The sequence below is a fragment of the Mesorhizobium sp. WSM3879 genome, assembly GCF_002294915.1.
Classification (GTDB): domain Bacteria; phylum Pseudomonadota; class Alphaproteobacteria; order Rhizobiales; family Rhizobiaceae; genus Mesorhizobium.
Genome location: NZ_NSFZ01000009.1, coordinates 221,441 through 264,468, shown reverse-complemented (window position 1 = coordinate 264,468; position 43,028 = coordinate 221,441). Strand labels below are relative to the sequence as shown.

36 protein-coding genes and 1 tRNA gene (1 of these 37 cut by a window edge) are annotated in these 43,028 nt (G+C 62.7%); 18 read left to right on the top strand and 19 right to left on the bottom strand.

What is annotated here, in order from left to right:
• Positions 1-258: 258 nt before the first annotated feature.
• The 5 genes from CK218_RS21435 to CK218_RS21415 all read left to right on the top strand — a co-directional run bounded on the left by CK218_RS21435 (position 259) and on the right by CK218_RS21415 (position 6,354).
• Positions 259-2,364, top strand: coding sequence for a molybdopterin oxidoreductase family protein (locus tag CK218_RS21435; protein WP_095828795.1), 2,106 nt, complete (start codon positions 259-261; stop codon positions 2,362-2,364).
• Between the two features lie 112 nt (positions 2,365-2,476).
• On the top strand, positions 2,477-3,256 hold the full coding sequence (dapB, locus tag CK218_RS21430) for a 4-hydroxy-tetrahydrodipicolinate reductase (RefSeq protein WP_095828794.1): 780 nt from the start codon (positions 2,477-2,479) through the stop codon (positions 3,254-3,256).
• 189 nt (positions 3,257-3,445) lie between these two features.
• Positions 3,446-4,447 carry an ABC transporter substrate-binding protein gene (locus tag CK218_RS21425; RefSeq protein WP_245418635.1) on the top strand — a complete coding sequence of 334 codons (1,002 nt, stop codon included), beginning with the start codon at positions 3,446-3,448 and terminating at the stop codon, positions 4,445-4,447.
• A 163-nt stretch (positions 4,448-4,610) separates the two neighbouring features.
• A complete protein-coding gene (locus CK218_RS21420; RefSeq protein WP_095828793.1) occupies positions 4,611-5,465 on the top strand; it encodes an ABC transporter ATP-binding protein in 855 nt (284 codons plus the stop codon).
• Positions 5,466-5,478: 13 nt separating this feature from the next.
• Positions 5,479-6,354 carry an ABC transporter permease gene (locus tag CK218_RS21415; protein ID WP_095779135.1) on the top strand — a complete coding sequence of 292 codons (876 nt, stop codon included), beginning with the start codon at positions 5,479-5,481 and terminating at the stop codon, positions 6,352-6,354.
• On the opposite strand, the gene CK218_RS21410 is transcribed toward CK218_RS21415, so the two are convergent.
• Together CK218_RS21410 and CK218_RS21405 are read right to left on the bottom strand one after the other, a co-directional pair.
• Complete coding sequence (locus CK218_RS21410) at positions 6,335-7,732, bottom strand: sensor histidine kinase (RefSeq protein ID WP_095828792.1); 1,398 nt, start codon at positions 7,730-7,732, stop codon at positions 6,335-6,337. The two genes, CK218_RS21415 and CK218_RS21410, sit on opposite strands and share 20 nt — an antisense overlap.
• A 5-nt stretch (positions 7,733-7,737) precedes the next feature.
• A complete protein-coding gene (locus tag CK218_RS21405) occupies positions 7,738-8,406 on the bottom strand; it encodes a response regulator (protein ID WP_066995918.1) in 669 nt (222 codons plus the stop codon).
• A 484-nt stretch (positions 8,407-8,890) separates the two neighbouring features.
• On the opposite strand from CK218_RS21405, the gene CK218_RS21400 reads away from it, so the two are divergent.
• Genes CK218_RS21400 through CK218_RS21390 form a run of 3 tightly spaced genes read left to right on the top strand, consistent with a single transcriptional unit; the run spans position 8,891 to position 9,658 of the window.
• Positions 8,891-9,136 (top strand): DUF680 domain-containing protein, encoded by a 246-nt coding sequence (locus CK218_RS21400; RefSeq protein ID WP_066995852.1) that lies wholly within the window; start codon positions 8,891-8,893, stop codon positions 9,134-9,136.
• A 53-nt stretch (positions 9,137-9,189) separates the two neighbouring features.
• Positions 9,190-9,396 (top strand): DUF680 domain-containing protein, encoded by a 207-nt coding sequence (locus tag CK218_RS21395; protein WP_095779133.1) that lies wholly within the window; start codon positions 9,190-9,192, stop codon positions 9,394-9,396.
• Between the two features lie 55 nt (positions 9,397-9,451).
• Entirely contained in the window at positions 9,452-9,658 is a 207-nt protein-coding gene (locus tag CK218_RS21390) for a DUF680 domain-containing protein (protein ID WP_066995855.1), read from the top strand.
• Between the two features lie 120 nt (positions 9,659-9,778).
• On the opposite strand, the gene CK218_RS21385 is transcribed toward CK218_RS21390, so the two are convergent.
• The 3 genes from CK218_RS21385 to purM are packed head-to-tail and all read right to left on the bottom strand — an operon-like array spanning position 9,779 to position 12,088.
• Complete coding sequence (locus CK218_RS21385) at positions 9,779-10,297, bottom strand: histidine phosphatase family protein (protein WP_095828791.1); 519 nt, start codon at positions 10,295-10,297, stop codon at positions 9,779-9,781.
• Positions 10,298-10,304: 7 nt separating this feature from the next.
• Positions 10,305-11,012 carry a phosphoribosylglycinamide formyltransferase gene (gene purN, locus CK218_RS21380; protein ID WP_066995863.1) on the bottom strand — a complete coding sequence of 236 codons (708 nt, stop codon included), beginning with the start codon at positions 11,010-11,012 and terminating at the stop codon, positions 10,305-10,307.
• On the bottom strand, positions 11,009-12,088 hold the full coding sequence (gene purM / locus CK218_RS21375; protein ID WP_066995866.1) for a phosphoribosylformylglycinamidine cyclo-ligase: 1,080 nt from the start codon (positions 12,086-12,088) through the stop codon (positions 11,009-11,011). Before purM ends, purN begins: the two co-directional genes overlap by 4 nt.
• A gap of 258 nt (positions 12,089-12,346) precedes the next feature.
• Between purM and CK218_RS21370 the strand changes: the two genes are divergently transcribed.
• From CK218_RS21370 to hdaA, 3 genes are read left to right on the top strand one after another with little or no spacing between them, the layout of a single operon-like run.
• Entirely contained in the window at positions 12,347-12,934 is a 588-nt protein-coding gene (locus tag CK218_RS21370) for a CDP-alcohol phosphatidyltransferase family protein (protein ID WP_066995921.1), read from the top strand.
• The gene (locus tag CK218_RS21365) at positions 12,876-14,087 is read left to right on the top strand and encodes an AI-2E family transporter (RefSeq protein ID WP_095828790.1); all 1,212 of its coding nucleotides are present in this window, start codon (positions 12,876-12,878) and stop codon (positions 14,085-14,087) included. The genes CK218_RS21370 and CK218_RS21365 overlap by 59 nt, the downstream gene beginning before the upstream one ends.
• 1 nt (position 14,088) lies before the next feature.
• Positions 14,089-14,793, top strand: a complete 705-nt coding sequence (gene hdaA / locus CK218_RS21360) for a DnaA regulatory inactivator HdaA (protein WP_095828789.1) — start codon at positions 14,089-14,091, stop codon at positions 14,791-14,793.
• 36 nt (positions 14,794-14,829) lie between these two features.
• Here the strand turns inward: hdaA and CK218_RS21355 are convergent, their stop codons facing one another.
• From CK218_RS21355 to CK218_RS21315, 8 genes are all read right to left on the bottom strand, one after another.
• Positions 14,830-15,096: a hypothetical protein gene (locus CK218_RS21355; protein WP_095779127.1), complete on the bottom strand. Its 267-nt coding sequence runs from the start codon at positions 15,094-15,096 to the stop codon at positions 14,830-14,832.
• A 295-nt stretch (positions 15,097-15,391) separates the two neighbouring features.
• Positions 15,392-15,727 carry a hypothetical protein gene (locus CK218_RS21350; protein ID WP_095828788.1) on the bottom strand — a complete coding sequence of 112 codons (336 nt, stop codon included), beginning with the start codon at positions 15,725-15,727 and terminating at the stop codon, positions 15,392-15,394.
• A 65-nt stretch (positions 15,728-15,792) separates the two neighbouring features.
• Positions 15,793-15,869 (bottom strand) — tRNA-Pro (locus CK218_RS21345).
• Between the two features lie 619 nt (positions 15,870-16,488).
• Entirely contained in the window at positions 16,489-18,099 is a 1,611-nt protein-coding gene (locus CK218_RS21335) for a GNAT family N-acetyltransferase (protein ID WP_095828786.1), read from the bottom strand.
• A 33-nt stretch (positions 18,100-18,132) separates the two neighbouring features.
• Positions 18,133-19,473 (bottom strand): HlyD family type I secretion periplasmic adaptor subunit, encoded by a 1,341-nt coding sequence (locus tag CK218_RS21330; protein ID WP_095828785.1) that lies wholly within the window; start codon positions 19,471-19,473, stop codon positions 18,133-18,135.
• A 13-nt stretch (positions 19,474-19,486) separates the two neighbouring features.
• The gene (locus CK218_RS21325; RefSeq protein ID WP_245435128.1) at positions 19,487-21,625 is read right to left on the bottom strand and encodes a type I secretion system permease/ATPase; all 2,139 of its coding nucleotides are present in this window, start codon (positions 21,623-21,625) and stop codon (positions 19,487-19,489) included.
• Between the two features lie 956 nt (positions 21,626-22,581).
• Positions 22,582-24,630 carry a type I secretion protein gene (locus CK218_RS21320; RefSeq protein ID WP_143749673.1) on the bottom strand — a complete coding sequence of 683 codons (2,049 nt, stop codon included), beginning with the start codon at positions 24,628-24,630 and terminating at the stop codon, positions 22,582-22,584.
• Positions 24,631-24,762: 132 nt separating this feature from the next.
• Positions 24,763-26,667: a hypothetical protein gene (locus tag CK218_RS21315; RefSeq protein ID WP_095784224.1), complete on the bottom strand. Its 1,905-nt coding sequence runs from the start codon at positions 26,665-26,667 to the stop codon at positions 24,763-24,765.
• A gap of 615 nt (positions 26,668-27,282) precedes the next feature.
• Between CK218_RS21315 and CK218_RS21310 the strand changes: the two genes are divergently transcribed.
• Together CK218_RS21310 and CK218_RS21305 are read left to right on the top strand one after the other, a co-directional pair.
• On the top strand, positions 27,283-28,056 hold the full coding sequence (locus CK218_RS21310; RefSeq protein WP_245435126.1) for a response regulator transcription factor: 774 nt from the start codon (positions 27,283-27,285) through the stop codon (positions 28,054-28,056).
• Between the two features lie 7 nt (positions 28,057-28,063).
• Positions 28,064-28,546, top strand: coding sequence for a hypothetical protein (locus tag CK218_RS21305; RefSeq protein WP_067001392.1), 483 nt, complete (start codon positions 28,064-28,066; stop codon positions 28,544-28,546).
• Between the two features lie 140 nt (positions 28,547-28,686).
• Here CK218_RS21305 and CK218_RS21300 read toward each other — a convergent pair whose 3' ends face one another.
• Both CK218_RS21300 and CK218_RS21295 read right to left on the bottom strand, forming a co-directional pair.
• Positions 28,687-30,309, bottom strand: coding sequence for a GNAT family N-acetyltransferase (locus CK218_RS21300; RefSeq protein ID WP_095828783.1), 1,623 nt, complete (start codon positions 30,307-30,309; stop codon positions 28,687-28,689).
• 210 nt (positions 30,310-30,519) lie between these two features.
• Complete coding sequence (locus tag CK218_RS21295) at positions 30,520-31,023, bottom strand: transglutaminase-like cysteine peptidase (protein ID WP_245299739.1); 504 nt, start codon at positions 31,021-31,023, stop codon at positions 30,520-30,522.
• Positions 31,024-31,488: 465 nt separating this feature from the next.
• Here CK218_RS21295 and CK218_RS21290 point away from each other — a divergent pair, with 465 nt between their 5' ends.
• Together CK218_RS21290 and CK218_RS21285 are read left to right on the top strand one after the other, a co-directional pair.
• Positions 31,489-31,914 (top strand): hypothetical protein, encoded by a 426-nt coding sequence (locus tag CK218_RS21290; protein ID WP_179294560.1) that lies wholly within the window; start codon positions 31,489-31,491, stop codon positions 31,912-31,914.
• A gap of 415 nt (positions 31,915-32,329) precedes the next feature.
• Positions 32,330-32,578, top strand: coding sequence for a hypothetical protein (locus tag CK218_RS21285; protein ID WP_095802876.1), 249 nt, complete (start codon positions 32,330-32,332; stop codon positions 32,576-32,578).
• 56 nt (positions 32,579-32,634) lie between these two features.
• On the opposite strand, the gene CK218_RS30730 is transcribed toward CK218_RS21285, so the two are convergent.
• The gene (locus CK218_RS30730; RefSeq protein ID WP_170950440.1) at positions 32,635-32,811 is read right to left on the bottom strand and encodes a hypothetical protein; all 177 of its coding nucleotides are present in this window, start codon (positions 32,809-32,811) and stop codon (positions 32,635-32,637) included.
• Positions 32,812-34,001: 1,190 nt separating this feature from the next.
• On the bottom strand, positions 34,002-34,862 hold the full coding sequence (locus tag CK218_RS21275) for a hypothetical protein (protein ID WP_095828816.1): 861 nt from the start codon (positions 34,860-34,862) through the stop codon (positions 34,002-34,004).
• Between the two features lie 243 nt (positions 34,863-35,105).
• Here CK218_RS21275 and CK218_RS21270 point away from each other — a divergent pair, with 243 nt between their 5' ends.
• Positions 35,106-35,834: a glycosyltransferase family 25 protein gene (locus CK218_RS21270; protein WP_095802874.1), complete on the top strand. Its 729-nt coding sequence runs from the start codon at positions 35,106-35,108 to the stop codon at positions 35,832-35,834.
• Between the two features lie 59 nt (positions 35,835-35,893).
• On the opposite strand, the gene CK218_RS21265 is transcribed toward CK218_RS21270, so the two are convergent.
• Together CK218_RS21265 and CK218_RS21260 are read right to left on the bottom strand one after the other, a co-directional pair.
• Complete coding sequence (locus tag CK218_RS21265) at positions 35,894-36,997, bottom strand: glycosyltransferase (protein WP_067330623.1); 1,104 nt, start codon at positions 36,995-36,997, stop codon at positions 35,894-35,896.
• 90 nt (positions 36,998-37,087) lie between these two features.
• Positions 37,088-40,891 carry a glycosyltransferase gene (locus tag CK218_RS21260; RefSeq protein ID WP_143749672.1) on the bottom strand — a complete coding sequence of 1,268 codons (3,804 nt, stop codon included), beginning with the start codon at positions 40,889-40,891 and terminating at the stop codon, positions 37,088-37,090.
• Between the two features lie 1,030 nt (positions 40,892-41,921).
• On the opposite strand from CK218_RS21260, the gene CK218_RS21255 reads away from it, so the two are divergent.
• Positions 41,922-42,239 carry a hypothetical protein gene (locus tag CK218_RS21255; protein WP_095826372.1) on the top strand — a complete coding sequence of 106 codons (318 nt, stop codon included), beginning with the start codon at positions 41,922-41,924 and terminating at the stop codon, positions 42,237-42,239.
• Positions 42,240-42,331: 92 nt separating this feature from the next.
• Positions 42,332-43,028, top strand: partial view of a DUF4347 domain-containing protein gene (locus CK218_RS21250; RefSeq protein WP_095828781.1) — the beginning only. The gene runs 4,355 nt beyond the window's last position; only the first 697 of its 5,052 coding nucleotides appear in the window; its start codon is at positions 42,332-42,334; the stop codon falls past the right edge of the window.

The window sequence follows — 43,028 nt, the reverse complement described above, 5'->3', positions numbered from 1 at the left end:
TCGAATCGGATGGCCGTCCGGTTCGAGGCTCAGTCGCTCTTCTCGCACAAAGTCTCCTCCGCGCAGATACAAGGGGTGTTGGACGGAGTGAGGCGCCGAAGAACAGGCTGCTTCGATCGCCCATTTCTTTGTCGTAGCGATCCTTCCAACATCCCTCATCCGACCGAGCTTCGCTCGGCCACCTTCTCCCACAAGGGGAGAAGGAGGAGCCCCATCTGGCCCTACACCTCTCCCGCAAAACCCGCTACACACCCTGGCATGAATCAGCACGCCAAGCTCGGGATCGGCCATTCGGCCTGTCCGCATGACTGTCCTTCCACCTGCGCGCTCGAGGTGGAGCTGCTCGACAATAACCGCATCGGCCGCGTCCACGGCGCGAAAGCGAACAGCTACACGGCAGGAGTCGTCTGCGCCAAGGTCGCGCGATATGCGGACCGCGTCCATCACCCCGACCGGCTGCTGAAGCCGCTGGTGCGCGCGGGCGGCAAGGGGGAGGGCGCCTGGAAGGAAGCCAGTTGGGAAGCGGCGCTCGACCTCGTCGCCGAGAAGTTCATCGCGGCCGAAGAGAAATACGGCTCGGAGACGGTCTGGCCCTATTTTTACGCCGGTACGATGGGATTGGTGCAGCGCGACGGTATCGAGCGGCTGCGGCACGCGAAGAGATATTCGGGCTTCTTCGGCTCGATCTGCACCAATCTCGCCTGGACCGGCTGGATGATGGGAGCGGGCGCTCTGCGTGGCCCCGATCCGCGCGAGATGGCGAAGTCCGACTGCGTGGTGATCTGGGGCACCAATGCCGTGGTTACCCAGGTCAACGTCATGACCCATGCGACGAGGGCGCGAAAAGAGCGCGGCGCCAAGATCGTCGCCATCGACATCTACGACAACGCCACCATGAAGCAGGCCGATCTCGGCCTGGTGCTCAAACCCGGCACCGACGGCGCGCTGGCTTGCGCGGTCATGCATGTCTTGTTCCGCGACGGCATGGCCGACCGCGCCTATCTGGAAAAATACACCGACGATCCGCGCGGGCTGGAAGAACATCTGAGGACGCGCACGCCCGAATGGGCGGCGGCAGTGACGGGTCTGACCGTCACCGAGATCGAGACCTTCGCGCATCTGGTCGGCACAACGAAGAAGACCTACTTCCGCCTCGGCTACGGTTTTGCGCGCCAGCGCAACGGCTCGGTCAACATGCATGCCGCCTCATGCATCGCTGCGGTTACCGGCGCCTGGCAATATGAGGGCGGCGGCGCCTTTCACTCCAATTCCGGGATCTTCAAGCTGAACCAGGACGTGCTCGAAGGCACCGCGATGCGCGACCCGAAGGTGCGCTATCTCGATCATTCGCGCATCGGCCCGGTGCTGACCGGTGCCGAGGATGCGCTTTCCGGCGGCCCGCCGGTGACGGCGATGCTGATCCAGAACACCAATCCCGCCAATGTCGCGCCCGAGCAGCGGCTGGTCAGAAAAGGTTTCCTGCGGGAGGACCTGTTCACCTGCGTGCACGAGCAGTTCATGACCGATACGGCCAAGCTCGCCGACGTCGTGCTGCCGGCGACGATGTTTCTGGAACATGACGACATCTACAAGGGTGGCGGCAACCAGCACATCACGCTCGGCCCCAAGCTGATCGAACCGCCGGAGGGGCCGCGCACCAACCACTACGTCAATGAAGAACTCGGCAAACGGCTGGGCGTTGGCGACCGGCCGGGCTTTGGCCTGACCGAGAAGGAACATATCGACATCATCCTCGGCAAGCGCGGGCTAGGCAGCTTCGACAGCCTGAAGGAACAGAAGTGGGTCGACCTGCAACCCGATTTCGACGACGCGCATTTCATCAACGGCTTCGGCCATGCCGACAAGAAATTCCACTTCCGGCCCAATTGGACCGGGCAGTCGGCGCCCAACCGGCCGCCGAAGAGCATGGGCTTGTTCGGACCGGTCGAGCGTCTGCCCCAATTCCCCGACCATGTCGAGCTGATCGAGGTCGCGGACGAAGAGCATCCGTTCCGGCTGGCAACTTCGCCGGCGCGCAACTTCCTCAATTCCAGTTTTGCCGAGACGCCGGTGTCGAAAGCCAAGGAAGGCAGGCCGGAGCTTTTGCTGCACCCGGAAGATGCCGCGGCGCTTGGCATCGAGGACGGCGGCCGCGTTGAGATCGGCAACCGGCGCGGCGACGTGGTGCTGCATGCCAGGTTCTTCGACGGCGTGAAGCGCGGCGTGGTGATTGCGGAAGGCATCTGGCCGAACAGTGCGCATGAGCGCGGCGAAGGCATCAACGTGCTGACCGGTGCCGACGCCCCGGCGCCCTATGGCGGTGCTGCCCTCCACGACAACAAGGTCTGGCTGCGCGCGCTGTGATGGTCTGTGGCGCGAGCTCGGCAGGTCACATGCCCGGGAGATTAGCCGAAAAAGCCCGTTGCTTCGTCACCCTGGCGCGGAGCAAGGAGCGAAGCGACGGGCGAGGTGTCCCTTGCCGCGACAACCATTGAAAATAGCCATCGCCGGCGCGCTCGGCCGCATGGGCCGGCAGATGACGGAGGTGGTGCAGGCAGATCCGCGGCTGGTGCTTGTCGCCCGCTTCCATCGACCGGGCAGCACGGGCGAGGGGCTGGTCGCGCGCGACGAGGCGCTGGCGCTTGCCGACGTCGTCATCGACTTCACCACGCCGGCGGCGTCAGTCGAACTGGCACAGGCATGCGCGGCGCGCGGCGGTCCGGCGCTGGTGATCGGCTCCACCGGCTTCGATGGTTCCGAGCTGGAGACGATCGCCGACGCGGCGAAGACGATCGCGATCGTGCGCTCCGGCAGCTACTCGCTGGGTCTCAACATGCTGATCGGGCTGGTGGAGCAGGCGGCGCGGGCGCTTGGGCCTGACGATTGCGACATCAATGTCCTGGAAGCGCACCACCGTTTCAAGGTCGATGCGCCGTCCGGAACGGCGCTGATGTTGGGCGAGGCGGCGGCGCGCGGACGCGGCGTCGGGCTGGACGAAGTGGCGCGGCGCGCTCGAAACGGGATTGTCGGCACACGCCCTGCCGGCAAGATCGGCTTCGCCGTGCTGCGCGGCGGCAGCATCATCGGCGAGCATTCCGTCAGCTTCCTCGCCGAGGGCGAGGCGCTGACGCTCTCGCACTTGGCTGGCGACCGCTCGATGTTTGCTCGCGGCGCCATCGCGGCGGCACTCTGGGTGGCCGGACAGTGTCCAGGCGAATACGGCATGCGCGATGTGCTTGGCTTCGCCGCTTCGTGACCAGCCATAGCTGCGGAATTCGCTCTTTCGGCCGCTAAAATGACTGAAAGCCAGCTGAAAGCTTGGCCATGCCATGACAGTTTTGCGGCGTTCGCCGCGGGATCGGTCCGGGAGCGGGCCGGCAAGGAGGAAATGCGGCGTGGCCTGGTGGCACGCCGCCCAGGTGGAGGAAGTTACGTGACCGGTTTCATCTCGAAGTGCGTCTTGCGTTCGGCGGTGCTTTCGTTTGCCATCGTCGCCGCGGGCGCCACGGCGGCATCGGCTGCCGACAAGATCACCATCATCGTCGGCGGCATGGAAAAGCAGATCTATCTGCCGGCCGTGCTCACCCAGCAGCTCGGCTACTTCAAGGATGAGGGGCTCGATGTCGAGCTGGTCAACTCCCGCGCCGGCGTCGAGGCCGAGAATGAGTTGCTGGCCGGTGCCGTGCAGGGCGTCGTCGGCTTCTATGATCACACCGTCGACTTGCAGTCGAAGGGCAAATACATCCAGTCGATCGTCCAGTTCAGCCAGGCGCCGGGCGAGGTCGAGCTGGTTTCGGCCAAGCATCCGGAAATCAAGTCGCCGGCCGACTTCAAGGGCGCCACGCTCGGCGTCACCGGTCTTGGCTCCTCGACCGATTTCCTGACGCAGTATCTCGCCGTGCGCAACGGCCTTAAGCCGGGCGACTACACGCTGCTGCCGGTGGGCGCCGGCAACACGTTCATCGCTGCCGTCAAGCAGGACCAGATCCAGGCCGGCATGACCACCGAGCCGACCATCGCCAAGCTGCTTCAGACCGGCGAGGCCAAGGTGCTGGTCGATATGCGCACGCCCGAAAAGACCAGGGAAGCGCTGGGCGGCGACTATCCGGCGGCATCCTTCTATGTCCAGTCCGCCTGGATCGAGAGCCATAAGGACGAGGCGCAGAAGCTCGCCAACGCTTTCGTCAAGACGATGAAGTATATCGCCAGCCATTCGGCCGAAGAGATCGCGGACCAGATGCCGAAGGATTATTACGCCGGCAACAAGGACCTCTATGTGCAAGGGTTGGCCGGCGGCAAGGCGATGTTCACGCCTGACGGCCGCATGCCCGCCGATGGCCCGGAGACGGTGCTGAAGGTGCTGTCGACCTTCTCGAAGAGCTTGCAGGGCAAGCAGATCGATCTGTCGAAGACCTATACCACGGCATTCGTCGACGCCGCCAAGTAGCGCCGACAGGGAGCCGGGCCTGCCGGCTCGGTCGTTGAAGAACAACAAGTCGCGCCGCTTGCCTGAATCAATTCGGCAGCGGCGCCTTTCCGGATACCGAGGCGCGGCGGGCCCATGGGCTCGAGCCCCAGCCATCCTCGCACCATCGCTACAGGAGTGTGCCATGCAGTTGCAAACCATGGCGGCCGAGAAATTGTCTCCGGCCGCGGCGCCGGCCGATGCCGCGATCGCCATCGACGATGTGACGCTGCGCTTCGTCACCCCCGACGGCCACATGATGACGGCCATCCGCGATTTCACCATGACGGTGGCGCGCGGCGAGTTCGCCTGCGTCGTCGGCCCGACCGGCTGCGGCAAGTCGACGACGCTCAACCTCGTCACCGGGCTGCTCAGGCCGACGACCGGCAATGTCCGCGTCATGGGCAATCCCGTAACCGAGATCAGCCGCGACATCGGTTTCGTCTTCCAGGCGGACGCGCTGTTTCCGTGGCGCAGCGTCATCGACAATGTCGCCGCCGGCCCGCTCTATCGCGGCACGCCGAAGGCGCACGCCTATGACCGGGCGCGCGACTGGATCGCCCGCGTCGGCCTTGCGCGTTTCGAGAAACACTATCCGCACCAGCTCTCTGGCGGCATGCGCAAGCGGGTCGCGCTAGCGCAAACCTTCATCAACCAGCCGAAGATTCTGCTGATGGACGAGCCGTTCAGCGCGCTCGACATGCAGACCCGCACCGCCATGCAGGACGAGTTGCTCGGCCTCTGGTCGGAACTCAAATCCTCCGTCGTCTTCGTCACTCACGATCTCGAGGAGGCGGTGGCACTGGCCGACAAGGTCTATGTGCTCACCGCCGGGCCGGGCACGGTGAAGAGTGTCTACCGCATCGACCTGCCGCGCCCGCGTGTCATGGCCGACATCCGATACGATCCGAAATTCATCGAGATCGCCAAGGTGATCTGGAACGACCTGCGCGAGGAAGTGCAGCTCGGCCAGAGCCGCGGCCTGCAGACCGGCCATTGAAAGGAGACTTGCCATGACCGCCATCTCTCCAGCCTCTCACCAAGCCGCCCGCGCGACCTCGATCGTCGCCGCGGAAGCCCGGGCGAGGGCGCGGCTGCGCCGCCGCCATGCCCTGGTTATCGGCCTGCGGCTCGCCATCCTGATCGTCTTCCTCGCTCTTTGGGAACTTGGCGCCGATCACGGCGTCATCGATCCGTTCTTCTTCTCAAGTCCCTCCGGCATCTGGGAGCAGATCTGGTCCTGGGTCACCGAGGGCACCTCGCAGGGGCCGCTCTGGCTGCAGATCTATGTGACGCTCGAGGAAACCTTCCTCGGCTTCGCCATCGGCGCCGTCGGCGGCATCGCCGCGGGCATCATCCTTGGCCGCAACAAGCTCCTGGCGGATGTCTTTTCGATCTACATCAAGATCGCCAACTCGGTGCCGCGCGTCGTGCTGGGCTCGGTCTTCATCATAGCGCTCGGCCTCGGCATGGCCTCCAAGGTGGCGCTGGCCGTGGTCATGGTGTTCTTCGTGGTCTTCGCCAACGCCTTCCAGGGCGTGCGCGAGGCCGACAGGGCGATGATCGCCAACGCCCAGATCCTCGGCGCCTCGCCCTACCAGATCACCACCACAGTCATCATTCCATCGGCCATGAGCTGGATCCTGGCGAGCCTGCATGTCAGCTTTGGCTTCGCGCTGGTCGGCGCCGTGGTCGGCGAGTTCCTCGGCGCCAAGCAGGGCATGGGCTTGCTGATCTCGACCGCCCAGGGCGCGTTCAACGCCAATGGCGTCTTCGCCGCCATGATTATCCTGGCGGTGATGGCGCTGGTGGTGGAGTTCATCATCACCCGCTTCGAGAACTACGTCGTCAAATGGCGCCCGGCGCCGTTCAACGAGCAGGGGACCTGACCGCTCCACTCGGCCTGTCCTGGGGTGCGGCGAGCGGCAGCCGGACCTCGACCCTGAGCCCGCTGCCGGCGGCCTCGCCAAGCGCAACGCTGCCGCCGGCATTCTCGACCACCTCGCGTACGATCGCGAGTCCGAGCCCGCTGCCTTCCTCGGCACCACCGGCAATGCGATAGAAGCGCTCGAAGACCTGCTCGCGCTCTTCGGCCGGAATGCCGGGACCGGTGTCGGTGACCGTCATCACGCCCTCGCGACCGATCGCGGCCAGCTTGACGGTCACCGTGCCGCCAGCTGGCGTGTAGCGCAGCGCGTTGTCGACCAGGTTGACGATCATCTCGCGCAGCATGGTGCCGTCGCCGATGACGGGAACAGGTCCGGCTTCCTCGAGCCCAAGATCGATGTTGCGCTCGACGGCCTTCGGCGCATGTGTTTCCAGCACCTCGCGGGCGGCTTCGGTGAGGTCGATGCGGTCGGCGCGCGGCCGGCGGCTGCCCGGCTCGGCGCGCGACAGCGTGAGCAGCTGTTCGGCCAGCCGCGCCAGCCGGCCGGAGCCTGCCTGCAGGGCCACCAGCGCTTCCTCGCGCCGGTCGGCGGCGCTTTCGCGCAGCACATAGCTCGCCTGTGTCGACATGAGCGCCAGCGGCGTGCGCAGCTGGTGCGCGGCATTGGCGATGAAGCGGCGCTGCGCCGCCATCTGCGCCCGCACGCGCTCCATATAGGCGTTGAGCGCGTCGATCAGCGGCCGGATCTCGCTTTGCGCGCCCGCCACCTCGACCGGGTCGAGATCGCTGCGATCCGGCGAGCGCACCGTATCGCGCAGGCGCATCAGCGGCGCCAGCCCGCGGCGCAGGCCGAGCAGCACGAAGAGGCCGGCGATCGCCACCAGCGCCAGCTGCTGGGCAAAGGCGCTGAACCACAGCCGCTGCACCATCGCGTCATGGCCGGCGAGCGTGACGCCCACCGTGACCCTGATCGGCGAATCCGTGCCGGCGCCGATCACGGCATGGCTGAGCGTTGTCAGACGCAGCCGGCGATCGCGATAGGAAGCCTCGATGCTGCCGCTCTGCGACGCCTGGGGGAGGTCGGGATATCCGGTCAGCAGCCGGCCGTTGGCGGTCTCGACCCGGTAGTAGACGCTGTCGCGGTCGCCGGTGTCGAACATCTCGATCGCCGCCGGCGGAATGGTGGCGTCGAGCACGCCTTCGGCCATCGCCACCCGCTCGGCGATCGCGCGCGCCGAGCCGACCAGCATCCGGTCGGTGACCAGATCCGCCGTCGCCAGCGCGTTGCGCTGGCTGGTCCACAGATTGACCGTCACCAGCGCGGTAAGCGGCAGCACCACCCATGCCAGCAATTGCAGGCGGAGGCTGTTAATCTTCATGGCCCCTAATCTTCATGACGGAGCAGATAGCCAAGGCCGCGCAAGGTGGCGATCTGCACGCGCGAGCCTTCCAGCTTCTTTCGCAGCCGATGCACGTAGATCTCGATGGCGCTGGGATCGGCGTCGGTGTCGAAGTCGTAGATCGCCGCCGAGAGTGCCGCCTTGCTCACCGTGCGCCCCGCCTTGACCACCAGCTGTTCCAGCACCGCATGTTCGCGCGGCGTCAGCGAAAGCGCCGCGCCGCCGAGCGAGAACAGCCTGGTGTTGGTGTCGAAGACGAGGTCGCCGCAGGAGATGACGGGCGCTGTCCGGTCGTTGGCGCGGCGCAGCTGCACGCGGATGCGCGCTTCCAGTTCCTCGATCTGGAAGGGTTTTGCCAGATAGTCGTCGGCGCCCTCGTTGAGGCCCTTCACCCGGCCGTCGAGACTGGCATTGGCGGTGAGCACGATGACCGGCACCGGGTTGCCGCGGGCCCTCAGCCGCTTCAGCACCTCCATCCCGCCCATGCGCGGCAGGGCGAGGTCGAGGATGATCAGCGCATGGTCGCCGGCCGCCAGCGCATGCTCGACGTCTTCGCCGTCATGCACGACGTCGACGACGTAGCTCGCCTGGCGCAGCGTCTTGCTCAGCCAATCGGCCAGTTCGCGATTGTCTTCGACAAGCAGGAGCCGCATCGTCCATCGCTGTTCGGCAAATGCCTCCATCCGGGTGGCGCCGGGCTTTCGCAAGCGCGGCGGGCGGTCCGAACGGAAAGTTTGAAAGCAATCGATAGTCTCGATCCGCCGACAAGGCAAACGCCGGCTGAAATCGGTTCCGTCGGTCGGCCTGGAGGCCCAATTCGCTCGCGTGATGGATAAAACCGAACGGTTCGGTTCAATTTATGTTGACGGTTCGTGTAACTCAGGTGAACGCTGGCTCGCTGTCCAGACCGTGAGACCTCGTCCGCTAATACTGCAAGTAGTTGATATTCAAACAAAAGAATGTGGCAGCCGCGCTGTTCACGCGATTTCAAGGTCGAACCGAACGGTTCGATTTGCACATCTTCGTGATTGGAAATGGCAACAGGACCGACCCATCTCGGGGTGGTCCGAGCGACGCGAATTTCCATTACGGCACGCCACTTGACGGACAGGATTTTGAAAATCTGGAGTACCCAAAATGAACAAGATTGCTCTTACCGCCGCGGTCCTTCTCGTTGCCACGGGCAGCGCCTTCGCCGGCAGCGACCATTACGGTTCCGACAACGTCAACCAGCCGGCCGTCACCCAGTCGGTTGCGCCGCGGTCGGGCGACAACATCGACCGCAGCATCACCGGTTCGATCCGCAAGTTCGAGCAGCGCGATCTCAGGATCACGCCCGATCAGAACCAGCCGGAATCCGGCCAGGGCATTTGGGGCCGCTAGGCCTCCGTCCCGAACCGATCAGAACCACAACTCTCAAATCTGGAGTAACTGAAATGACCAAGATCGCTCTTACCGCCGCTGCCCTTCTCGTTGCCACCGGTGCCGCTTTCGCCGGCTCCGACAACTACGGTTCGGCCAACGCCAAACAGCCGGCTGCTTCGGTCGACACCTCGTACACCGCTTCGGTCAAGAAGTCTGATGCGAATGTCCAGAAGCCCGTCACCCAGGGCAGCGACCGCGACCTGTTCGGCAACCACTAACCGGCCTGTCAGGGCAACCTTGCCAACATCCCCCCTCAATTTCGGAGTAACTGAAATGACCAAGATCGCTCTTACCGCCGCCGCCCTTCTCGTTGCCACCGGTGCCGCTTTCGCCGGCTCCGACAACTACGGTTCGGCCAACGCCAACCAGCCGGCCGCCTCGGTCGACACCTCGTACACCGCTTCGGTCAAGAAGTCGGTCGCGAATGTTCAGAAGCCGGTTACCCAGGGCGCCGACCGCGATCTGTTCGGCAACCACTAAGCGGTCGATCGTCGATAGACCTCAAAGCGGCGGGCTTGTCCCGCCGCTCTGTTTTGGGAGCCGGCTATCCGCAGGCCGGCTTGTGTCGTGACTATAGGCCCGGCTGCGCACAGAGGCGCTCTATTCCAAATCCTTCGGCCTGACGAAATGCGTCAGTCGCGCTCCGCCGAAGTCGAGCTTCGCCCAATCCTCCTTCACCGTGAACCGGGCCAGTGCCGCCGTCGGGAACTTCGCTTCGACTTTCTTGAACACGCCCTCGTCCGATCCGGTGCCGGCGAGCCGCAGCACGAAATTCTGCAGGCCGGGATTGTGACCGATCACGATCAGGCTGGTGGCTTTCGCCTGCCGCACGCACGCCAGGATGGCGGCCGGCGCCGCCTCGTAGAGCTCCTCGGCGAATTCCGCCGGCCCATGCTTCGGCAATTCGGCGGCGACCAGCCGCCAGGTATCGCGGGTGCGCAGCGCCGGCGAGACCAGCGCCAGATCCGGCAGCCAGCCGCGCCGCGAAAGCTCGCGCCCGATCAGCGGTGCCGTCTTCAGCCCGCGCGGGGCGAGCGGACGGTCGAAATCGGCGAGCTTGGGATCGTCCCGGCTCGACTTGGCATGGCGCAGCACAAGGAGTTGTCTGGGCGTCGCCATGGCAGTCCTACGGCGTGATGCGCGCCAGCTGTTCGAGGTCGGTTTCCTCGCGCAGCGGGTCGGGCGCCATCACCACTGAAGTGGCGTTGTCGGCGTCGTCGGCGAAATGGGCAAGCACGGTGTGGCCCTTTTCCATGCGCGCCTTGCCTTCGGCGACCAGCCCCAGCGCCAGCGGATAGAGCCGGTGCTCCACCTTCAGCACCCGCGCGGCTAAAGTGTCCTCGTTGTCGCCGACCATCACCGGCACGGCGGCCTGGGCGATGATCGGCCCGTCATCCATCTCGGGCGTGACGAAATGCACGGAGCAGCCATGGATGCGCACGCCCGCGCGGATGGCCCGCGCATGCGTGTCCAGCCCCTTGAAGGCAGGCAGAAGGGCAGGGTGGATGTTGACCATGCGCCCCTGCCATTTTTCGACCAGGCCGCGGCCGAGGATGCGCATATAGCCGGCCAGAGCCACGATCTCGGCGCCGAAGCCGGTAAGCGCGGCATCGATCGCAGCGTCATGTGCGTCCTTGCTCGGATGGTCGGCGCGCTGAATCACCTTGGTGGCGATGCCGCGCGACTGCGCGAGGCCGAGGCCCGCGGCGTTCGCACGATCCGAGATGACGCCGACGATCTCGGTCGGATAGGTCGGGTCGCTGGCTGCCGCGATCAGCGCCGTCATGTTGGAGCCGCGGCCCGAGATCAGGACGACCGTGCGTTTCCTGCTCATAGTTCGATCGAGCCCCGGTAGATGACGCCGGCGTCGCGGCGCGGCACGATGCGGCCGATCGGCGTCACCGTCTCGCCGGCTTCCTGCAGCACCGCCGCCACCTGCGCCGCCTGGCCGGAAGCAACGGCGAGGATCATGCCGATGCCGCAGTTGAAGGTGCGCATCATCTCTTGCGGCGCCACGCCGCCGGTCCTGGCGAGCCACGAGAATACCGGCGGTACGTCGATCGCTTCGAGGTCGAGCTCGGCGGAGAAATCCTTGGGCAGCACGCGCGGAATGTTTTCCGGAAAACCGCCGCCGGTGATATGAGCCAGCGCCTTGATGCCATGCGTGTTGCGGATCGCCTTCAGGATCGACTTCACATAGATGCGCGTCGGCTCGAGCAGCGCCTCGGCGAGGCTGAGCTCATCGTTGAACGGCGCCGGATCGCTCCAGCCGAGCCCGCTGGCGTCGACGATGCGGCGCACCAGCGAAAAGCCGTTGGAGTGGAGGCCGGAGGACGCGAGGCCAAGCAGCACGTCGCCCTCGACGATGTCGTCGGTGGGCAGCAACTGGCCGCGCTCGGCCGCGCCCACGGCAAAGCCGGCAAGGTCGTAATCCTTGTCGTGATACATGCCGGGCATCTCGGCGGTCTCGCCGCCGATCAGCGCGCAGCCGGCCTGCCGGCAGCCTTGCGCGATGCCGCCGACGATGGACGCGCCCTGGTCCGGATCGAGCTTGCCGGTAGCGAAATAGTCGAGGAAGAACAGCGGCTCGGCGCCCTGCACGACGATATCGTTGACGCACATGGCGACGAGGTCGATGCCGATGGTGTCGTGCTTGCTGGAATCGATGGCGATCTTGAGCTTGGTGCCGACCCCGTCATTGGCCGCGACCAGCACCGGATCGGTGAAGCCGGCGGCTTTCAAATCGAACAGGCCGCCGAAGCCGCCGATCTCGCCGTCCGCACCCGGCCGGCGCGTCGCGCGCACGAGCGGCTTGATCTTCTCGACCATGAGATTGCCGGCATCGATATCGACGCCCGCCTCGGCATAGGTGAGCCCGTTCTTGCGCTTGGCCTTGTCGCCGTTGCTCATCTTCGGCTCATCCCTGTTTCCATTGCGGGCTCATCGCATGAATGGTTTCGAGGGGCAAGGCGCGTGAGAGCCAATCTCCCCCCTTGAGGGGGAGATGTCGCCGGAGGCGACAGAGGGGGTCGCCTCGCGTGGAGCTCCAGCGCCTTGTGCGCCAGAGACCATCTTCCCCCTCGAGAGGGGAGATCAGCAACTCCTCCCTTGCGCGCACCTCTCATCTCCATCAACTATCTTCCAACAAAACCCATGACGGGACATCACGTGACCATACCCAACATGATCACGATCATGCGGCTGCTGCTGGTGCCGGCCGTGGTGTTGGCCATGCTGCAGGCGCGCTGGGACTGGGCCTTTGCCGGCTTCCTCGTCGCCGGCATCTCCGACGGCATCGACGGTTTCATCGCTCGCCGCTACCGGTTGTTCTCGCGGCTCGGCGCTTATCTCGATCCGGTCGCCGACAAGCTTCTCCTGGTCTCGGTCTTCGTCGTCATGGGTTATGCCGGGGAACTGCCGCTCTGGCTTGTCGTGACCATGGTCTCGCGCGACGCGCTGATCGTCTGCGCCGTGCTTTTGTCCAGCGTGATGGCGCAGCCGGTCGAGATGAAGCCGCTCTTGGTCTCCAAGGTGAACACCGCCGTGCAGATCGCGCTGGCGGCGCTTGTGCTGGGCGAGCTTGCCTTTTCCATGCATCTCTATCCGCTCCGGCCGGCGCTCATATTGCTCTCCGGGGTCTTGACCGTGGCTTCGGCCGCGGCCTATCTCGTGGCCTGGCTAAGGCATATGAGTGGCTATGGCGAAGGCTCCCGGACGAGCAACACCAAGTCGGGCAATTCCAGCACGGACACCTGACGGCGAAGCCTGGACGGCCGCGGCCTCGACCGCGTTGCGCCGGCAGATCGCGTTCTGGCTGATCGTCGCCGTGCTTCTGGCGCTGTTCCTCTATGTCTTCTCCGGCATCCTCTTGCCCTTCGTCGCCGGCATGGTACTCGCTTATTTCCTCGATCCGGTGGCCGATCGGCTGCAGCGGCTCGGCCTCTCCCGGCTGATGGCGACGGTGGTGATCCTCATTGCCTTCGTCGTCGTCGTGGTGCTCGCCTTCGTTATCCTGGTGCCTGTGCTGGCCACGCAGATGGCCGATTTCGCGCGCAAGCTGCCGGAATATCTCACCCGCCTGCAGTCGCTCATCACCAGCTTCGACCCGAAGTGGCTGGAGCAGCGTTTTGGCGTCAACGCGGCCAGCCTGCGCGACGGACTGAACTCGCTGCTCACCACCGGTTTCGGGCTGCTCACCACCGTCTTCACCTCGATCTGGAGCTCGGGCGTGGCGCTGGTTTCGGTGGTCAGCCTCTTCGTCGTCACCCCGGTCGTGGCCTTCTACATGCTGCTCGACTGGGACCGCATGGTGGCCGTGGTCGACAGCTGGGTTCCGCGCGACTATGTCGAGACGGTCAGGGCGCTTGCCCGCGAGATCAACACCGCCACCGCCGGCTTCGTGCGCGGGCAGGGCACGCTCTGCCTTGTGCTGGGCGCCATGTACGCCACCGGCCTGACGCTGACGGGGCTGAACTTCGCCATCCTCATCGGCTTCTTCGCCGGGCTGATCTCCTTCATCCCCTATGTCGGCTCGCTGACCGGGCTGGTGCTCGCGGTTGGCGTCGCCTTCGTCCAGTTCTGGCCGGATTGGACGATGATCGTGGCGGTGGCCTGCGTGTTCTTCGTCGGCCAGTTCATCGAGGGCAATATCCTGCAGCCGAGGTTGGTCGGCAAAAGCGTCGGCCTGCATCCGGTTTGGCTGATGTTCGCGCTCTTTGCCTTCGGTGCGCTGTTCGGCTTCGTCGGCCTGCTGATTGCGGTGCCGGCTTCGGCGGCCATTGCCGTGCTGGTGCGCTTTGCGATTGCCCGCTACCTCGAATCGCCGCTCTACAACGGCCATGCCACCGAGCCCGCACCTCCTTTGCCGGCGGATCGCGGCGGCGGCCACCGCTCACAGCCGCGTGGCTGAAATGGCTGGCGAACGAACCGGTCCACCGCGCCAGCTGCCGCTCGATCTCGGCCACGGTACCGGCTACTCGCGCGACGAGCTCGTCGTCTCCGGCGCCAACGCGCAGGCCGCAGCACTGGTCGACCGCTGGCCGGACTGGCCCGCGCCGGTGGTGGTGCTCGCCGGCCCTCCCGGGTCCGGCAAGACGCATCTTGCCCAGATCTGGCAAGCGCATGCGCACGCTGTCGCCATCGCTCCCGATCGCATCGGCGAGCACATTGGCGGGCTTGGCGCGAGCCCCGCGCTGATCGACGACATCGACAAGCTCCCGATCGACGAGCAAGGCCTGTTCCACCTGTTCAACACCGTGCGCGGCGCCGGCTCCACGCTGCTTCTGACGGCGCGGCGCTTTCCCTCGGCCTGGCGCGTCGCGCTGCCGGATCTTATCTCGCGGCTGAAAGCGGCGGCGACCATCGAGATCCACGAGCCGGACGACCTGCTGCTCGCCGGCGTTATCACCAAGCTCTTCGCCGACCGCCAGGTCGAGGTCGAGCCGCATGTCGTGCAATATCTGGTGCGGCGCATCGAACGCTCGCTGGCGACTGCCATGCGGGTCGTGGAGCGCCTCGACCGCGCCGCTCTCGAGCGCAAGACGCCGATCACCCGAGCGCTCGCCGCCGAGACCGTCAGCGCCATGGACGAGGGCCAGGGCGAGTTCGATATTTAGGATGTCGAGGAAGGCTGCTCCGGGATTGTGCGCTCTCTACGCCCATAGTCCGGCCAGATGCCGAGCCAGCAGATAGACCCCCGTATGCGCTGCCACGTAGCATGCGCCGACAAAGACGAAGAACACCAGGCTGGCGATCCGCGACCGGGCGACGCTGCCATTCTGCCTCTTGCTCGGCCGGTTGTTCCAAACCCACAGAGCAGCGCACAGGATTGCCCAGGCGACCGCGACCGGAACCGCGAAGCCATAATAAGCCAAATAGGCTGGGCCGATCAGCGAGAGCAGCGCCTCGAGAACAGGCATCCAGAGTCCCCCTTGCCCCGTTTGCCCGGAGTCTAGAGCAACTCCGGGAAAAGTGCGTAGCGGTTTTCCGTCCGGAGTTGCGGGACGATCGTGGCTGTCCCATTTCGAGCCATCGCCCTGGCATCCATCTTGCAGCGTGGAAGACGCCGGTTGATCCCGGTCCCGGTCACATTGCAGATCGGGTTGTAGGCTCGCCGGGCTCGAGGTTGTTGGGGACTCGCCCGGCGGGTTTACTCGGTTCCACGCCGACGGCTCCCTTCAGAGATCAAGGCCTGTTGCTCGATGCTGGACACCTTCAGCCCGTCTTGCCATGGCTGGTGAGCAAGCGCAGCACTTGCACGCTCTTCGGCAGCTCGATCAGGAATTCCGCGTCGCGGTCGAGGTGGTGGACCTGGGTCGGCCCGCCGCCGGTGAAGCGCGCCATTGCCTCGATGCTCTCCCAATAGGAGATCGTCACGAACTCGGAATGGGTCGCCGTGTCCTCGCGAAATGTCTGGACGCCGAGTGCCTTTTCGATGAGCGGCTTGATGCCGGTCTCGTAATTGTAAGTTTCATAGTCGTCCGCTTTTTCCGGCAAGGTCCTGCCGCGCCAGATGCGGGCGATGGTGGGGGTCCTTTTAGTGTCGGCCATGGCAACAGAACTTCTGAAGGCCGACAGGGTTCCCGAAGCGTGGGCTCTAGGATGTTCAGGAAAACTGGTCGGAGTGGCGTGATTCGAACACGCGACCCCCTGATCCCAAATCAGGTGCGCTACCAGGCTGCGCTACACTCCGAACGGCATCCCCATAGGGTTCCGAACCATTTTGAGCAAGCCCCAAAATGGAAGAGCGGAACGAACGGCGTACATTGGCAGAGTTCGGCACGCAAAGTCCCACGGAAAGTCCCACAGTGTTGCCCAGTCGTTCCCCCTCCTGCTTTCGAGCCGAAGGTCAAAAATGTAGTAAGTCTCGATGTCGCTGCGGGCGATGGGCAGGCGCAGATACGCGGTGGCGTACGGATGCGCGCCCAGCAACATCTCTATCGACCGCGCCCGCCGTTGAGCTTCGATGCGCAAGGGACGGTAGAGGCCGGAGGATGCTGACTGAAAGCCACAGACAAACAGCAGGTTAGGACGCAAGGGACGCTAGGGTCGATTTTTCCGTTGCGCGTGCGCGCGAAGATACAATCCGAAGGCGCAAGAACAGCAAACGCAGCTTGATGTGTGGCGCGAAATCCCTTCCGCCCCTTCCTGCTGCTCGTTCCGAGGGCCAGCGACGTCGTTCATCGAAACGGCGGAGCTGGATAGACTCGCGCCGTTCGCCCCCAACACCGATCAGATCCAACCCTTTGTTTCAAATCCGATAGCAGCATATGCACCCACCAGAAGCGAATCTCCGAGTTGCGTCGCTATGGCTAGGCGTCCATCCGCTCCAGTCTGGAGACGCCTGCGTTTGCCGGCTCCAGTTTTATGTAGCACGGACTTACGTCCGACTTCAGCTTTCGCAGCTGTAGACGGATTTTAGCGCGAAGCATTGGGTCGGCTTTGTCCTCGACGGCGCTCAGCACCCTGGTGGCCTCATCCAACTGGCTAAGCTGCGCGAGGCTGCGGCCAAGACCATATCGCGCCCCCGACAGGTCTGGATTGAGCTCAAGCAATTTGCGGAAGGCGTCGGCGGCGTCCGCGTGCCGGCTGAGCAGCTGAAGTTCGACGGCAAGCCTTGACCAAGCCTTGACCGATTTCGGTGCGATCTCCACGAGCGATCCGAAAGTATCGGCCGCCGACCAGTGGTCGCCTTTGGCGGCCAGCAGCTGGCCCAATCCGTAAAGCGTGCGCGGATGGCGAGGGTTGACCTCCAAGATCTGGCGATAGCCATTTTCGGCGTTGGCAAGGTTGCCTGCTTCGTGGAATTTGGTCGCCTGCTCCAGCACGCTCCCGACGGACCTCTCGTCGATCCGGTCGCCGAGATTGCGACCGGTCCTGGTCTTGATCAGGACGCAATGGATGGTGGTCTCCTCCACGCCGTAGGAGTACTTGTACGGTTCGTTGCCGCGCAGGAAGTCGTAGTTGCGGAAGCCCTGTTCGATCGCATGACGAATGCAATAGCCATGCAGCACGAGCCCGGACGGGATGTCGTTCGCGGTCTCGTCGCGTCCCGCGAGATGGAACAGCATCGTTTTCTTGACCCGGTCGACCAGGAATGCCAGGCCCCCGAGCGGCTTGTCGCCCTGCCAAAGGATCGGCAGGAACAGCGTTCCGCTTTCGAAGGCGTCCTTGAACAGGATCCGGTTGGACCTGACTAGGCCAGGCAGGAGGTTGCCCTTCCGCGGCGCCCATTTGATCCGCCACATTTCGAGGATGATGCCGATGTCGCGATCTATCGTGGAGGCGTCGGCATGGGTGATGCGGAACTCGCCGGATCCATCGAGCTTGCGCAGAAAGCGTCTGATCTTCTGGCGCGTGTTCGAGCTGGTCTTTTGTTCGAGATAGCTGTCCCAATCGCCTGGCAGTGCGGCGGCCGGGCAGATGCAATTGTCGACATTGTCGGTTTTGTTGACGCGCGGCATCTTGTGGGCCGTCAACCGCTTGTCGGCAAGGTTGTCGATGAGCAGGCGCCGTCGCTTCTCCGACATGCGCAGATTTTCGAGATGCAGCTTGGCCCAGTTCATCTTCAGAAGATGCCTGGCAAGAGCCGGGATCGCGCGCTCGGCAAAGCCCGGTGCGCACAGGATACCGGCATAGTCGGCCGCGTAGTTGCCGGCCATGTTGATCTCGTTGTGGCAGATACCGGTCTTCTTGTTCAGCCTGGTGCGCAGTCGCAGAGGCAATAGGGCGACATAGGAAGATCCTGGCGGCCCCGAGCGTGCCGCCAGGACGGACCAGGCGTCTTCATAGCGTCGCATATAGGACGACAGGAACGTCCAGGAGAGGAAAAACTGCGCTTCGGGATCCTTTTGGTAGAGATCATCCCAGTTCTTTCTGAGCCGGTTCAGCTCCTCCCGTTTCGTGATGACGTCGATCTGCATGGTTCCCCCGAAATCGTTGCCTGTTCGTAGGTCTCACTGCTCCATGAAGGCTCTCGCCATGCTGTCGGCGATCGGCTTCGTCAGATAGCTGAAGAATGTGCGCGACTCCGTCGCGACGAGGATCTCGGCGGGCATACCCGGGGTCGGCGTAAAACCATGCACCTTTGCCAGTTCGCTTGCCGGCACGCGCACGCGCGCCAGATAGACTTCCTTGGGCGTGGGGCCGCTCATCTCCGGCAACGCATCTGCCGAGACATAGTAGACTTCGCCCTCCAGAACCGGCGTCGTGCGGCGATTGAGAGCGATCAGCCGGATCGAGGCTTGCTGCCCGACCTTGATGTTGTCGATGTCGGTGCGGGGCACCTGGGCCTCGATGACGAGAGGCACATCCGAGGGCAGGATCTCGAGGATCGCCTTGCCGCTCTCGATAACGCCGCCGGCGGTGTGATAGTACATGCGTATGATCGTGCCGGGCTCGGGAGCCTTGATGGTCACGCGGCGAAGCACGTTCTCCGCCTCGCGCGACTTTTCTCGCACGGCGTCCAGTTCGGCCTCCAGGCTTTGCAGTTCCTGGAGCGCCGCCTGGCGATAGGTATCCTTGGTCTGCGTGATCTGCTGCTCGAACCTGACGATCTGTTCGCGGTTCTCGGCGACTTCCGCCACCATCTTGCCGATCTGGCCATCGGCGTCGGCCATCGCGCGCTGGATCGCCTTTACCTCGGTGCCGCGGATCAGGCCCTGCTCGAGGAGCCTTTGCTTGCCCTGATATTCCTCCTTGAGGAATTGCAGTTGCCGGCGCACCGACGAGATCTGCTCCTCGATGCCTTCGTTGCGGAATTCCATGGCCTTCTTGTTCTGGTCGAACAGCGCTATGTCGCTGTCGCGCTTTCGTTCCGCGGCCTCGAAGTTGGCCTGCTGGCTTTCCATGATCGGGGAGACCTCCGGATCGAACCGGTTGTCGAGGATGATCGCGGGAAATCGGATCTTGCCGCTGCCCTGCACCTCGGCATTCAGCCGGGCCGCGATCGCTTCGAGCCGCGCCTTGCGCAGGAACAATTGCCGTTCGTTGGTCTGCGCGGCGGTCTCGTCGAGCTTTATCAACGGCTGGTCGAGGCTGACATGGTCGCCTTCATTGACCAGGATTTCCTTGATGATGCCGCCTTCGAGATGCTGGACGATCTTGTTTTGCCCGGTTGCGACAAAGCTGCCCTGGGCGATGATGGCGGACGCGAGCGGCGCCGTGAAAGCCCAGGTGCCGAAGCCGCCGAAGGCCACCGTGATCAACAGCGCGCCAAATGCGGTCTGCTTCCAGATCGAGCGCGGCACCTCGGAATACCACTCTATGTCGTGAACTTTTGCGATGTCGGTCGTCATCTTTGCGGCCCCGCTACTGGATCTGATGGCCGAACGAGCCGCCTTCGATGCTCAAGCCCCGGTTTGCAAGGGCCTGCAGCACTTCCTGTCGCATGCCGAACAGGGCGACGGTGCCGTTGACAAGCAGCAGTATCTTGTCGACGCTCTTCAGCAGCGATGGCCGCTGGGTGATGGTGATCACCGTGATCTTGTTTTCCTTGGCGTGCTGGAGGGCTCGTTCCAGTGCCGCGTCTCCGGCCGAATCCAGATTCGAGTTGGGCTCATCGAGCACCACCAGGCGGGGATTGCCGAAGAAGGCGCGCGCAAGCGCGACGCGCTGCTTCTGCCCGCCTGAAAGCGGCGCTCCGTCGGCGGCGACGAAGGTCTCGTAGCCGTGGGGCAAGGTGGAGATCATCTCATGAACGTCGGCCAGCGCCGCCGCTTGGTAGATCTCGGCGTCGGTCGCATCGTCACGCATACGGGCGATGTTGGCCTTGATCGACGCCGGGAACAGCTGAACATCCTGGGGCAGATAGCCGATATTCTCGCCGAACTGGCGTGGATCCCAGTTGCGAAGATCCATCAGATCCAGCCGTACGTTGCCTGACGTCGGCAGGATCGACCCGACCAGCATCTTGCCCAAGGTCGTCTTGCCGGCGCCCGAATTGCCGATGATGGCCAGCGAATCGCCCGGCGAGAGCGCGAACGAAATGCCGTTCAGCACAACCCGCTTCGTTCCCTGGGGCACGAACAGGAGCCGTTCGACGTCGAGACGGCCCTCGGGACGCGGCAGGTTCAACCGCTCGAAATTGAGCGGCGACGATTGCAGCAGCGATGCGATCCGGCCATAGGCGGCGCGGGCATGCACGACGTGGTTCCAGCCCTCGATGGCGCCTTCGATCGGGCCGAGCGCCCGGCCGGCGATGATCGATGCGGCGATGACCATGCCGCCGGTGAGATGGCCTTCGATCGCCAAGTGAGCGCCCCAGCCAAGCATCGTCACCTGGGTCAGCAGCCGAACGGCCTTCGACATGGAGGCAAAGACGATGTTGCGGTCTTGTGCGATCACCTGCGCCCTGAGCGAGTTTGCGGTGTCCTTGCCCCAGATCTTCACGGCCTCGGGGATCATGGCGAGCGCGTTGATGATCTGCGAGTTGCGCGACATCGAATCGAGATGGATGTTGGCCTTGCTCTGGTGCGCGTTCGCCTCGCCGAAGGTCGCGGCCGTCGCGCGCTGGTTGAGAAGCGTGATGATCAACAGCAGCACCGCCGAGGTCATGACGATGAAGCCCTGATGCGGGTGGATCAGAAACACCACCAGCACCATCAATGGAGCCATCGGCGCATCGAGGAACGACAGCAGCGTGCCGGAGGTCAGGAAGGTCCTCAGTTGCTGCAGGTCGCCCAGGACCTGGTACTCCTTGCCGTTGCTGTGAAGCGAGGCTCTGGCCGCCGCGCTGAGGATCGGCGCACCCAATTGGGCCGCCATCTCGACGGCCGTGCGCATCAGGATGAAGCGGCGAAGCGCATCGAACATCGCCTGCAGCATCACCGCGCCGACGATGACCACCGTCAGCATCACCAGCGTGTCGGGGGAACGGCTGGTGAGAACGCGATCCGAGATCTGGAACAGATAGATCGGGATCGCCAGGACCAGTATGTTGCAGGCGACCGTGAACAGCATGACGATCAGCAGGTTTTTCCTGACCGCGCTCAATCCGGCCCTGAGCGAAGCGCCGAAATCGACCGGGCCGAGGCGCTTGTGGAAAGCGCCGCCTCCGCCGCCACCACCGCCGCGCCGGCCCTTGTCGTCCACACCTCCTGGGGGAGATCCGCCTTGCTGCGTCTTGATGGGACCAGTGTCGCCTTCGATGGTGATCATGCCGGGCGACTTTGCCGCGTCTTTCATCTCGGTTACCGACGGCTTGGCTGGCTCGTCGGGCGCGACCTTGGCCTGCGGTTCGGCTGGCCGTTGGGGCACAGGCTGTGGCCTCGGCGGCGCTGCATTGGCCTGGATATTCTGCCTTTCGGCCGCTGGCATTGGCTTGAGCGTGGGTTCGGCCGGCCGTTGGGCCGCTGGCTGTGGCCTCGGCGGCGCCGCATTGGCCTGGATATTCTGCCTTTCGGCCGCTGGCATTGGCTTGGGCGTGGGTTCGGCTGGCCGTTGGGGCACAGGCTGTGGCCTCGGCGACGCCGCGTCCGCCGGGACATTCAGTTTGTCGATCGTCGGCGCTGTCGTCGCGGGAGGCTCGGTGGCCACCGGCTCACCTTTTGCAACGGCGGCTGAAGGCGGAGCAGCAGGTTTCTTGGCCGTCAAAGCTGGCCCCTGCCACTCGGCCGGTCGCGTCTGGAATGTTGGCGTTGGCGGCAGCGGCTCAGGTACGACAGTCGAACGCGCCCGTGTGGTGCCGGGGATGGAACTTTGGCTTGGCTGCGGAGCCGGCTCCGGCTTGCACAGTTGGCGCTGCGCCATGAAGTTCGGTATGTCAACGGCGGCTACGGGTTTGGGCGCTGGGGAAGAAGCCGGAGGATGCCCTGCATTGGCGCGCATCTCGTTGGGCAGGTTCGGTAGCCCGCCTGTCGTTTGCAGAACTGGATTTGCTCTTTCCTCGGTTCGCCCCTCCTGCAAGGCGGGTGCGATTTTGATGGGGCCGGCCGCGGCCGCCTTCGCTTCGCTGACCTGTGGATTCGTCGTTGTGGGAGGCGTGACGATTTGCCTGACCACGCCGCCCCCGTCCGCCTGCCCAGCCGGGCTGGTCCCAGCCGGGCTGGTCGATGCAGGGGTTCTCGCTGGCTGGTGCGCAGGCAGGGGCGCTGTGGCCTGCTCTGGTTTCGGCTGACTGGTTACTGCGCTCCGGCCGTCGACCTGCGGCAAAGGTCGGTCCTGACCGGCCTTTACCTCGCGATGGGGGACTGCATCGTAAAACTGGCCGACGGCATTGTCGATTGTCTTGATGGTCCGGTCGATCGCCTGCTCATGCTGCCGCAGGGCGTTCGAAAGCGTCTTGCGAGGCACCGCGGAACTCGACGATCCCTGGTCGTCCTCCTGCATCGCCGCCTCTAGGTCTTCGGCAAACGTGTCCCAAGGCAGGTCGCGATCATCGGTCATTGTATCCCCCGGTTCCCGGATCAGCCCAATATTGTTTGCACGCCGTCCGCCTGAACATGATCCGGCGTCGGGACTATCAAATGGTCCATCTGCGTGTCGTCGGCGCCCGCATCGTCGGCCAGGAACGCGATCGCTTCGTTGACCAGCGCGTCCGGATTCTGTCCGCCGAGTTCAGGATCGCTCGAGATGATGTCGGCCTGGATCAGGATCTCCTGCGAATAGTGCTCGCCGCCGACATAGGTCTTGTCGGTTCCGTCGACGTCGATGATCCCCGCGAAGTTCGCCACCTGATTACCGCCGGTGGTGACAGTCCATTCCGCCTCGGGATGGGCGACGAACTGGTTCATCGCCAAGGCAACCTGATCGCTGTCGCCCAGCACGTTCGTTTGCGAGATATACTGCACGTTGAGCAGGTCGCCGGAGATGTAGAGAACCCGCAAGGCGCCGATACCGGCGAAGGCTGGGTCGTTCAGTATGTCGCCAGGGCCGGCGTCCTTGCCGGCCGCGAAGCCCTGGGCCGCTTGAAGATAGGACGTCGGCAAGGCCTCATAGTGGTTCTGGCCGCCGACATTGATGATCGTCGCATCGTTCCAGAGCAGGTTGCCGGCGGTCGAGTAGGAGCCTTCTCCGGATGTCTGGAAACCATCGACCGCGCCGATGAGATCGTTGTCGATCAGGAAGTTCATCTGCTGGATGATGTTGGCGTCGTAGATGTTTCCGCCGATGATGATCAGGTCGTAGTAGTGACCGAGCTCGTTCAGCGACACGTCGTTGATCGCCGTGTTGTCGCCGGTGCTCACGCTGGTCCTGACACCCGACGAGGACATAACCGTGGTGTCGTTGTCGGTCATGAAGCAGTACTGCTGGATCCAGTTCGTGATGATGAGGTCGCCGGTGACCTGCGTCACCACCCAGGCGGCGGGGAAACCGTCCGCTGCGGTTGGCGCCACGCTGCCGGCCGACGGGTCGATGTGCTTGAACGCGGCGATGTTGAAGGCCTCGTCGGGGGCGTTGCCCAGCTTCCACCCATTCAGGGAGGAGCTTACGATATCCGTGTCGCAGCGTGCGTTGATCTGGATGATGGCATTGATTTCATAGCTGTTGCCGACAGTGGCGACGACCGATGTCGTCGTCCAGTTGTTGGTCAGCACGGCCGAATTGATCAGCGTGTTGGTGCCGGTGTCCACTTCAACGCATGGGCTGAGCAGGCCGTTGCCCCAGCCCGACATGAAATCGGAGGAATCCGGCGGCGTGTTGTAGTCGTCCTTGTCGGGTCCAGCGCTGGCAACCTCGTCATCCTGGTGCTGTTCCTTGAGGAGATTGATGTGGTCCTCCGCCTTCGGCGCGTCGGCATCGTCGACCAGCTGGCCGTTGACATAGGTTCCCAAGATCGGGCCGGAAGTCGCGTCTGGGTGCAGGACGAAGACGTTCGCTTCGCCGCTCGGGTCCTCGGTGTAGGCCGCGATGCGTTCGCCCATGGTCACCACCGCGGCTGCCATGTCGTCGGGAGTGCCCAGCAACGTCACATCGTCGATCGGCGACACGTCCGCCGCCACGTTCATCAGCGAGGCCAGATGGCTGCTGTCGTCGACCGCCGCGGGCGTGAATATCAGCCCATGTCCGCCGGCGCCGACATAGTCGTTGTCGGACAGGCGGATTTCCTGGTTGATGTAGGCTGCGATCGCGCCTGGAGGTTCGATGTTTGGCAGGACCATGCCGCCACCGAAAGCCGGCAGATGCGGCAGATGGAAGTGATGATGGCCGGGGCTCAGATGGCCGTGCTGAACGATTTCGGGCGGCGTGTACCAGAAGCTCGAACTGACCGTGTTCAGCACCAGGTCCGGCTTGACGCCCATATACGGAACGTGTGGATCGAAATCGTCGAGCGTATAAGGCGCCTTAACGTTGACATTCGTGTTTGGAAGGTCGGGAGTTTCTTCCTTGGTGGCCGCAGCAATCTTGAACTCGTCGTAGGTCTTTAGCTGCCGTGCTTCCTCGACCGAGATCTCGAACATGCCGATGAAATGCGAGATGACCTCGGTCATCTTGTCCAGCTGCATCGTGTACACGGTAGCCTCCGTATCTTGAGATCATTCGCGCTCGGTCGGGGCGGCATGTCTCCCGGATGGAAGGACTGCGCGGAAACTCCGCGCAGTCCCAAGCTGTCTGATTTCGTGACGAAATCAGTCGTGTGACATCGATCAGGTACCGGTATGGTCGCCGGCGTCCTCGCCAGTCAGCGTGTTGTGGTAGTCGCCGCCAACCACGGTCTGGTCGACCAGGTTTTCCTGAAGGTTGGCGCCCATCACGATCTGCTGATTGAAGGCGCTGACGTCGATCAGGCCGTCGGCCGAAGAGTGGCTCGTGCCGGTCACGTAGCCGTCATCGCCATTCTGCGAGCCCCACATCCCAGCGTCGCCGCCGGTGCCGCCGTCACCGTTGAAGGCTTGGCCGCCAGCGCCGCCGGCACCACCGTAGCCGGAAGCGGTGTATCCACCGGTGGCGTCGCCGCCGGTACCGTCAGCCCAGGCGCCGCTCAGCGCATGGCCACCGTCACCACCAAAGGCCGCTGCGAAGCCGCCGAGGCTGTCGCCGCCGTAAGCGTCGCCACTGGTGGCCGCGCCGCCGGTTCCGTCACCGCTGGATCCGTCACCGCCCGTGCCAGCACCGCCCGTGCCGCCGGCACCGCCGGTGCCGGAGCCCGAGCCCGAGCCCGTACCAGCGCCCCAGCCTGCGCCGAGGGCGTCACCGCCGTACGATTCGGAGTCGCCGCCGTTCGAATTGGCGTTGCCGCCATCCGAATTGGCATTGCCGCCATCAGCGTCGGCGCCGCCGCCGCCACCGCCGCCACCGCCGCCGCCACCACCACCGGTGGCGTCGCCGGCGAGGCTCTTGGCGTCGCCGCCTTCACCGTAGTTCAGCAGCGACAGCTTTCCGTCGACATCGAGGCCATCGCCGCCGTCCGACTTGGCATCGCCGCCGGTCACGTCGCCGCCATCACCGCCATTGCCGCCATTGCCGCCATCGGCCTTGGCATCGCCAGCATCCGCCTTGGCGTCGCCAGCATCCGACTTGGCGTCGCCGCCGTCGTCAGACTTGGCATCGCCGGCTTCCGCAGCGCCGACACCGAGGCCCAGTCCGAGGCCGAAACCGAGGCCGAGGCCATCGCCACCGTTGGCGTTGCCGCCGTCGCCGTAGCCGCCCTTGGCGTCGCCTGTGTCGACTTCGCCGCCCTTGGCGTCGCCGCTATCGCCGTCGCCGGCCTTGGCGTCGCCCGCGTCGGCCTTGTTGTCGCTCTTGGAGTCGCCGCCGATAGCCGCACTGAGAGCCAGGCCGCCCTTGCCGTCGCCAGCTTCGACGTCGTCGGACTTGGCGTCGCCGCCATTGCCGCCTTCGCCGCCATTGGCCTTGGCGTCGCTGCCGCCGTCCGCGGTCCCACCGCCTGCCGAGATGCCGTCACCGGCTTCGGAGTGGCCGCCCTTGGCGTTCAGATCAAGCTTGAAATCGGCGTCGTTCTTGACGGTCGCGTTGTCGAGCTTGTCGTTGTCATACATATTCAGGGTCTGGTTGATGATTGACGCGGTGTTGGTGCCGGCGCCGGTCATCGAATTGTTCAGGATGTCCTTGAAGGTGACGTCGTCGCCAGGATCATAAGTGACGTTGCCGTCCTTATTGTTGATCATGGTGTCGATCTTCATGTCGTCGTTGGCATAGATATCGGCAAAATCATCGTCGGAATTGCCGAGCTCACCTTCGAGCTTGACGCCAACGTCGACGTCGACGTCGACCTTGGTCTCGTTGACGTTCTTGTTCTCGTTCGAGTTTTCGTTCTTGGACTCGTTCGAGTTTTCGTTCTTGTTCTCGTTCGAGGCCTTGTTCTCGTTTTCGTTCTCGTTCGAGGACTTGTTCTCGTTCGAGTTGTCGTTGTCGCTCTTGTTTTCGTTCTCGTTCGAGGCCTTGTTCTCGTTTTCGTTCTCGTTCTTGGCGTCGTTGGTATTGTAGTTCTTGTTTTCGTTTTCGCCACCGCCGTCACCGATATCGAATTCGCTGTCGACGATCTGCAAACCGAATGCGTTGATGTTGTTCTTGTCGAGGTCGAGAGACATGGTCGTGTCCTCTGTTTGAAGGCCGCGACTGCCGAACCGCATTCTTCTCTTACGCGGCTATGGGCTGTACGCGGACGTTGCGTTTAATGCGGTGAATGGACTGCCGGACCGAGGGGACTGAGGTCCGCAATCCGAATTTCGTCATGACTTGCTTGAGTACCTCCCTTTGACTTCGGGAGAGGCGGCCGTCCCAAGGCAAAACCCGGGGGAGCGCCGGATCACCAAGGATCCGGTCGTTCAAACGGGAGAGTCCTGGATATGCCCCAATCCCACATGGAACCCGGGAAAGTCTGGAACCAGAGGGCGGTGATTGTAAGCTGACAGTTCGGGCTAGCCCGTTCGGCTGGACCGCTGCCCAGACGTGCTCCGGCCGCGCATGCCGATATTCCTGCCCGGATCAGGTGAAGGCGACTCTGTCGAACGTCTCCGGTCGGCAGCGACGACGGAGAAATTAGCTATAGCTCATCCGAACTATATCAGTCCGGTCTAATTTGGTGTATAAGTCGTTAAGGCTAGCTGTTTGCGGGGTGGCGGCCCCCGAAAATTTGAAGAAGGGAAAGAATTAAACCGACAGTATTCGTCTAGGGTGGGGTGGCAACCATGTCCAGAGTTAACGTGCGCAGCACCGTAGGTAGCGGTGCCGGAGAGAGTTGGGCGGCGCGTAGAATTATCCTGACTGTTTCCTCTACTGATAGCTTTCCAGAATGTCTAGTATACGCCATCGAGAGGGAATTTCCCTCGATAGTCGTCGAGCAGGCTACAAGCATCGAAGCGGCCTGCGCGCCGTTCGAGCATCCCGTCTGCCTGGTCCTTATCGACACGGAGCTCCTGCATAAGATCGACGGCTATGCCGCCGAACTGATGCGGCATCATCCGGCGGCGCCGATCGTCCTGGTGCAGCACGACAGCCGAGCTTCCGTCTCAATGCACGACGTTCTCGATCTAAAGATCGTGCGCAGCGTCCTGCCCATGGATTTGAAGCTTGACGTCTGGCTTTCGGTCATCCGACTTATGCTTCGCGGCGGCGAATATTTCCCCTTGGCGATGTTCCAGTCATACGCACGCAGCCTCTCGCAAAAGGCGTCGGATCATTCGACGCCTGCCGAACAACCAAGGCCGGACCGGTCCGGTTTCGAGGAGATGGGCGAACTGACCGACCGTGAGTTCCAGATCCTGGAAATGGTCGCTCGCGGATTGCAGAACAAGATCATAGCCGCGACCCTTCGCCTGTCGGAGCACACGGTCAAGATCCATCTGCACAACATCATAACCAAGCTTGGGGCTCACAACCGGACCGAGGCGGCAGCGGTGTTTCATGCGCGCAAGGATAGCTTTCACGGCGGCTTGGAACGATCCGGTTCGCCACAGTCCGTCCAATCTTCGCCGTGAGCCGATGATGCCTCGGTTTCAGGAGATACTGCTCCTCGTTGGCCAACTGAATTACACATGGACCAACACCGAGAGTCTGCTGATCTATCTGATTGCCGGTCTTGCGAAGGTCGACAAGGAAACGGCGATCATCATCTTCCTGACGCTGAACACGACCCGCGCGCGCATCGAGCTGGTAGAGCGGCTGGCGAAAATCCCGAAGACGCCGGCCGCCTGCCGTCGGGCGGTGCTGACAGTCACCGGCAAGCTCACCCGCCAGGCGAAGTTGCGAAACAAATACAGCCACTGCATCTATTCGTTCGACGAGGCCGGAACCCACGGAAGCACGCAGCTGATGCGCATCGTGGACGGCAAGGACGAGGTCAAATACGGAAAGATCGAAGCGCTCGATGACGAGGAGATGAGAAGAATCCACGGTTCCATCGAGGACATCAGGGAAATAAACAAGGATATCTGGTCGATCGTTATCGACAATTCGTTCCCGAGATAAGCCGCGGCCGCGGATCTCGTCCGGATTGGTTGCTCCCTGCTAATGCATGTCGCCCAGAAATGTGCGCAGTTCTAGGACGGTCATGCATCAAAACAAAGACTTGAAGCAGGTCGCCGGAATCCGTTTCAGCGCGACGCGCTTCAAGCAACCGAGGCAGGGATCCGCCCGATGGCTTTCAGCGCCTCGGTGCGAAGCGCCAGGGCCCGGCTGTGGCCCGGCTCCAGCGCGATGCATTCGTCAAGGCTTGTGAGCGCGTCCTTTATTCGGTCGAGCTTCATCAGCGCCAGGCCGCGATTGTAGTGCGCGGCAGCGATGTTCGGATTGATCTCGATCGCCTGGCCGACCTGCCGCTCCGCGTCGCCATAACGGTGCTGCTGCAGGCAAATCACGCCAAGGAGGTAGCGCACGTCAAAGCGCCCGGGTTCGACGTCCAGGATCTCGCGATAGATCTTTTCCGCCGCGGCCAGGTTTCCGGCCTGGTGCAAACGGGCGGCAACGCTGAGCTTTTGCGGCAGAAGAGCCTGTCGCGCGCCATCCAGTTGTCGAAGCAGCGATAGCGCCTCGGCATGGGCCGGATCGGCAGCCAGGATCTGCCGGCAACCACGCAGAGCCGCTTCAAGATCGCCGGCCTGATGAAGCGCTTTGGCGCGCGCGAGCACGACCGGCAGGCTCCGGCTCTCCAGGCGGTCGCGCAGATTGCGGCGGCTGGCCGTGCTGACGAGAAGGCATTCGACTCGGCGCTCGAGCCCGCCGAAATCATATTTGTAAGAGAAATCCCCGGTCTGTAGATCATAGACGGCAAAGCCGTTCTGAATGGCCCAGCGTATGCTGTAGAGATGAAGCGCGAAGCCGGGCGCGGGCTTCTTGACCGCGAGATCGCGCCCGTTGAGCATCCCGATCAGTGCCCGGTTCTTCCGGTCGATCAAGGTGGCCTGCACGCCGATCGGGTTGTCGTCCCGCCACAGGACTGGGAGATAGAGGGCATCGTCCTCGAAGGCACAGCGCAGCATGTTACGGAAGTTGTTGATCATCGCCTGCGGCAGGCCAGGGTGATATCGCGCCGCCAGTTTCGCGCCCCACTGGCTTTCCCAGAACCGGAGTAGCGTCTGCAGATCGCGCTCCAGCGTTGCGGCGGTCACGTTGGTGACGTGATACTCGGATGCGTCGTCGATTGCCCTTAGCGTCCGCCGCGCGGTCTTGCGGGTCGCCGCGCCAAGCCGGTCGTTGAGAAAGTCTTCCCAGTCGCCCGGCAGGTTCACATAGACATAGATGTCGTGGTCGATGCCGTCGCCGTCGTCGGGACGCCTCATCTTGCCGGTCAGGAATTCCGGCGCGGAAAATTGCTCGAGGAACGTACTCAGCCGCGGCGGCGATGCAAAGATGTTCTCAAGATGCAGCTTGGCCCAGTTCAGCCGCTTCGTATAATCGGCGAAGGCCCGGACAACGGCATCCTGAACCTCCGGTTTGCAAAGGAAGCCGGCATATCCGGCGAAGTAGCCGCCGCCCGTCCGCAATTCGTTTTGGAACGCACCGTCCCTGGCTCGTTCCGTTCGGAGCTGAAGCGGGAAGAAACCGACATAGCTGGCTGAATCGTCTTCCTTGGCGGCCAGGACGAGCCATTGGTAGCGAAGCCGCTTGAACCAGCCCGCCATCCATGGCCAGGACATGAAGTACTGAGCCTCCGGGTCAGCAGCGTAGACGGCATCCCAGTTGTCCCTCAGCTCAACGAGAGCATCGAAACTGTCGATGACATCCACACGCATGGCGTTGCCCTTTGCTCGTGGAGCGTCGGCAATAGTCGATGGTCCTTTGTATCGGCCATTCCCCAATCCTTGGACCAAAGCCAAGGAATGCCCCCGATGATGGTTCCATGACGGAACCGGCCGTGCAAGCCGATCAAAGGATTGATGGATCTCTGCGCGGCGCGAAATTGCGCCGGCGGTCAACGGCACTGCGCCGACGGGGACAATAGATCAGGAATCGATCCGCAGCCACTTGCCGTTTTCGGACTGAGATTGCCGCGCAAAATAGCGATAGGAAGTCTGCGCCCAGTTCCTGACGGCGTCGGTTCGGTTGTCGAGGATCAGGTCGCCCTTGTCGGTGCGAACGGTAAGCACGGTGTGGCCCGCGCCGCCCGACGTAACGACCGTCAGCAGCAGGGCTGAAGCCGGCCAGCCGCGCTTCATGAACTCGCTCTTCTTCAGGATCGCGATATCCTCGCAATCGCCGGCGTTTGTCGGTATCCGCCAATCGTCGCCGAGGCCGGTGGAACGGTCGTCACGTTCGATGATCCTGGCATTGACGGAACTGTTGACCGCCTTCAACTCGGCCATGCGCCTTTCGGTGAGCTTCACCTGCTTGACGTGTCCGCCTGGGCTGCAGAGCCTTGGCTGCCTGGCGCAGAAGCCGCGGGCGGCCGGCGGGGCAAAAGCGTAACCCTTGGTGACCATCATGGACGCAGTGCCGGAAGTCTGCATGGTTTCGCTGCAGCCAGCCATAGCCATGGCTGCGGCAACGAGCGCTGCCAAACGAATCACGTTCCATCCCCTCGGATCGATAGACCGAGATCATCTTCGCCGGTTTGGTAAATCAAGACTCGCTATTAGAAGTTTGCACAGATTCTAAAACAATGTATGCTTAACAAATTGTTTCCGATGGTCGGAAACTTTGACATAGCGCCCAGTTTGGGGACGGGAGCGCCTTTTTTCCCTTCTTAGGAGGAAGAAATGCACCTGTACCCAAGGTGCGCGAGCAGCGCTCGCGCAATTCTGCTTGTCTCATCCGCCCTTATGGCGGTGAATTCGACGCTTCCGGCATCGGCACAGAGCAATGTTCGACCGCGCATGACGGCCGCCCAATGCCAGCCGCTGACGGAATCCAACTACGCGCTTTGCTGCATCGCCAGCAACCGCGCAAGCATCCTCACGCGCGCACAAATCGCAATGTGCCCGCCAATCACGACGGCTCTCATCGCTTCCGTCCTTGCCAGCGACGGCGAGGGCGGCGGTTCCGGCGGCGGCAATGGGGGTTCCGGCGGCGGCAATGGTGGTTCCGGCGGCGGTGATGGTGGTTCCGGCGGCGGTGATGGTGGCGGTGACTCCGGTGGTGGCGATGGCGGCGGGAGCGGTGGCTCCGGCGGGGGCGGAGGCTCGGGTGGCTCCGGCGGCAGTGGCGGATCCGGTGGCGGCGGCGGATCAGGCGGTTCCGGCGGTGGCAGTGGCTCTGGCGGCGGCTCCGGTGGTTCCGGCGGCAGCGGCGGCTCGGGCGGTTCCGGCGGTTCCGGCGGTAGCGGGGGCTCGGGCGGTTCCGGCGGCTCGGGTGGTTCCGGCGGCAGTGGCGGATCGGGCAACTCCGGTGGTGGCGGCTAAGTTACGCCCGCGTTCATGTCATGACGAGGTTGGATGGGCGTCCGCCCGGGCGCCCATCCACTTCAGCCCATTCGCCCGTCGATCTGCCCGGGACGCGGCGACATCGAGCCTCGGTCCATTCTGTCCGTGCCTGGAGGAACTTCCAGCGGCGAGCCTCCAGCGCAACAGCGCTGAAAAGCGCCTTCCGGCAAAGCAGAGCGATCCGTGACGTCGCAGGCCTACCTTGCCCGGCCGCCTTCTATTGCGATCACGACTTTCTGGTACAGTACTCCTCAGGAAAAACGTCGTTTCCACGGGAGTTGATTTGCGGTGTGGGATTCCCCGAAATGGGCTTCCCATTTCTGATCAATCGTGATTGATTCTCGGCCACTTGTGTTGCGCAGATCGCCGGAGGGGGCTTGTGCGACTCATATCGATGATGGTCGAACTCGGCGTGATTGTTGGCGGTCCCGGTTTGGAAACCGATGCCAGGTGCCGCGATCTGGCCGCTATGGCTACCATTTCCATCTCTGATCCGGATGAAGCCCGGCGTCTGCAGGATGAACTGGCGCAACAGTTCTCTCTGCTGTCCTACGGCGCTGGTCTCGGCCTCGACATTTCGCCCTACTGGGATGAACTTCTTAGCCTCGTAGAGTCGGTTCGCTGCGCATCTCGCCTGAATTGACCAGGCGATCAAGCCGCTCGCCGCAACGGAACACAGCTACCAATCGACGGCGCTGGCTACGAACGCTGCGGTCTGGCCATCGCAAGGCCCCGTTCCAGCGCCTCCTTGAGGCTCGTGGTATAGTGCGCGGTGTCCTCCAGGCCGCCGAAGAAGTTTATGCGGTGGACATCGCCTTTCTTGCTTATGACGATTCCAGCTGCACGGAGGGTTTCCTGAACCGACTTGTATGTCATCTCCGATTACCTTAGCCACCCAGAGATTAAGGTTGCATCTTAATGTAACAAAAACGTGTCGCTGACTGTGAAAAAAACAACATAGGCTGCTGCCGGCTAGAGCGCATCGCGGCGAAATGGATCGAGAATTACGCTTTTAAGTCTTTGTTTTGTGCATGTCTTTTCCGAAAAACCGCTGCACAAGTTTGCGCGACATGCATCAAGTCCTTCTTTTGGTGCATGTCCTTCGCCCAACCCACTGCACTTTGGGGAGGCGACATGGTAATCTGATCGAGCTAAAGCCCATTGAGCTAATTGAGCGAGCGGCGAAAAAAGCGCACTGTTCTGTTTGCCGAGCCTCAGCATAAACGCCAGCCGAGATTGCCTCGGATAGTTTGTCGAACCCGATATTCCCTGGTCCGCCTTTTTGCGTCCTTCTAATGGCGGGTTCGCGGGTAAGCCTTACGTCTTCGTTTCGGGGGAGAAAATGGAAAAGCGAAACGAACGGCGTACTGCGGCAGGAATCGGTGCAGAAAGGCCCACGCAAAGTCCCCACAACTTCGTCAGTCGCTCACTCCCCGGCGGGTGTGTACGCGCTGGCGACCTTGTTTGATATCGCCACCCCGCCGGACATCCGCTCGCCTTCCAACTCGGAATTCTCCTAGGAACACGTCATCCTCCAAGCTTTCGACCTGACGTTCCAGCGTCTTCCGTTACCGAGCTGCTCGAATGAGAAACTCGGTGCTGCGTCGAAATTGGTACAGATGGCGGTACTTGCTCGATTGCTAAAATAGTGAAATTTTCGCCTCGAGTGCCTGGAAGCAGGATTGGGGAGATGTACTTTCCTCAGTTTCTGGTCGGAATGCTGATCACGTCGAGCGTAGTCGGAACCTGGGCCTATGAGGCCACGGGGTCCGTCTGGATGAGCATTGCCTGGAGCCTCCTAGCCGCGCTTCTGTTGCAGGTCGGCTATCTCGCGATTGTGTTCAGGCTTGTATATGGTCGGCGACACTCCGAGCCGAAGGCGAAGGAGACCGATCCGGACGCTGCCAAGCAACAATCCCTTCCACATCAGCCACGACATACGGACGGCCGCTGACCAACTGCCGGCTTGGGCGTTCTGGACCCTGTTTTGTTGGAAACCCGTAGCGTCCGCGCAGGCCCCCGTATGTGTCCGATCACAAGATTCCCGCCACATTGCCGAGCTTTGGTTAGCGTCGCTCCCGGGTAACATGCAACAATTGCTGGAGTCGGACCGGCAGGTGCGGCGAGGCGTGCAATTCGGTACAGCTCTTTTTCCATCGGCGGAGATATTCGGCGATTGGAACCCCGCTGCGGCCAGGCCAGCGGTTGAGCGCGCCCAGCGCCTCAACGCAATCGGGAACCTGTTCGTATTCTGCGAGAATAGTCGGGCACATTGCTTGCGCGAACGGATTGAGACCTGGAATTTCGATCTCGTTTCGGTGGTCGGCGAACCACGTCGCAGCATTTCGGGTTAGCCCCTGGCTGTCGGCGAGCGCGGTATAGCGTTTGATGACGTTCTCGCGATATTCGGCAATGGCATCGCCGAAAGCGTTGTCACCTGCGAAAGGCGGGTCCTGTTTCCAGTCTTTCGCTAGGCGTCCCAGGCCTCGCAGCGAGAAGGCCTCCACCATGGCTTCCTCCAGCCATTGGCAAGGCGGTGCCGGCTTCGCATCGGCCTGCCAGCTGTTGGCAAGCACATGGCCGAGTTCATGGCCGAACTGGTAGGCAAGCTTCGACCAGTCCCGTTCGCCGATGTCGACAATGATCCAGGCCATACTGCTGCCGTCGGGATGCAGCCAGATCGCCGGCTGTCCGGTGCCATGGCGGTCGACGCGGAGCCTTGCCGGCTGGCGATCAGACAGCAGTCGGATGCCGTCTAGGCAGGCGCGCCGCGCCTTTTCAACGACCTGTTCTGCCGCTTGCGGGAGCATGCGGCCCCAATTGCCCGCGAGTTCGAGCGGGGCGGATAGAAGCGTCGCGGGTGTCTTATTCCGGGGGGATGGCATAGCTGCATAGCCCGGGTCCAGGATGGCCGAAAACTTTGCCATTGCGGTAGCCGATGCTGCCGCAACGATGATGCCAACCGCCAAATCTCGGCGCCTCATAGCCTCTCCAGTTGGCGGACGCAAATCCTCCAAAAGTTCGAATGCCTGGTCCAAGCCGTCTCGCCAGCTACCACCGATCCGGCTAGACTTGAAGTTCTCTCAAGTGGAGGCCGGGGCGCAAGCTGGTTCGCTCGATGCAAAGTGAGTGAATGGACGAACCATCGCCAAAATGGGGCTAAAAGCGTCATGTCGGAGATTTATGTAATCAATCTCGATCGAAGTGTCGGGCGGCTGGATAAATTTCGCAAGTTGAACTCGCACCTGCCGGAAGTCCGGAGGTTCTCCGGATTTGACGGAAAATCCATCGACCGCGACAAGCTGATAGAGCGTAGGGTTATCAGTTCGGATTTGGAGTATGCGCCTGGGAGTCTGGGCTGCGCCATCTCGCACGTGACGCTTTGGAGAGAGGCCGTCGGTCGGCACAAGGTGATAACGGTTGCCGAAGATGATGCGATCTTCTCTCGCGAGTTCGAACGACATACGAACGCGCTCTTGGCGAACATCCCGGCCGATTGGGATTTCATCCTGTGGAGTGCAAGTCTGCGATGCTATGCCTGGCTAGATGCCCTTCCTGGCGGAACCGGTGCCAGGCTGGAGTTCTTTCCGGGCGAAGTCATGACGCATATAGCTGACTTCCAGGAGGCGGAAATCGAACCTGCTCTGCTTCGAGCGCGCTATCTGCTCGGCACGGTTTGTTACTCCGTCTCGCCACGTGGCGCGCGCGCGCTGTTGGAGTGGTGCCTTCCGATACGGCCGATGATCGTGGATTTTGCAGGCTTCGGCCTAAGGCTGAACAATGCAGGCATCGATTGCATCATGGCGGGCGTGATGCCCTCGCTCAAAGCCTATGTGTGCTTGCCACCGCTTGTCATCAGTGACGAACGGCCGGAGGAATCGGTACGGATCAATACGTGAGCGACAGGCTGGCGTTGACCGCAGTCGGCCAGTCCGTCCCATCAGGCAACCGATAGCCTTCACCGAACACCTTCTTCGCCGAGCGGCGCTGCTCGATCTTCGTGCCGGCGCCGAATGAAGAAATCGAGGTTGTTCCTGAGACGCTCATTGCCCGGGTCAAGCTCGAGCGCCATCTGCCCCCATTCCACAGCACGGTCCATCGCATTCAGGTGCCATGAGGCGATGGCGCCCAGATCAAACAGCCGAAAGCCCCAGCAGTTCGGGTCATCGAGATAGCTTCCGGTGCGACGGGTGTTTTCGATTCCGTTGCTGCACGCCCAGAACAGATTCAACCAGTCGGCCCTGCCGTGGAGTTCCTCCGCAAGGTCGGCCCAGATCTCGCGCCGATGCGGCGCTTCCATTCGCGCTTTGTCCAACCACACCAATCTCTGGTCCGGCATCATGCGTGCGATGTAGCGCATCGCTTCTGACCGTTCCTCGCCCCAGGTGCTTGTCGGCAAGCCAAGGTAGCGCTCAAGCAATTGAACGGCCTCGTCGGGCCGGTTGGCCCACATCAGGTCCCGCCCGAGCCAGAAACACATCTGTGCGTCGTCGGGATCTTCCTTGTAGGCAACCTCCATCAGAGGCAGGTAGCTGCTCCTGGTTGGCTTGGCCAGGTCCTGCACCTCGAACATGACCAGGTCGTTGCTGGTCGTGACCACCTCCCTTTCTCCGGTGAAGACGAGGGCCTCATGGACGGGGCGCTTGAAGCGATATCCCCAGCGATGGTGAAAATTCTTGGTGGCCCATTGCCGCAACGGTCTGGGGTCGTCGACACTCGCTCTATAGATCGTCTGGCAATAGAGGGCTGTCGTTTCGGGTCTCCAGGCCGCCTCCAGCTTGGGGCGCCAGCCGGGCTCGAGGAAACGGTCCATGTCCATCGTGCAGCACACGTCGACGTCGGCGGGGATGAGTGCCAGGGCGGCATTTCGGGCGTCATCGAAGCGCCATGGGCGGACCGCGATCCGGTGCACGGTAACGCCGGCGTTGATCAGTCGGGATACCGTGTCGTCGGTGCTGCCGGTGTCGGCGACTATCCGATAGTCGGCGCCGACGGCCGAATTTGCCCACCTCTCGACATGTGCGGCTTCGTTCAACGCGATGGTGTAGACCGCGATCTTCAAGGAAGGGGTCCGCGATTGGACGCAGTCGCTAAGCGACCTCCCGCTGAACGGCTGGACTCGCCCGAACCCGACCGCACCGCCCTGTGAAGCTCATCGAACAAGGCCGACGCCTCCGCGCTTGCGGATCGCCACTAGCCCTCCGAGCAATTTTGCCTGGCTAAGCTCGAAGTGGCTGTCGAAGAACCGGATTTCGGCAAACTGATCGGCAAGGTCGCTGATACCGACCGGGTCGATTGATCGGGCCGTGCCGTGCTGTTGGATTTCTCGCAAGAGATGCTTGGTGAGTGTGATTTCACCGGGATTTTCGCCTGTTGGCTGCCAGTCGAGGTCTTCGATGAAATACCATCCACCCTCTGCGAGCAGCGGGAAGAATTCGCGCAGCGTCAGTTGCTCGTCGAACGAGGCGTGGCTGCCGTCGTCGATAATCACGTCAAGCGAGCCCGGTTCCAGCTTCGCCGCGACGGAGCGCAGATCCTCCAGCTTGGATTGATCGCAAACGAAAGACTTGAACCTCTCATTGTTGAACTGAGAAAAATCCGTCAGGTCGACACCGATCACCTCGGCGTAAGGAAAATAGGACTGCCAGAGCGCGACCGAGGGCGTCTCGGACTGGTCGCCTTCCGCCGCGATGCGACAGAGGCCGATCTCTAATAGCCTCCGCATGGAAAGTCTCCGGCTCGACAGCAGCCGCTCGTAGACGCGTGCGTAAGCATGCCGGTTGCCGGTATGGCGGTTCTTGTCGGTGTTGAAGCGATCAGCAAGATCGATGAGTGTGGGAAAGCTCCGCAGCGGCTCGACCAGCAAGGAGATGAGCGGCGCTCCTTCCCCGCCCGAGCGAGCCTCATTTCGTGCCGTCCACAGGTGTGTTCCGAAGACACGCTCATCATTCAGGTAGACAGCCACATCGGCGAGCGGCTTTTCGAACTCGCCTATCTCGGTCCAATCGATCGCGTTAAAGAACATTGGCCCGAAGACCCAATCGCGCAGCTCGGCGCCTTGATCCGAAGCGATGTAGTCGGAGAGCAGTTTCGGGCCGATCTCGCCGAACCCCTTGCCGCTTGCACCGAAGAAGCGCTCGATTGACATCTCGTAGAGCGCTCTCAAATGGGGGCTGAAGGCTTCGGCATAGATGACGTTGCCGCAGACGAAGTGGCCTTGGTGGCCGCCGCGCCATTGCAGATTGAAAAAGTAATCGCCGCGGAACGGAAACGGTCGCAGCATGACCACGTCGCAATCCATCCACAACCCGCCATGTTCGTAAAGCACGGCGTAGCGAAAGGCGTCGCTGAAATAGCGGATCTCGGAGCCGGCGACCATTCGCTCGAACAAGCTGCGCGGCATCACGTCATCCGCGGCGCGGACCTCGACGCCGAGCGGCACGAGGAATTCAAGCTTGTTCGGCGAGTAGCTCCAGACCCTCACGGGATGGCCTGCCGCGCGCATCGACGTGGTGGCGGCAATCAAGGTCAGATGCTTCGCAGTGTCGGAAAGCACCTCGTAAAAGCAGTGGATCTGAGGCAGCGCGGCATCTCCCCTGTCCAGGAAGGGGGCTATCCGGCTATCGAACGCCCAGGATTGATCGCGACGCTCATGCGGCGAGTCTGCGAAGCGAAGGAACGGCGCCAGCTCGAGCAGGACCTCCTCTGTGCCTTTCGCATTGCCGGAGAGGACAATCCTGCTCGCCTCCTTCGGGAGTCCGCTGTCAGGCCGGGTTTGTTGATGGAGGTCGCCGGGTTCTTTGCGCTGCTGAGCCGCCGCAATTTGTATGGTCGCACCGTCCGGCGACGCCGCAAGTGAGCTCCAGAATGCCTCGCTTGCAGACAAAGAGTCGGTCCTTTCCAGCTGCGCGCTTACCTCCGAGGCATCGACCGCGGCGATCCACGCTTCGCTCTCGGCGACGCCGTACGAAATCAGCAGGCGCTCGTCTTTTGGGTGCCAGGCTAGGCCGGCGGCAAATTCAACCCCCTTTTCATTGAAGAAGAACGGCCGGCTGATCTTTGCCAAGCAGCCTGTTTCGTCCAACCAGACGAAGCGGTGCTGGCAGTATGGCTGAGCCCCGTCCGGCCTTGCCCGCGTCTCGTGCGCGAGTGTCAGCCATCCGCCTTCGAAGGCAATCGCCTGGGTGCCTCCCTTGAGCTGGTCGGCAGCGACGGAAGACGGCTTTTCCGATATCGTCTGCCCTTGATCGCCGACAATGCGGATGGAATCACCCACAGAAACGAACTGCAGCCGCTCCCGGTCGGTGCCGATGCCAGCCGGCTTGACGAGGGGGAGCCAGTTGTTGCCGTTCACCTTCGCACCGATCGGCCGGAGCACGCGCCAGTCGGTCATCCGGTATGGTGCAGGCCCGCCATGGTCGATGCGCGCGATGACTGGTTCGCCTTCTGCGGCCGACGCGCGCATATAGGCGCTGCTCCACAATTGCCCCTCCCAGGCAAACGGACGCATGGCCTCGAGGCCGCAGCCGTAAGCAGGTCGCGGCAAGTCGGTCGGCTGTGAAATCTCGTCGGCCGACGCGATCCCGAATTCGCTGTCGATGCGCAGCAAGAAATTGCGTGTGTGCACCGCCGCTCGATCCGGCGCTCGAGCCCGGAGGTTCTCTTCCGCCTCCGCCAAGGTGATGGCCCCCTGCAGCACTACGATCTGGTTGTCCCAGCGAGCCACGGAGGGGTTTGAGAGCCGATAGCCGTCGGGCGGCACGAAGCCGACCGGTTGAGCAGTGAACGATGGCATCATCGTCTTGGCGGGCTCGATGTAGAAGAACAGGTTGGAGCGCGCCAGATCGCGGGAACCGTCGGCGATGCTGCGGCTCAGCGCCAGCCAATTGCACACTGCGAACCCGCGGTCCTTGCGCAATGGATCGCTGGCGTAGTTTGCCGCGATCGCGTATTCCTCGCGAAGGCCCGTCGTGTAGATGAAATCCTCGAGAAACAGGATGTCTTGCTCCGGTTTCCTGATCGCCAGACCGGCTTCCGAAAACAGCACGCTGGCGTCATTCATCCCCTTCTCGCGATGGAACCGCGCGAGGTCGTAGAGGGGTTCGGTACGTTGCGGGCGCTGATTGAAGGCAGCAAGCGCCTGGCGAATGAAGCCTGCGTCGTCCCCGAGCTTTCTTAGGCAGCGCGCCTCCTGCAGCCGGGCGTTCCATGCTTCCTCGTCCCAGCCGCCCATCGCCGCGCGTTTGGCGTAGGCCACCGCCGCCTCGGCCGTGCGTCCGGCGTCGCGGTAGGACTGCGCCAGGTAAAACCAGTATCGGTGGTTCTCCGGGTCTTTCTCCAGCGCCTCCAGCAGGAGCTTGATGTCGCGATCGAACTTGTCGACGCGGTTCGATCCGGTGGCGTGGTCCTTGTACCAAACGCCCTGCAGTTCCTTCACGTCGCCGGGAACGTCGAGATATTCATGCGTCACGCCACGGTAGCGGGCGCCGGTATCGCGCCTGACGATGCGGGTGTTCCAATAGGCGAGGTCGGAACCGGAGCGCTGGAGCAGCCGATAGCCGGGACAGTCGAGCTGCGCCCTGAAGCCCGCGTCCTCGACGACCAACTCCATGTCGGCGTCGTCAAAAAGCAGATAATCATAGACGAGCGGCGAAGCATACGCATGATCGAGCGCGGCGTTGCGGGCCTGCTCGAAATTTTCGAAAGGGAACTGATGCAACTCGCCGGGCAGGTCGCGATCGGCGAAGAAAGCCCTGATGTAATCCTGGGTCCCGTCGGTCGACCCGGTGTCGCCGATGACCCAGCAGTCGATGTGGTCGACAACCGCCCCCAGACAGCGCTGCAGGTTCGCCATCTCGTTCTTGACGATCATGTTCAGGCAAAGTCGCTTGCCAGTGGTCATCCGTGAAATTGCCATCTCTCGCTCTGACGTTGCGCGACGTTCAAGCAATGCCATTCTCTGCGTGCCGCGGATGAATTCGCGGAGCCGTCTCGAAGCTCCTATTGTCTACTTGTCCCGCCACCGGAGCGGCCAAGGTCCTCAGACGATCTCCGCTCACTTCACCGCCATTTGCCGAGCGACGTCAAGATCGACGAAGCGGTGCTTGGCGTCGACCCCATCGCCACCCCGAAATGGGATAGCGGGAGCTCGATCCCGATCACGTTTCTGGGTTTGACGCAAGTTCCCGGGTGAGGTTAAGGTATGGATTTCAAAAATATTTTCTAGAGTTGCGGTTTGTAATATTTCCCGACCTAATACTTTAGAGGTAGGCCGGTTTAGTCGCTTCCATAGTTTACAGATCGCTAATTTTCAAATTTACTAATTTGCTGCTGTGAGGGGGGGCCCACAGGTCGTGGGTAGCTGGCATTCTGCGGAAGTCGTAGGGGAGTCAAGCCAGAGGGTTCCGGAGTAGCAAGGCCAAAGTCGCGGACGACTAAGGCACGTGCGTTGGTGAGCGCGCGGCCGAGTGAGCGTTTGTCTTTTTTGTTCGGGTCGAACGGGTTTTTCCACTCCGGAGCTCTCTCGCGAGTTTTCGCCAAGAGATCGGCGTCGGCTGTGACGGGAGTGGATCGTGTATCACGTGATATCACGTGCGTTTCCCAGGGAGTTTGAAGCCCGCCGCTTCGACAAACTTCAAACCTATCCGCAACTGAGCGGCGCAGCCCGTGCCCATCTATGCGCCGGCGGGAAATTTGTTGCTGCAAGGTGCGGCGGATTGGCTCCCGTGCCCCGCATCCAAACCAAATCTCAACAGAGCTGTTCAAACCGAGTGCCGTCGGCGAACGGCGCCGTCTGCGACTTGTTGCCGGCCGATCGGACCAGGAGTCGTCTGGAGCAAAGGCTGCAGCCCATCACGTCTTCGCGCGCGAGCTTTCGTGCGGCCTTGCGGCCAAGCCCGTCGGGTCGGGGGCAGCACTGCGGTGATTGAAAATCAAGTGTCAAGCAGGAGAAGCCGCGGCATCAGCCGCCGCTAATCGGGGAGTGCATGATGACCTACGCAACTTCGTCTACTGCAATGGACGTGACCGTTAGGGGCGTTTTGCCCATCGGCGACGCGACCGAGCATATAACCTATTTCATTCTGGATGCCGCCAAGAACGCGATCGTCGGCCAGGTCATTCTTCCCGCCGCCGTCAAGCGAAGCCACGCTGTCGCAATAACCGTGAAGGTTCCGAGCACCGCCGGCTCTCTCGCGATCGGGACATTTGACGATGGCGGGAATTTCCAAGCCTCCGGTTTCCTCCGCGTGGAGGCCCCCCTCGTTGGCCGCCCAAGCGGCGCCGTCGGGCCGTCCGGAAGATGACCGCGGCCAAGCGCCGTTTCCGCGCCGCTCGCCGACTAAGCCGGTGGGCGGTTTCCCTTTTGAAATGAATTGGAAGCGAACAGGAGCCAGTCATGGCCCGTGCCTCTGAAATTCTCTTTGTGGATCCTTCGATCTCCGATCTCGAGACTGTTCTGAGCAACGTCCGGCCGGGGGTCCAGGCTATCCTGCTCGATGGCCGTCAAGCGCCGGCGGCGCAGATGGCTGCGGCGCTGAGAGGGCACGAAGAGCTCCGCGCGGTCCACATCATCGCGCATGGCGCGCCGGGTCGGGTTAATTTCGCTTCAGGAGAATGGTCGGTCGGGACGTTGAAGGGCGCGGCTGAGGAATTCGCCGCAATCGGCAGGGCGCTCGCTGCGGACGGCGAACTGCGGCTATGGAGCTGCGAGACGGCGCTGGGAAGGGCAGGCGATGCGTTCGTCGACGCTTTGGAAGCGGCCGTCGGCGTGGATGTCTGCGCGTCCAGTTCGCTTGTCGGTGCGGCAGTCCTGGGCGGTGCGTGGGAATTACCCGCACGTGCGGGCGCGTCGGCGCCCCTGCCGCCGCTGACCTCAGTTGGCGTAGCAAGTTACATCGGGCTCCTGGTGGCGGGTAATCTGACGCTTACCGGCACTGTAGCCGATGGCAACAGTAAAAGCATAAATACGTTTTATCTTATTGATACTACTGCCAATCCAGATACCATTGTTGGAAGTTTCGTTCTTCCTCAGTCGAACAATGGCGTGGCGTTCAATTTTGCAATAACTATTACAGTACCTGATACAACCCATA

Bases quoted from the DNA above. Each gene is read 5' to 3' on its own strand.
- CK218_RS21435 (WP_095828795.1), top strand. From the start codon at position 259: ATGAATCAGCACGCCAAGCTCGGGATCGGCCATTCGGCCTGTCCGCAT.
- CK218_RS21420 (WP_095828793.1), top strand. From the start codon at position 4,611: ATGCAGTTGCAAACCATGGCGGCCGAGAAATTGTCTCCGGCCGCGGCG.
- CK218_RS21415 (WP_095779135.1), top strand. From the start codon at position 5,479: ATGACCGCCATCTCTCCAGCCTCTCACCAAGCCGCCCGCGCGACCTCG.
- CK218_RS21410 (WP_095828792.1), bottom strand. From the start codon at position 7,732: ATGAAGATTAACAGCCTCCGCCTGCAATTGCTGGCATGGGTGGTGCTG.
- CK218_RS21405 (WP_066995918.1), bottom strand. From the start codon at position 8,406: ATGCGGCTCCTGCTTGTCGAAGACAATCGCGAACTGGCCGATTGGCTG.
- CK218_RS21400 (WP_066995852.1), top strand. From the start codon at position 8,891: ATGAACAAGATTGCTCTTACCGCCGCGGTCCTTCTCGTTGCCACGGGC.
- CK218_RS21395 (WP_095779133.1), top strand. From the start codon at position 9,190: ATGACCAAGATCGCTCTTACCGCCGCTGCCCTTCTCGTTGCCACCGGT.
- CK218_RS21390 (WP_066995855.1), top strand. From the start codon at position 9,452: ATGACCAAGATCGCTCTTACCGCCGCCGCCCTTCTCGTTGCCACCGGT.
- CK218_RS21385 (WP_095828791.1), bottom strand. From the start codon at position 10,297: ATGGCGACGCCCAGACAACTCCTTGTGCTGCGCCATGCCAAGTCGAGC.
- purN (WP_066995863.1), bottom strand. From the start codon at position 11,012: ATGAGCAGGAAACGCACGGTCGTCCTGATCTCGGGCCGCGGCTCCAAC.
- purM (WP_066995866.1), bottom strand. From the start codon at position 12,088: ATGAGCAACGGCGACAAGGCCAAGCGCAAGAACGGGCTCACCTATGCC.
- CK218_RS21365 (WP_095828790.1), top strand. From the start codon at position 12,876: ATGGCGAAGGCTCCCGGACGAGCAACACCAAGTCGGGCAATTCCAGCA.
- hdaA (WP_095828789.1), top strand. From the start codon at position 14,089: ATGGCTGGCGAACGAACCGGTCCACCGCGCCAGCTGCCGCTCGATCTC.
- CK218_RS21355 (WP_095779127.1), bottom strand. From the start codon at position 15,096: ATGCCTGTTCTCGAGGCGCTGCTCTCGCTGATCGGCCCAGCCTATTTG.
- CK218_RS21350 (WP_095828788.1), bottom strand. From the start codon at position 15,727: ATGGCCGACACTAAAAGGACCCCCACCATCGCCCGCATCTGGCGCGGC.
- CK218_RS21335 (WP_095828786.1), bottom strand. From the start codon at position 18,099: ATGCAGATCGACGTCATCACGAAACGGGAGGAGCTGAACCGGCTCAGA.
- CK218_RS21330 (WP_095828785.1), bottom strand. From the start codon at position 19,473: ATGACGACCGACATCGCAAAAGTTCACGACATAGAGTGGTATTCCGAG.
- CK218_RS21315 (WP_095784224.1), bottom strand. From the start codon at position 26,667: ATGTCTCTCGACCTCGACAAGAACAACATCAACGCATTCGGTTTGCAG.
- CK218_RS21305 (WP_067001392.1), top strand. From the start codon at position 28,064: ATGCCTCGGTTTCAGGAGATACTGCTCCTCGTTGGCCAACTGAATTAC.
- CK218_RS21300 (WP_095828783.1), bottom strand. From the start codon at position 30,309: ATGCGTGTGGATGTCATCGACAGTTTCGATGCTCTCGTTGAGCTGAGG.
- CK218_RS21295 (WP_245299739.1), bottom strand. From the start codon at position 31,023: ATGCAGACTTCCGGCACTGCGTCCATGATGGTCACCAAGGGTTACGCT.
- CK218_RS21290 (WP_179294560.1), top strand. From the start codon at position 31,489: ATGTGCCCGCCAATCACGACGGCTCTCATCGCTTCCGTCCTTGCCAGC.
- CK218_RS21285 (WP_095802876.1), top strand. From the start codon at position 32,330: ATGATGGTCGAACTCGGCGTGATTGTTGGCGGTCCCGGTTTGGAAACC.
- CK218_RS30730 (WP_170950440.1), bottom strand. From the start codon at position 32,811: ATGACATACAAGTCGGTTCAGGAAACCCTCCGTGCAGCTGGAATCGTC.
- CK218_RS21275 (WP_095828816.1), bottom strand. From the start codon at position 34,862: ATGGCAAAGTTTTCGGCCATCCTGGACCCGGGCTATGCAGCTATGCCA.
- CK218_RS21270 (WP_095802874.1), top strand. From the start codon at position 35,106: ATGTCGGAGATTTATGTAATCAATCTCGATCGAAGTGTCGGGCGGCTG.
- CK218_RS21260 (WP_143749672.1), bottom strand. From the start codon at position 40,891: ATGGCATTGCTTGAACGTCGCGCAACGTCAGAGCGAGAGATGGCAATT.
- CK218_RS21255 (WP_095826372.1), top strand. From the start codon at position 41,922: ATGATGACCTACGCAACTTCGTCTACTGCAATGGACGTGACCGTTAGG.